The organism is Nonomuraea sp. NPDC049152 (assembly GCF_040648355.1).
Classification (GTDB): Bacteria; Actinomycetota; Actinomycetes; order Streptosporangiales; family Streptosporangiaceae; genus Nonomuraea.
In genome coordinates this window covers 226,817-284,487 of sequence record NZ_JBEZDO010000006.1, presented here as the reverse complement: position 1 = coordinate 284,487, position 57,671 = coordinate 226,817, and the positions used below count along the sequence as shown (strand labels likewise).

45 protein-coding genes and 3 pseudogenes (2 of these 48 running past the window's edge) are annotated in these 57,671 nt (G+C 69.6%); 18 read left to right on the top strand and 30 right to left on the bottom strand.

Going from position 1 to position 57,671, the window contains the following annotated elements; genetic code table 11:
• The 6 genes from AB0B45_RS14540 to AB0B45_RS14515 all read right to left on the bottom strand — a co-directional run.
• Positions 1 to 1,460: the 5' portion of an amino acid adenylation domain-containing protein gene (locus AB0B45_RS14540; RefSeq protein WP_358130066.1), read on the bottom strand. 1,195 nt of this gene lie to the left of the window's left edge; 1,460 of the gene's 2,655 nt are visible here — the first part of the coding sequence; the start codon lies at positions 1,458 to 1,460; its stop codon lies beyond the left edge, outside the window.
• Between the two features lie 74 nt (positions 1,461 to 1,534).
• On the bottom strand, positions 1,535 to 2,905 hold the full coding sequence (locus AB0B45_RS14535) for an MFS transporter (protein WP_358130063.1): 1,371 nt from the start codon (positions 2,903 to 2,905) through the stop codon (positions 1,535 to 1,537).
• Positions 2,902 to 4,014: a Xaa-Pro peptidase family protein gene (locus tag AB0B45_RS14530; RefSeq protein WP_358130060.1), complete on the bottom strand. Its 1,113-nt coding sequence runs from the start codon at positions 4,012 to 4,014 to the stop codon at positions 2,902 to 2,904. Before AB0B45_RS14530 ends, AB0B45_RS14535 begins: the two co-directional genes overlap by 4 nt.
• Positions 4,015 to 4,160: 146 nt before the next feature.
• Positions 4,161 to 4,931, bottom strand: coding sequence for an ornithine cyclodeaminase family protein (locus AB0B45_RS14525; RefSeq protein ID WP_358130286.1), 771 nt, complete (start codon positions 4,929 to 4,931; stop codon positions 4,161 to 4,163).
• Positions 4,932 to 5,219: 288 nt separating this feature from the next.
• Positions 5,220 to 5,993: an alpha/beta fold hydrolase gene (locus AB0B45_RS14520; protein WP_358130057.1), complete on the bottom strand. Its 774-nt coding sequence runs from the start codon at positions 5,991 to 5,993 to the stop codon at positions 5,220 to 5,222.
• Positions 5,993 to 7,234, bottom strand: coding sequence for a condensation domain-containing protein (locus AB0B45_RS14515; protein WP_358130054.1), 1,242 nt, complete (start codon positions 7,232 to 7,234; stop codon positions 5,993 to 5,995). Before AB0B45_RS14515 ends, AB0B45_RS14520 begins: the two co-directional genes overlap by 1 nt.
• A 273-nt stretch (positions 7,235 to 7,507) precedes the next feature.
• Here AB0B45_RS14515 and AB0B45_RS14510 point away from each other — a divergent pair, with 273 nt between their 5' ends.
• Complete coding sequence (locus AB0B45_RS14510; protein WP_358130051.1) at positions 7,508 to 8,317, top strand: GNAT family N-acetyltransferase; 810 nt, start codon at positions 7,508 to 7,510, stop codon at positions 8,315 to 8,317.
• A gap of 12 nt (positions 8,318 to 8,329) precedes the next feature.
• Here AB0B45_RS14510 and AB0B45_RS14505 read toward each other — a convergent pair whose 3' ends face one another.
• The 9 genes from AB0B45_RS14505 to AB0B45_RS14465 form a co-directional block, all read right to left on the bottom strand.
• On the bottom strand, positions 8,330 to 9,046 hold the full coding sequence (locus AB0B45_RS14505) for a 2OG-Fe(II) oxygenase (protein WP_358130048.1): 717 nt from the start codon (positions 9,044 to 9,046) through the stop codon (positions 8,330 to 8,332).
• 50 nt (positions 9,047 to 9,096) lie between these two features.
• Entirely contained in the window at positions 9,097 to 14,922 is a 5,826-nt protein-coding gene (locus AB0B45_RS14500; protein WP_358130045.1) for an amino acid adenylation domain-containing protein, read from the bottom strand.
• Positions 14,919 to 19,439 carry an amino acid adenylation domain-containing protein gene (locus tag AB0B45_RS14495; protein WP_358130042.1) on the bottom strand — a complete coding sequence of 1,507 codons (4,521 nt, stop codon included), beginning with the start codon at positions 19,437 to 19,439 and terminating at the stop codon, positions 14,919 to 14,921. Before AB0B45_RS14495 ends, AB0B45_RS14500 begins: the two co-directional genes overlap by 4 nt.
• A complete protein-coding gene (locus AB0B45_RS14490) occupies positions 19,436 to 20,365 on the bottom strand; it encodes a TauD/TfdA family dioxygenase (protein WP_358130039.1) in 930 nt (309 codons plus the stop codon). The genes AB0B45_RS14495 and AB0B45_RS14490 overlap by 4 nt, the downstream gene beginning before the upstream one ends.
• Complete coding sequence (locus AB0B45_RS14485) at positions 20,362 to 21,270, bottom strand: GNAT family N-acetyltransferase (protein ID WP_358130036.1); 909 nt, start codon at positions 21,268 to 21,270, stop codon at positions 20,362 to 20,364. Before AB0B45_RS14485 ends, AB0B45_RS14490 begins: the two co-directional genes overlap by 4 nt.
• Positions 21,267 to 22,100 carry a hypothetical protein gene (locus tag AB0B45_RS14480; RefSeq protein WP_358130033.1) on the bottom strand — a complete coding sequence of 278 codons (834 nt, stop codon included), beginning with the start codon at positions 22,098 to 22,100 and terminating at the stop codon, positions 21,267 to 21,269. The genes AB0B45_RS14485 and AB0B45_RS14480 overlap by 4 nt, the downstream gene beginning before the upstream one ends.
• Positions 22,097 to 22,360: an MbtH family NRPS accessory protein gene (locus AB0B45_RS14475; RefSeq protein ID WP_358130030.1), complete on the bottom strand. Its 264-nt coding sequence runs from the start codon at positions 22,358 to 22,360 to the stop codon at positions 22,097 to 22,099. The genes AB0B45_RS14480 and AB0B45_RS14475 overlap by 4 nt, the downstream gene beginning before the upstream one ends.
• On the bottom strand, positions 22,353 to 24,083 hold the full coding sequence (locus AB0B45_RS14470) for a non-ribosomal peptide synthetase (RefSeq protein ID WP_358130283.1): 1,731 nt from the start codon (positions 24,081 to 24,083) through the stop codon (positions 22,353 to 22,355). The genes AB0B45_RS14475 and AB0B45_RS14470 overlap by 8 nt, the downstream gene beginning before the upstream one ends.
• A gap of 698 nt (positions 24,084 to 24,781) precedes the next feature.
• On the bottom strand, positions 24,782 to 25,165 hold the full coding sequence (locus AB0B45_RS14465) for a nuclear transport factor 2 family protein (RefSeq protein ID WP_358130027.1): 384 nt from the start codon (positions 25,163 to 25,165) through the stop codon (positions 24,782 to 24,784).
• 102 nt (positions 25,166 to 25,267) lie between these two features.
• Between AB0B45_RS14465 and AB0B45_RS14460 the strand changes: the two genes are divergently transcribed.
• Positions 25,268 to 26,215, top strand: coding sequence for a LysR family transcriptional regulator (locus AB0B45_RS14460; protein ID WP_358130024.1), 948 nt, complete (start codon positions 25,268 to 25,270; stop codon positions 26,213 to 26,215).
• Between the two features lie 51 nt (positions 26,216 to 26,266).
• On the opposite strand, the pseudogene AB0B45_RS14455 reads toward AB0B45_RS14460, so the two are convergent.
• Positions 26,267 to 26,350 (bottom strand): annotated as a pseudogene (locus tag AB0B45_RS14455) (IS630 family transposase); the annotation flags it as partial.
• Between the two features lie 76 nt (positions 26,351 to 26,426).
• Between AB0B45_RS14455 and AB0B45_RS14450 the strand changes: the two are divergent.
• Complete coding sequence (locus AB0B45_RS14450) at positions 26,427 to 26,579, top strand: hypothetical protein (RefSeq protein ID WP_358130021.1); 153 nt, start codon at positions 26,427 to 26,429, stop codon at positions 26,577 to 26,579.
• Positions 26,580 to 26,978: 399 nt separating this feature from the next.
• On the opposite strand, the gene AB0B45_RS14445 is transcribed toward AB0B45_RS14450, so the two are convergent.
• From AB0B45_RS14445 to AB0B45_RS14435, 3 genes are all read right to left on the bottom strand, one after another.
• Positions 26,979 to 27,134, bottom strand: coding sequence for a hypothetical protein (locus tag AB0B45_RS14445; RefSeq protein ID WP_358130018.1), 156 nt, complete (start codon positions 27,132 to 27,134; stop codon positions 26,979 to 26,981).
• Positions 27,135 to 27,608: 474 nt separating this feature from the next.
• A complete protein-coding gene (locus AB0B45_RS14440) occupies positions 27,609 to 27,887 on the bottom strand; it encodes a hypothetical protein (protein ID WP_358130015.1) in 279 nt (92 codons plus the stop codon).
• Positions 27,888 to 28,085: 198 nt separating this feature from the next.
• Complete coding sequence (locus tag AB0B45_RS14435) at positions 28,086 to 28,883, bottom strand: PIG-L family deacetylase (protein WP_358130012.1); 798 nt, start codon at positions 28,881 to 28,883, stop codon at positions 28,086 to 28,088.
• Positions 28,884 to 29,603: 720 nt separating this feature from the next.
• On the opposite strand from AB0B45_RS14435, the gene AB0B45_RS14430 reads away from it, so the two are divergent.
• Genes AB0B45_RS14430 through AB0B45_RS14420 form a run of 3 tightly spaced genes read left to right on the top strand, consistent with a single transcriptional unit; the run spans position 29,604 to position 32,367 of the window.
• Positions 29,604 to 29,981 carry a DUF485 domain-containing protein gene (locus AB0B45_RS14430; protein ID WP_358130009.1) on the top strand — a complete coding sequence of 126 codons (378 nt, stop codon included), beginning with the start codon at positions 29,604 to 29,606 and terminating at the stop codon, positions 29,979 to 29,981.
• Positions 29,978 to 31,645 carry a cation acetate symporter gene (locus AB0B45_RS14425; protein ID WP_358130006.1) on the top strand — a complete coding sequence of 556 codons (1,668 nt, stop codon included), beginning with the start codon at positions 29,978 to 29,980 and terminating at the stop codon, positions 31,643 to 31,645. The genes AB0B45_RS14430 and AB0B45_RS14425 overlap by 4 nt, the downstream gene beginning before the upstream one ends.
• 56 nt (positions 31,646 to 31,701) lie before the next feature.
• Positions 31,702 to 32,367 (top strand): class I SAM-dependent methyltransferase, encoded by a 666-nt coding sequence (locus AB0B45_RS14420; RefSeq protein WP_358130003.1) that lies wholly within the window; start codon positions 31,702 to 31,704, stop codon positions 32,365 to 32,367.
• A 49-nt stretch (positions 32,368 to 32,416) separates the two neighbouring features.
• On the opposite strand, the gene AB0B45_RS14415 is transcribed toward AB0B45_RS14420, so the two are convergent.
• Positions 32,417 to 32,827 carry a hypothetical protein gene (locus AB0B45_RS14415; protein ID WP_358130000.1) on the bottom strand — a complete coding sequence of 137 codons (411 nt, stop codon included), beginning with the start codon at positions 32,825 to 32,827 and terminating at the stop codon, positions 32,417 to 32,419.
• Entirely contained in the window at positions 32,824 to 33,375 is a 552-nt protein-coding gene (locus AB0B45_RS14410; protein ID WP_358129997.1) for a dihydrofolate reductase family protein, read from the bottom strand. Before AB0B45_RS14410 ends, AB0B45_RS14415 begins: the two co-directional genes overlap by 4 nt.
• Positions 33,376 to 33,585: 210 nt before the next feature.
• On the opposite strand from AB0B45_RS14410, the gene AB0B45_RS14405 reads away from it, so the two are divergent.
• Positions 33,586 to 33,714, top strand: coding sequence for a hypothetical protein (locus tag AB0B45_RS14405; RefSeq protein ID WP_358129994.1), 129 nt, complete (start codon positions 33,586 to 33,588; stop codon positions 33,712 to 33,714).
• 44 nt (positions 33,715 to 33,758) lie between these two features.
• Here AB0B45_RS14405 and AB0B45_RS14400 read toward each other — a convergent pair.
• Positions 33,759 to 36,080 (bottom strand): annotated as a pseudogene (locus AB0B45_RS14400) (excinuclease ABC subunit UvrA).
• 105 nt (positions 36,081 to 36,185) lie between these two features.
• Positions 36,186 to 37,295, bottom strand: a complete 1,110-nt coding sequence (locus AB0B45_RS14395; RefSeq protein ID WP_358129991.1) for a methyltransferase — start codon at positions 37,293 to 37,295, stop codon at positions 36,186 to 36,188.
• A 44-nt stretch (positions 37,296 to 37,339) separates the two neighbouring features.
• On the opposite strand from AB0B45_RS14395, the gene AB0B45_RS14390 reads away from it, so the two are divergent.
• The gene (locus tag AB0B45_RS14390; protein ID WP_358129988.1) at positions 37,340 to 37,555 is read left to right on the top strand and encodes a hypothetical protein; all 216 of its coding nucleotides are present in this window, start codon (positions 37,340 to 37,342) and stop codon (positions 37,553 to 37,555) included.
• Between the two features lie 4 nt (positions 37,556 to 37,559).
• Complete coding sequence (locus AB0B45_RS14385; RefSeq protein WP_358129985.1) at positions 37,560 to 38,858, top strand: 2'-5' RNA ligase family protein; 1,299 nt, start codon at positions 37,560 to 37,562, stop codon at positions 38,856 to 38,858.
• A gap of 542 nt (positions 38,859 to 39,400) precedes the next feature.
• Here AB0B45_RS14385 and AB0B45_RS14380 read toward each other — a convergent pair.
• Positions 39,401 to 40,312 carry a DUF3068 domain-containing protein gene (locus AB0B45_RS14380; protein ID WP_358129982.1) on the bottom strand — a complete coding sequence of 304 codons (912 nt, stop codon included), beginning with the start codon at positions 40,310 to 40,312 and terminating at the stop codon, positions 39,401 to 39,403.
• A 155-nt stretch (positions 40,313 to 40,467) separates the two neighbouring features.
• Between AB0B45_RS14380 and AB0B45_RS14375 the strand changes: the two genes are divergently transcribed.
• Together AB0B45_RS14375 and AB0B45_RS14370 are read left to right on the top strand one after the other, a co-directional pair.
• The gene (locus AB0B45_RS14375; RefSeq protein ID WP_358129979.1) at positions 40,468 to 41,178 is read left to right on the top strand and encodes a class I SAM-dependent methyltransferase; all 711 of its coding nucleotides are present in this window, start codon (positions 40,468 to 40,470) and stop codon (positions 41,176 to 41,178) included.
• Positions 41,175 to 42,323, top strand: a complete 1,149-nt coding sequence (locus AB0B45_RS14370) for an acyltransferase (RefSeq protein ID WP_358129977.1) — start codon at positions 41,175 to 41,177, stop codon at positions 42,321 to 42,323. The genes AB0B45_RS14375 and AB0B45_RS14370 overlap by 4 nt, the downstream gene beginning before the upstream one ends.
• On the opposite strand, the gene AB0B45_RS14365 is transcribed toward AB0B45_RS14370, so the two are convergent.
• The 5 genes from AB0B45_RS14365 to AB0B45_RS14345 all read right to left on the bottom strand — a co-directional run bounded on the left by AB0B45_RS14365 (position 42,247) and on the right by AB0B45_RS14345 (position 50,008).
• Positions 42,247 to 46,302 (bottom strand): alpha-(1->3)-arabinofuranosyltransferase family protein, encoded by a 4,056-nt coding sequence (locus tag AB0B45_RS14365; protein WP_358129974.1) that lies wholly within the window; start codon positions 46,300 to 46,302, stop codon positions 42,247 to 42,249. The two genes, AB0B45_RS14370 and AB0B45_RS14365, sit on opposite strands and share 77 nt — an antisense overlap.
• The gene (locus AB0B45_RS14360; RefSeq protein ID WP_358129971.1) at positions 46,299 to 47,417 is read right to left on the bottom strand and encodes a glycosyltransferase family 4 protein; all 1,119 of its coding nucleotides are present in this window, start codon (positions 47,415 to 47,417) and stop codon (positions 46,299 to 46,301) included. Before AB0B45_RS14360 ends, AB0B45_RS14365 begins: the two co-directional genes overlap by 4 nt.
• Complete coding sequence (locus AB0B45_RS14355; RefSeq protein ID WP_358129968.1) at positions 47,414 to 48,217, bottom strand: glycosyltransferase; 804 nt, start codon at positions 48,215 to 48,217, stop codon at positions 47,414 to 47,416. The genes AB0B45_RS14360 and AB0B45_RS14355 overlap by 4 nt, the downstream gene beginning before the upstream one ends.
• A 9-nt stretch (positions 48,218 to 48,226) precedes the next feature.
• Positions 48,227 to 48,361: a hypothetical protein gene (locus AB0B45_RS14350; protein ID WP_358129965.1), complete on the bottom strand. Its 135-nt coding sequence runs from the start codon at positions 48,359 to 48,361 to the stop codon at positions 48,227 to 48,229.
• A 108-nt stretch (positions 48,362 to 48,469) separates the two neighbouring features.
• Positions 48,470 to 50,008: a hypothetical protein gene (locus AB0B45_RS14345; RefSeq protein ID WP_358129963.1), complete on the bottom strand. Its 1,539-nt coding sequence runs from the start codon at positions 50,006 to 50,008 to the stop codon at positions 48,470 to 48,472.
• A 120-nt stretch (positions 50,009 to 50,128) separates the two neighbouring features.
• Here AB0B45_RS14345 and AB0B45_RS14340 point away from each other — a divergent pair, with 120 nt between their 5' ends.
• The 6 genes from AB0B45_RS14340 to AB0B45_RS14315 all read left to right on the top strand — a co-directional run bounded on the left by AB0B45_RS14340 (position 50,129) and on the right by AB0B45_RS14315 (position 55,743).
• Entirely contained in the window at positions 50,129 to 51,967 is a 1,839-nt protein-coding gene (locus tag AB0B45_RS14340; protein ID WP_358129960.1) for a hypothetical protein, read from the top strand.
• A gap of 282 nt (positions 51,968 to 52,249) precedes the next feature.
• Positions 52,250 to 52,684, top strand: coding sequence for a DUF6196 family protein (locus tag AB0B45_RS14335; protein WP_358129957.1), 435 nt, complete (start codon positions 52,250 to 52,252; stop codon positions 52,682 to 52,684).
• 48 nt (positions 52,685 to 52,732) lie between these two features.
• Complete coding sequence (locus AB0B45_RS14330; RefSeq protein WP_358129954.1) at positions 52,733 to 53,311, top strand: TetR family transcriptional regulator C-terminal domain-containing protein; 579 nt, start codon at positions 52,733 to 52,735, stop codon at positions 53,309 to 53,311.
• The gene (locus AB0B45_RS14325) at positions 53,308 to 54,474 is read left to right on the top strand and encodes an FAD-dependent monooxygenase (protein ID WP_358129951.1); all 1,167 of its coding nucleotides are present in this window, start codon (positions 53,308 to 53,310) and stop codon (positions 54,472 to 54,474) included. The genes AB0B45_RS14330 and AB0B45_RS14325 overlap by 4 nt, the downstream gene beginning before the upstream one ends.
• A 2-nt stretch (positions 54,475 to 54,476) precedes the next feature.
• The gene (locus tag AB0B45_RS14320) at positions 54,477 to 54,953 is read left to right on the top strand and encodes a nitroreductase family deazaflavin-dependent oxidoreductase (protein WP_358130281.1); all 477 of its coding nucleotides are present in this window, start codon (positions 54,477 to 54,479) and stop codon (positions 54,951 to 54,953) included.
• Positions 54,954 to 55,002: 49 nt separating this feature from the next.
• Positions 55,003 to 55,743 (top strand): FAD-dependent oxidoreductase, encoded by a 741-nt coding sequence (locus AB0B45_RS14315; protein WP_358129948.1) that lies wholly within the window; start codon positions 55,003 to 55,005, stop codon positions 55,741 to 55,743.
• A 22-nt stretch (positions 55,744 to 55,765) separates the two neighbouring features.
• Here AB0B45_RS14315 and AB0B45_RS14310 read toward each other — a convergent pair.
• Positions 55,766 to 56,887, bottom strand: a pseudogene (locus tag AB0B45_RS14310) (transposase); the annotation flags it as partial.
• A gap of 175 nt (positions 56,888 to 57,062) precedes the next feature.
• Between AB0B45_RS14310 and AB0B45_RS14305 the strand changes: the two are divergent.
• Positions 57,063 to 57,671, top strand: partial view of a thiolase family protein gene (locus AB0B45_RS14305; RefSeq protein WP_358129945.1) — the 5' portion only. Its footprint extends 537 nt past the window's final position; the window shows 609 of its 1,146 coding nt (coding positions 1-609); it begins with the start codon at positions 57,063 to 57,065; the stop codon falls past the right edge of the window.

The following is a 57,671-nucleotide window of genomic DNA, read 5'->3' as shown; positions in this document are numbered from 1 at the left end:
AACGGGCCGAAGAGCCGGTGGACGCGGTGTTCGTCGAGATAGGCGATCAACCGATCGGGATCGCGGCGGACCTCGTCGGCGATGAGGACGAGCGTGCCGCCGGTGCTCCAGGTCGCGAATATCTCCTGGAACGCGACGTCGAAGCTAAGCGCCGCGAACTGCAGGGTGTTCCAGCCGATTCCGGCCTCGGAGTGGCGTGCCTGCCAGTCGAGCAGGGAGGCGAGAGGCCGGTGGGGCATCTCGACGCCCTTCGGGTACCCCGTCGAGCCCGAGGTATAGATGACATAGCAGAGGTCTTCGCCGTCGACAGCATGGGTCGGGGCCGACTTTGCCGTCGACGCTGTCGTCTCGGGTCCGGGCTTGGTGAAGACCGTGTCGAGGCCGACGAGTCGGACGCCGTCCGGGATCTCGAAGACTTCGGCGTAGCCCGTAGGGCAGACCAGCACGTCGGCGCCGCTGTCGGCGAGCATGTAGTCGAGACGCTCCTGGGGATACGCGGGGTCGAGCGGCACGTAGCCCGCGCCGTGCTTGAGGATCGCGAGGAGGGCGACGACGAGCTGCGGCGTGCGGGGACCGGAGAGCGCGACAACGCGGGCCTCGCCGAGCCGTGTGCACCACTCCTCTGCTGCCGTCGCGAGCTCGGCATAGCTCAGCTCGCCGCCATCCCATCGCAGGGCCGGGACATCCGGATGATGTGCAGCGGTGCGGTCGAACAGGACGTGCGCGGAGGGCGTCTCCCGGTCGGCGGGCGGATCGGGCGTCGGTGGAGTCGGGGCGGAGGCGGCGAGGGGCAGCAGACCCACGGGCGTGCGCGGCGTTTGCACCGCCGCGTGAATGAGTCGAAGGTAGCAGGCGACGATGCGTTCCGCGGTCTGCCGCGAGTAGAGCTCGCCGCGATAGGTCAGTGTGCCCTGGTATTCATCTCCCGTGGTGAAGGCGAAAGCGAGGTCGGGCTCGAAGCCGACGACGCCTGCCTCGTCGGCTTCCGGGTCGAGCAGGACGAGGGCGCGGCAGATCGCGTCGGGGGCGACGCCTGCTTCCTTCGCGAGCTCGACGGTGCTCCCGTCGAGCGGGTGGAGTGCTCGCAGTTCGGCCGCGTTGCGTTTGGCCAGAGCCGAGAAGGAGAGTGCGGGATCGATCGGCTGGCGCAACGGCAGCCAGGCCTCGAGGTGGTGCGCTCCAGTCGCCGCTCCTACGACGACTTCTTCGACGTCTGCGTTCTCCCAGGGTGAGGCCACGCGGTAGAGCAGCGCTTGGAGTCCGGCGGCCAGGAGAGCGAGGACTGGCGTCTTGAGCGCCTGCGCCGCCGCTTCGAGGTTCCGTGCGGACTCGGGCGGCAGCGTAAAGGCGACGGGCGAGCGGTCTCCGGGAGCATCGGTGTGCTCCGTCCGCTCCGCTGGCCAGGTACTAGGCGGTGGAAGCTCGGCTACGAGCCGCAAGAAGGCGGGGTTCTCGGTCATCGGTTCACGATCCATCAGTTGTCGGGACGCTTAGGGTGCGGCGGGGCCGGAGCACACGGGTGGCCGGGGCCGCGTCAGTCCTGCGACGTGGATGAGGGCGCGGGCTCGTCAGCCGCCCTCTGGGCGACCACTTTCGCCTCTTCCAGCGCGCCGTCCTCGGTCGCGGATTCTGGCGCGGTGTACTTCTGAGCGTCGTAGCGCCACAGGGCGGGGGTGACGAACGCCATGACGACGGCGGTCAGGGCGCACGCCAGCCCCCCGGTGGCGATGGAGGTGCGCAGACCCGCGGTCACGGCAACGGCGCTAGCCTCTACGTTGCCCAGTGCAGGTCCCGTGGCCGTGCTGACGCCTTCGAGACCCGCGAGCCGGCCCCGGTATTTGTCGGGGATGCTTTCGTTCCAGATCGTGCTCCGGAAGATCATACTGATGCCGTCGAAGATCCCTGCGACGAAAAGCACGGCAAGGGCTATCCAGAGCGAGTGGGCCAGGCTCAGCGATGCCATGGCCAGCCCCCACAGCGCGGCGGCGATCACGACCATACGCCCCCGCCGCCGCACGCCATTCACCCAGCCGCTGGTCGAGCTGATGATGAGGATGCCCACGGAGGGGGCCGCGTAGAGCAGCCCCAGCGCCCACGGTCCGCCGAGGCTCTGCGACAGCTGGGGGAACAGTGCCGTGGGGGTGCCGAAGAGCATCGCCGAGAAGTCGACGACGTACGTTCCGAGCAGGTCCCGCCGCCGAGCGGCATAGCGGATCCCCTCGACGACCGCTCGGACTGAGAGCGCCTCCTCGTCCGAGGTCGTGGGCTGCGTTGAGATGAGGGCGAGCGCCGTGAGCGATCCGACGAAGCTCACCAGGTCGATGGCGTATCCGCCGCTCACTCCGAACCCAGTGATGACGAAGCCGGCCAGGGCCGGGCCCAGGGTGAAGCCGATGCCCATCCGGATCGAGTTCAGGGCGGCGCCAGCAGCGAGCTGGTCCTTCGGGAGCAGACGGGGTGTCAGCGAATCGAGCGAGGGTTGCTGGATGCCCTCGATGGCCGAGATGCAGGCCGCCGCGAGGTAGAGCGGCCAGAGCGCGGGGTGGTCCCGGACCAAGCAGTTTGCCAGGAGTCCGGCGGAGACGATGGCCAGGGCCAGTTCGCAGACGACGATGAGGCGCCGACGATCCACGCGGTCTGCGAGCGCCCCGCCGACCATCGCGGTCAGCAGGGCGGGGACCACTTGCACGATGCCGAGCATGGCCACGGTCAGGGAGGACCCGGTGATCTCGAAGACCTGGTAGGGCAGAAGAACGCTCGTGAACATCGTGCCGAGGAAGGAGGTCCCCTGGCCGATGAAGAGCAGCCGGAATTCGCGTACTTGGCGCAGCGGCCTCAGATCGACGGCTGCGGAGCGAACCAGTCGGCGCAGTTGGTTCGGCTCCGCCTCGCCGCGCCCGCTCACCGGCGTTCTCCCGTCGCCAGGACGCGGTGTCCGTCCTCGGTCACGAGAACCAGCGCGCTGTGCCGACTGCCGCCTTCGCCGGGCAGGTAAATGCCGGGTTCGACGACGAAGACCTGCCTGGCCTCGAGGATGGCCTCGGAGTCCGCAGTGAGCTTGGGCTCCTCGACCAGGTGCAGGCCGATGCTGCGCCCGGCAGCGTGGATGAACTGCGGACCATATCCTCTGGCTTCAATCAGGCCCCTGCAGCCGTCGTCGACCTCGTTCGCGGGGGCGCCGGGCTTGATGCGGGCGACTCCCGCCTGCAGCGCGGCTTCGACGATGCCGGGGATCTCTCGCAGTCGTTGCGACCCCTTGCCGCCGCGCGATCTGCTGAGCTCGCAGCAGTACCCGTCCACCGTGGCGGCGACGTCGAGGACCGCGGGCTCGCCCGCGGCGACGCGACGGCCGGTCGGCCAGTGGTGGGGCCGGCTGGAGTTCGGACCGCCTGCGACGATCGGCGGGGAGGCTTGCTCGGCGCCGCAGTCGCGCAGGACTGTGACGATGCGTTGGGCCACCTCCAGCTCGGTAGGCTCATCGGCCAGCAACGCATACGCCTCATCGAGGGCGGCGAGGCTCACCTCGGCGGCTCGCAGGATCGTGGCGAGCTCGGACTCGTCCTTGACCGACCGCAGGCGCTCGACGACACCGACCGTCGGCACCAGGGCCGCGCCGGGGAACCAGCTCGTGGCGAAGCGCTGCTGGTGTGCCCAGGTCACGTGGTCGGCCTCGAGCCCTAGGCGCCCGCCCGGCTGCTGAGTGCGCGTCAGCCGTTCGCGCACCAGGCTCGCCAGTGGTTCGGGGTCGGAGGGACGCTCAGCGATCCGCACCTCGAACCGGCTGGAGGAGGATCGCTTGCGTTCGTGGGCCTGCTCCTCGTTAATACCGTCGGTGACGAGGTAGGCGTGGTCGGGCAGCACCAGCAGGGCGCTCGTGTGGCCGTTGAACCCGGTGAGGTAGCGGATGTTGACTGGGTTGGTGATCAGGAGGCCGTCAGCCCCGTGGGCGTCCAAACCAGATCTGAGTGCCGCAATGGGGTCGTGACCCTCCGGGGCCTGTTGGCGCGCTGCCATGGTGGTTCCCTTCTTCGAGGTGGCTGTTCCAGGGGGCGAGCACACCTGCTCTGTGAGCGTGGATTCCCCCTGCCCGCGCCGAACGTTGATGTGAATCCCGACCCCTGAGTGGGGCGGTTCACGAGCTGTGCGGGCTGGCTTCGCTTTCAGTAGTCCACCCGGGTACCGAGGCCCCGCTCCGCCGCGACTGAGTAGACGCGGCGGGCCGCGAAGAGGTCCTCCACCGCCAACCCGACCGAGTCGAACAGTGTGATCTCCTGCTCGCTGGTGCGGCCTGGGAGCACGCCCGTGAGGATCTTGCCCAGGGTGCCGCGCAGGTGCTCCGGGCCGATTGCCTTTTCGGCGGCAGCGAAAAGGTAATCGCCCGTCTCAGTGAGGAAGGCCTCGGCGTGGTCGACGAACACGGTGGCGGCGACCATGGTGGCCGTGTCGACCTCACGGGTGGACGGAACGGCCGAGCCGATGGCGTTGACGTGCGTCCCCGGTCGGATCCAGGAGCGCTCCAGCACCGGGACCGTCGATGTGGTGGCGGTGACCACCACATCGGCATCTTCCACCGCCTTCTGCGCGTCGGCGCAGGGCTCGATGGGCAGCTCGAGCTCCTTCTCGAGGCGCGCGCAGACTGCCGCGCAGCGTTCCTGATCTCGTGCCGTCACCGTAATCCGCCGGAAAGGACGGATGTGTGCCAGTGCTCGGACATGGGCTGCTCCTTGGACACCCGCGCCCAGCACCGCCAACTGCGTCGCGTCCGGTCGGGCCAAGACATCGGTGGCGATCGCGCTGACCGCCGGGCTGCGCAGCTCCGTAATGGCGGAGGCGTTGAGTAACGCAAGGGCCTCGCCTGTGCGGCCACTGAAGAGCAGCACAGCTCCTTGGTGGGAGTCCAGGCCCTGGGCGGTGTTGCTCGGAACAGGCAGACCGCCTTGAGCCCGTAGAGCGGATCGGGCCCGGAGGCGTAGGAGGGCATCAGCCCCAACAATCCAGCGGCCCCCTCGGGGGCCAGGACGGGACGCTGGGCCGACTGCTCACACCGACCCTCGGTGAGCGCGATCAGGGCCTCGCACATTGCCGCGCGGCAAACGTCCGGAGTCAGCACTTCGCGTACGTGGGCTTCGGAGAGGACGAGGACGGACACGGGAGTACCTCCTGCAGTGCGCCGGTGACGCTTCGGTTCGAGTTGGGGTAAGGGGCGCTGTCCGCGAAGGTCAGCGGGGGATGTGAGAGGCGGTAGTCGACGTGAGCACTGTTTCGGTGATCCGGGCCAACAGGTCGCGCCGGGCTTCGGACGCGTTGATGGCGAAGTGGCCGCCCGGGTAGGAGATCACGCTGCTGCGATCGGACCCGAAGGAGAGCCACGCGCGCATCGCAGGCGCGTCCGCCGCCGCGTCCTGCGAGCCCGCGACCGCCCAGATCGGGATGCCAAGCCGAATCAGGTCGGTATGACGGGCTCCTCGAAAGAGGGCCAGGTCGCGGCGCAGCTGGGCGAGAAGGAAGTCGGTGAAGTCGGGGTCCGCGAGGATCTCCTTCGGGGTCCCACCCATATCGCGAAGGTAGGCGAGGAGCTCGGCGTCGCTCGCCTGGCCCGCGTCGAGGCCGCCGTCGGCCGGGGGCGCGGCCGCCACCCCGGATATCACCAGCAGAGCAGGGGGGTGGCCTGCCCGCTGTCTCAGGCAACGGGCCGTCTCGTAGGCGACCAGGCCGCCAAAGCTGTGGCCGAACACCGCCACGGGACGGGGGTCATCCTCGTCCGTGATCTCCTGGGCGATCGCCTCGCCGAACTCCCGGACGCCCGCCAGTTCCACACGGGGGCCGCCGCGTCCGGGCATGCGCACGGGCCGCACCTCCAGGCAGGACGGTGCGTCCCGCACCCATGAGGAGTAGAAGGCATGGGAGGCCCCTGCGCACGGCACCGCGACCAGGCGCGCCGTCGCGCCGTCCATCGCCTGTGTGCGTGGACCCAGCCAGGTGGAGCCTTTCATCAGACCGCCCCGTCCCGAGCGTCGACGCACTCAAGCAACCGGCCTAGCAGGCCGTCGGCGAGGGCGGAGGCTTCTTCGGCGTCCAGGTGTGGCCCCTGGTGGTAGACGGCGACGGTGATCGTCCCGTCAGGCTCCCGCGTCACATCCACCGTGCACGGGTACGGCGACTCGGGCAGCCTGAGCTCCTCGACGCTCCACGTGGTGTTCCCTACCGCACGCGACCCGTTCCAGGACGAGCGCACCGACAACGAGACCTCGATTGGCTTGCGCAGGCGCAGCAGGCGGAAGATACGCGCGGAGGGCGTACCACCGTAGTCCAGCAGATCGAGCAAGCCGTCGCGCACCTTCCAGAGCAGGTCATCGAACGCGGCGGGCGAGTGATCGGACACCTGGATCCTCAGCGGAAGGACGTCGACGAACATGCCGACGGTGTGCTCATAACCCGGCGGCCGGTGGTCCATGGCGATCCCGACGACCACCTCGCCACGTCCCCGGTCCTGCGCGAGCTGGCCGGCCAGCGCCGCGCCGAAGAGAACTGGCAGCCCGGCGCGGTGCGCGCGGGCGACGCGGCGCAGCGCGGACGCCGCGGTGACGTCGAGGGAGCGGACAACTACGCCGTCGCCGCCGATGGAGGTGTCCGCGAGCCGGGCGAGTATCTGCCCGTTTGGCAGGTCCTCAAGTGCCTTGGCCCAGAAGTCGTCCCCGGCATCGCGCTCACTTCGCAGTGCGTCCTGTGACCTTCGCGCCGCGTATGTACGCAGATCACCAACCGCACCCGGGGCCGGAACCGCACCACCGGTCTCGGCGGCGTACGCAGCCGCCAACTCGTCGACCAGCACTGGGCCGCTCGTGCCGTCCATGACCAGGTGATGCGCGATGACCAAGAGCTGGGAGCGGTGCCCGTCGATCGGCCACCACCACAGGCGCACCAGCGGGTCGTCGAGGTTGTCGAAAGGGCGTCGGCAGAACTCGATGACGCCTTCGTCCGGCGCATGCGCTTGGACCTGGAGAGGCGATGCGGACTCATCCAGCGTGAATGCCGCCTCACCCTCCTCATCGGAGCCGACGCGGGCACGCAACATGGGCTGACGAGCGGCTGCCTGGCGTACCGCGCGCTCGAGCGCCGCGAGCTCGAGCGGGCCGCCGATCGTAACGCACAGGGGGACGGTGTTCCTGCCCGTGCCCGGACTTACCAACTCCCCGACGTAGAGCTGTTCCTGCTGGGGGGCAAAGGGAATCATGCCAGCGTCCCCGCGGCAAGCTTCTCCGTTTTCCGTCGGATTTCCCGCCGACATTCCGGAAGAACCGGAAACCCCGTTCATAGAACACCTCTCCAGCTCGGTAGGGTATTATCAGGCACTTTCGAGACTTTTTGATTTCCGCTAGGGCCGCTTCGCAGTGGCTCCGGAATTGGCTCGCTCACTGGATGACGCGTCAGTGGATGCGATATAACGGTCGCCGTGACATTAAATTCCTCAGATTTCTCGGAACCCAATACCGGTGGTGCACAGCCGATGAGCGGCCTGATCGCCCTGGTCGACCGCTACTTCGACGCGGCGCCGCGCCCGGACGCCGATGCTGTGGAGGCCGGGGCCTTCACGCTCTTCGTCAGCCGCACTCCCTGGGGCTACTACGCGCGCCCCTCGCTCAACGGCGACCGTCCCATCGAGAGCACGGACCTGGACCTTGTGGCCGCCGCTTGCCAGAAGCACGGAGTGGACCTCTCCCTCGAGTGGGTGCATGAGACCCGGCCCGAACTGCGGAAACTGGCGGAGGCGTACGGACTGTCCTGCGAGAGCCACACGCTGATGGTCGCCACGGCCGAACAGGTGCGTGCCCAAGTGATACCCGGCGTCACCTTCCGCGTGGCGGGGCCCGACGACGACGCGCTGCTAGTCGGCCGCGCCGTCGCCGAGGTGTCGTTCGGCTTCGGTGGCACGGCCGTCGGCGAGCCCGGTGCGGCCGAGCGGGACGCGGCGCTGTCCCGGATCTCCCCCGAGATGACTGAACACCTGCGGTACCGGGCTAGCAGCGGCCTGACAAACACCGTGGTCGCCGAGACCGCGCAGGAGGGCGTGGTGGCCGCCGGTTCGTACCAGCCGATGGGATCGGTGGCCGAGGTGCTCGCGGTGGCTACCCTGCCAAGTGCCCGCCGCGGGGGCATCGCCGCCGCGTTGACCGCACGGCTCGCACAACATGCCCACGACGCGGGCGTTGAGAGGGTCGTGCTCTCGGCACAGGACGACGATGTCGTCCGGGTCTACGAGCGGGCTGGATTCACTGCGGTAGGCACCGTCCACGCCGCCGAGCGTCAGGAGAGCTGATGCCCGGCGGGCTCAATCGGCAAGGTCAGCCGGGGTTTCGGTGACGAACAGCTGATCATCGAGACCGACCGGCCGCATCGACTCCGGGCAAGCGTCCGAGTAGTAGTTCATCGTCACGACCGCCCGAACACCGTTCGGGTTGTGCAGCGGACGCACGTAGTGCGGGTTGCGCCGGGCGTCGAAGAACAGCAGCTGGCCGGCCCTCGGGTAGATCAGCGCGCAGTCCGCGTCGACCTCCTCCTTCGTGCTCGCGCCCGCGTTGCGCGCCACGGCCAGCGCACCGCCCGTCTGCTCGGTGCAGTCGGTGAGGTAGAGGAGGCCCTCGACCGGGTTGCTGTCGACGTGGCAGGGGTAGCGGACGCCGTTGCCGCGCTGGACGTTGAGGCTGAGCGCGACCTTCAGGTCCGCCGACGGCTGCACCTCGTCGCTCACCAGGCTCTGACCCAGCTTCTGGAACGCGCCGTAGTACAGCTGCCGCAGCCAGGGGACCTCCGCGGCTAAGACGTCGCCGTCGACGGCCTCGATCGGGATAATCGTGCCTTGCTCCTCGCGGGCGGTGGACATGGTGGGCTTGAAGTCACGCGCGACGGCGCGCCGCTCGCTCACCTCCAGCAGCTGCCGGATCCAGCCGACGGGCAGGCTGGTGCCGACGTCGTAGACGTGCCAGTGGAAGGCCGGGAAAACTGCGTCGAGGTCGAGCGGCGGCTGGTTGACGCTGGTGATGGTCATGGATTCCCCTGTGTGTCGTTGGGAGCGGTGAGAGTGGTCGTGGCGTCGGCTCACGCGTCGGCCGGGATCGGAGCGGCGTCCGGCGCGGGCAGAAAACCGGTGCGGACCATCTCTTCGACCAGGACGGCGAGCAGACGGCGGTCGGGAAGCGGCACACGCATCCCGGGCAGCAGCTCGATCAGGCGGGTCAGGTCAGGATCTGACTGCTTGGCGTCGGGTTCCCCGAACCAGGCGGCCAGGGTCGCCTCGGCCTCCTTCGCGCTCGGCCAGGCGTCCTGGCGCAGCCGGGAGATGATGGTGTCTACGTCGCTGTCCGCGACGTCGTACCCGCAGTCCCGCAGCTGCACGGCGAGTTCGGCGAAGGACAGAGGCACGGGGTTGACGACGTGCACCATGTCGACCCCTTCCGACATGGGTGCGGCGGCCAGGGCGGCCACCGCCTCGGCGGCCACGTCGGCCGGGAGCAGGTCCAGACCCCACTGGTGGGTACTGGGAGCGGCGCCCGCAACCAGGATCGCCTTCAGGACCCGGTAGATCCGGTTGCGACCGGGGTCCTGCGGGAACCTGCCGGTGTGGCTGTCACCGACGAGTGAGCCGACCCGTACGATCCGGCACCGTAGCTGGTCACGCTCGGCGTGCCCCTGCACCACGTGCTCGGCCTGCCACTTGGACCGCACGTAGGGGCTCGCCAGGTAGGGTTCGCGCTCGGATTCGCGAAGTTCTTCGAGGTCGGCCAGCCCGCTGGAGCTGACGTGGAGCAGGGCCAATCCATCGCGCAGTGCCCAGCCCGCCACCTTGCGGGTCCCGTCGACGTTGATCCGCTGAAAATCCCCGGGATCGCCGAAGTGCCGGATGTCGGCGGCCGTGTGGATCAGCACGCCGCCCGTCGCGCATTGACCCACGGGCGGCTGCGCGGCCGGATCGGACAGGTCGAGCCCGACCACGTGCAGGCGACCGAACGTCTCCTCGTCTGCGCCAGCCTCCCGCAGCGCCCGGTGGACCCGCTCCTCGGCATCGGCCCCAGCGAGCGGCCGGGCAAGAGCGAGCACGGTGCGGCCGTCCGCCAGCAGACGCGCCACCACGCGTGCGCCAAGAAGACCGGTAGCTCCGGTGACGGCGAACTGTGCCGACGGCCGCTCCTCGGCTGCGCCGCCCGGGGAAGGAACGTCCTGTGAAGCGGCCTTCGTCAGGTGCGCCGCGAGCTGCGCGACCGTGGGATGGGTGTAGAAGTCCTGCGCCTCGACTCGGGGGAAGCGTTCGCGCAAGTCGGCCATCGCCATGAGTACGGTCAGCGAGTTCCCGCCCAAGGCAAAGAAGTCGTCTTCCGGCTGCTCCACGGCCTGCTCGAGGACCTGCGACCAGACGCCCGCGACGGCACGCTCGTCCTCGCCGGCGAACGCCGATCCGGTGGGATCACCGCCGAGCACGTCCCCGGGAGCCCCGGCTCGGGCGTGCCCCGACACGGGCTCGGGTTGCGCCGAGAGCGCACCCCGCTTGCCGCCGAGGGCGATCGGCAGCGAGTCCACGACACTGATCGTGGCCGGAATCGCAGGCCCCGGCAGCCATGTGGCAAGGCGGGACTTCGCATCCTGTGGCAGTGTCCCGACCACCTGGGCCGTCAGCCGCGTGGACCCGTCAATGGAGCGTTCGGCCACGACGTGTGCCGCGCTCACTCCAGGGAGCCGTCGCAGCGCGGCGGTGACCTCACCGAGTTCAATACGGTGGCCGCGGACCTTGACCTGTCCGGTGGTGGCCCTGCCGAGGAACCGCAGGCGTTCGCCGTCCCAGCGCACGAGATCGCCAGTGCGGTAGAGCCGGGTGCCCGAGCCCAGCGGGTCGGGGACGAAAGCGGTGGCGGTGGCACGTGGGTTGTCGCGATAGCCCCAGGCGAGACCGGCGCCGCCGAGGTAAAGCTCACCGACTGCGCCCAATGGGACGGCATGGCCCCCTTCGTCGAGCACGCGCACGATGCAGCCGCGAATCGGCTGCCCAATAGGCACTTGATCGTCGTTCGGGTGGGCGTCGTGGTCGGCCCCGGCCGGCACGTCGTAGACGACGCAACCGACGGTCGCCTCGGTCGGGCCGTACTCGTTGATGATCCGCACTTCCGGCCTACGCGAACGCAGGTCCTCCACCAGCGAACCACGCAGCGGTTCGCCTCCGACGACCAGACGCTCCCACGGCAGCGACCCGCCGCCGGCGCGCACTAGGAACTCGAGGTGCGACGGGGTGGCCTTGAGCAGGCCACGAGCCGTGGCGTCGGCAGCGGCAGCGGCGCGCAGCACCGCGTCGTCCATCCTGCCAGCCCCCGGCAACCACAGTTCGCCACCACTGAGTAGCGGTAGGAACACTGAGGTTACCGACAGGTCCACGGACAGCGAGGACACCAGCGCGCTCTTGATCGGACCATCCGCGGCGTACGCGTCCAGGGCCCAGTCGAGGTAACTCGCCAGCGCCGCCCGCGGTATGGCAACGTCCTTGGGTGTTCCGGTCGTCCCCGAGGTAGAGATGACGTAAGCCAATGCTCCGTCAGGGGCGAGGACGGGGAGATCGGCGGCTGCCGCCGCCTCGCCCTCGTCCACCAGGCTGTCCACCGTACAGGCGGATGCCTCCTGGTCGCCCGGCAAGGCGATGATGAGGTCGGGCCGAGCGGCGCTCAAGACAGCGCGGTTGCGCTCACGAGGCGCGGAGGGGTCCAGCGGCAGGTACGCCGCCCCCGCTGCTAGCACGGCCAACATCGCGACGACGACATCCGCGTCGGCCGGCAGCAGCAACGCGACCAGCGAACCTGGGCCAACCCCTCGGGCGCCCATAGCCGTCGCGAGCCGGGTGATCCGGTCCGCCAGGTACCGGCCGCCGACCTTCCTGTCGGTGCCGACGCGCAGGACGGGCTCGGCCCCCCTCGCGGCGAGGCCGGCGAGCAGAGTGCTGAGCATTGGGGCCAGTGCGGGGGCCTGCGCCGGCTCGGCCGGGGCGGCGGTCTCCGCGTCAAGAGGTATGCCGACCGCCGTGATCGGGCAGGAGGGGTCGTGCGCGGCGGCCGTCAGACAGCGCAGCACGCAGTCCGCGATGGCCTCGGCCACGGCGGGCGGCACCCGCCCCGAGTCGTATTCGAACCCGAGCGTGATCCCATCCGCGTCGTGCAGCAGCGCCACAGTGAGCGGGAACTTGGCCTGGGTAACAGAAATCTCGCGCAGCGTCAGCCGGTGGCCGCAGAAGTCTCCAGGCGCACCCGTCTCCGGCACGCTAAACATCACGTCGAAGCCTTGCTCGGGGCGTTCCGCGCAGGTTCCCGCTGTGGTGAGCGCCCGCACTGTCTCCGCGCGGGTTACCGCCAGCAGATCGAGGAACGACTCACCCGGCCGGTTGGGCCAGCTCAGCACGACGACGTCGATAAGCGGCCCGCACGCCTCGGGCTCCTGCAGGGCGTACCGGATGTCCACCGGCATGCCGACCACCACGTCGCGGTCCGGGTCGTAGACGCGCAAGGTGGCAGCGAGCGCGGTGAGCGCGACCATCGGCAAAGTCGACTGCTCAGTCGCGCACAAGGCGCGCAAACGCTGCGTGGTGGCGGAGTCGAGTCGGCGGGTCACCTCGCGCGGTGGGCCGGAAGCCTCCGGCCCACGGTCGAACCCAACGCGGCGCACGGACTCAGGTCGTGACGCGTGGCCGACGGTGGCGGGCAGCTCCAGCATGCCGACCTCGACGAGCGCACGGTGGCGGCAATCGGGCGCGGCTTCCGGCGCATCGGCTTCGGAACTGTACACGGCGGCCCAGCGCTGCAGCAGCAGCCCCATGCTCCGGGCATCCGCGACCGCATGGTGGCAGGCAATCAGCAGTCGCGTCCGATTGTCGCCGATCACGGCGCAGGCGGTCAGCGGAGCCTCGGGCGGCAGGGGCTCGCTCAAGGCGGCCAGTTCGTGCAATGCCGTAGCGTCCAGGTTGGCCCCGGCCCGAACCAGCCGCAGGTGCGTCTGCGGCCGGTCGGCCACGGTGGCCCGCCAGCCGTTCTGGCCGATGGTGAAGCGGGTGCGCAGCACCTCCACCTGTTCCTGGACTGCGTCGAAGGCCTCACAGAGGCGGGAGGCATCCAACACGGAGCCCACCTCAGCGTCGATGACCACGTTCTCCTGCGGTTCACCAAGGGCGCGGGCGGTCAGCAGCGCGGACTGCATCCGACTCACGGGGAACTCGTCCGCGCCGCGTGCGGCGTCGAGCGGCAGCTCGCCTGCCGGAGTGTCACCGGCACGCGGCCCGGCCAGCATCTGTTCGAGTTCGTCGATGGTGGGATCACCGAAGAGGTCTTCGACGGTCGGGACGGAAGCCCAATGGGCGGCCATCCTTTGCCGCATCCGGAGGAGCGTGAGCGAGTCGGCGCCGCTGCTGATGATCCCCTTGTCGGGGACGGGGCGGTCGCCGACGGTAGAGGTCCAGATCTGTTCGAGTAGTTCGCGGGACCCGCCTGCGGCCGATGGCGGAACCGGCGGCACAGCAGGGGAGCCCACCGGCGCGGCGGGCGCGGATCCGGTCGCCGCCGCCCCGACCGTGGACGCCGACTCTCCGAACGCCGCGACCTGTCGGCCGCCGTCCGGGCCGGAGAGCGGGGTTGCCGGCAGATGCAGGCGCGGTGCCTGGCCGGTCGGGGTGAAGACGTCCACGGCACCGGCGGACCACAGCTGCCCGAGGGCTGCGAGGAGCGCGGTATTGGCCGCGCCCGCCCGGTCCAGCGTCCACCGCCCATCCAGGCCAGCCGCCTGGTGGTAGCGGGTCACCATCGGCTGCGGACCCACCTCCACGATGAGGACGCCGCCGTCGCCGACCGCCGCGAGACGCCCGACCAGCCTGTCGTACCGGACAGTGCCCGTCATCTGGCGCACCCAGTAGTCCGGGGCGACCGGCGCAAGCTCGTCGAGTTGGGTCCCGTCGGGCTCGCAGCGTAGGAAGGGAAGGGCGGGCGGGCGCAACCCGAGTGGGGCCGTCACCTTCGCGAAGCCCGCGGCGGCCTGGGTCATCATCCTGCTGTGGAAGGCCTGCCCGACGTTCAGCCGACTGGCCCGGTGCTGGCCCCGGATCTCGCCGAGGAGCCTTTCGACCTCCTCGGGGGGACCGCTGAATACGACGTCGTGCGGGGAGTTGACCGCGGCGAGGTCGAGGGCGGGGAATTCCGCGAGCAGCAGCGCCGCGTCCTGCATACCGAGCCGGACCGCCGCCATGGCGCCCGGCTGCGCCAGCTCGTCCATGAGCCGGGAGCGCTCCGCGACGAGCCGGAGCGATTCGACGGGTTCGAGGACGCCGGCGGCGACGGCCGCCGCGTACTCCCCCAGGCTGTGCCCGAGCACGCTGTGCGGCTTCACGCCCCAGCTCTCCAACACGGCGAGGATGCCCACGGAGACCGTGTGGATGGCGGGCGCGGCCGTGCGGGTGGACGACATGGCGGCCGGTGGTTGCGCGCCGCGCACGATGGCCTCGAGGTCGACGTCGAACTCGGACAGGATCTCCTGGGCCTGCTCGAACCAGGCCGCGAACACCGGCTCGTCCAACAGCGCGGCGCCCATGCCAGCGTACTGGCTGCCCTGCCCGGTGAAGGCGAACACTAGCCGCGGCCGGTCCCCGACTACGGGGGCCTGGGCCGCTTCGCCGGTCGCGACGGCGCGCAGTCGGTCGACCAGTTCAGCGCCGTCGTGCACGACGGCGCTGAAGCGGACGGCGTGCGCCGAACGCCGTTGTAGTGTCGAGGCGACCTCGGCGAACGGCAGGCGGTGCGACGCTAGGTACTGGGCCAGTCGTTCGGCGTGCCGGGCCAGCAGCTCCGTGGACGGCGCCGACACGGTGATGAGGCGAGGGCGCTCGCCGGCTTCCCCACGTGCCGAGCTCACGCCGACTCCAGCACGGCGTGCGCGTTCGTGCCGCCGATACCGAAGGAGCTGACCCCAGCCAGCACCGGGCCGGAGGCGGGCTCCAACGCTGTCGTGGTGACGCTCAAAGACAACGGACGTTCCCCCTGTGAGAGTTCTTCGATGGGTTCCGCGACGTGGGGTGTGGCGGGCAGGATCCGGTGGTGCAGTGTCAGCGCGGTCTTGATGAGGCCGATTACGCCGGAGGCCGTGTTGAGGTGCCCGATATTGGCCTTCACCGCGCCGAGGGTGCAGGCGCCGCGGCGGGCGGATCCCAGCGCGGCCGCCAAGGCTGCCGCCTCGACGCCGTCGCCCAGTCGGGTTCCGGTGCCGTGGGTCTCCACGTATCTGATGTCTGCGCCGTCGACCCGCGCCGTGGCCAGCGCCTTCGTGATCACGTCGACCTGACCTTCGTACCCTGGCGCGGTGTAGCCCACCTTGCCGTCGCCATCGTTATTGACGGCGGATCCGCGGATCACCGCGTAGACGGGGTCGCCGGCCGCTAGGGCGTCTTCCAAGGGCCGTAGCAGGACCACGCCGACCCCATCTCCGCCGATCGTGCCATCGGCCCGCCGGTCGTGCGGTCGGCAGACGCCGGTCGGCGAGTAGATCAGACCCGGTTCGTAGACGTAGCCGTTGTTCGCGGGCGCCTCGACGGACACCCCTCCCGCGAGCGCGAAGCGCGCCTCGCCTCGCCGCAGCGATTCGCAGGCCAGGTTGACGGCGACGAGGGAGGTGGAGCACGCTGTGTCCACCATCATTGCCCCGCCGCGCAGACCGAACTGGTAGGCGGCCCTGGTGGCCAGGTAGGCGCCGGAGTCGGACAGCTCGGCGAGGAACGACTCCCCGCCGCCCGCGCCCGCAGCAGCGGCCAGAGGCCGGGCGCGCCGTGCACTTCCGGCCACCAGGCTTGTGCTGCCAGCGATGTCAGACAACCGGTATCCGGCGTCCTCCACGGCCGATCGCACGCACTCGAGGAACAGGCCATGCTGCGGGTCGAGCACGGCGGCGTCGTCCGGACGCATGCCGAACCCGGCGGGATCGTAGTGGTAGGCCCCGCCCTCGACAGCGCCCCACCGTTGCACGAACAGTCGACCGTCTCCCAGGGGGCGGATGAAGTCGTGCCGTGGGCCGACCATGGCGCTGCGGCCCGAGAGGAGCAGGTCCCAGAACTCCGTGACGTCGGCGGCCCCCGGCGTGCGGCACGCCATGCCCACGATGGCGATGGCCATCGGCGCCGCCGTCCCGGCGGAGAAGGCGGGCGCCGCGACGGCCGCGGCCGTCCCTTCCCCACCGCATAGCCTCGGGACCTCGGAGTGGGGGGCCCTACCGGCCAGGCGGAGTGTCTGGGCAGCGACGGTGGTGTGACGCAGCAGTTCGACGACGGGCAGGGTTCGACCCAACCGCTGCCGGATGACCTCGCTCAGCCGGAACAGCAGCAGCGAATCGCCCCCTGCGTCGAAGAAGTTGCGTTCGGTGACGTCCTCGTGGCCGAGGACATTCACCCACGCGGCGGCAATCTCAGCGCGCACGCGCTCGGCGTCCGTGGCGGCCGTGGCGGCCGTCTCCTCCCGCCGGTCGGCGGCGACGGTCTCGGGGGCCGCCGTGTGGGCGGCGCCGCCGGTCGCCTCGACTCGCTGCCTGCGGGCCAGGTCGATCAACGCCTGCTGGTCGATCTTGTTGTTCTGCTTGCGGGGCAGGCGGTCTAGCTCGATCCACCGGCGCGGCTGGGCGAACGCTGGAAGCTGGGCTTCGAGGTACCGGCGGGCCTCGTCGATCCGGCCAGGTTGCTTCGGCACGACGAAGGCGAGCAGCTCCTTCCCGCTGCCCGCGTCGGTGGTGTAGAGCACGCAGGCCTGCGTGATGCCCGGCGCCGCGCGCAGGGTCGATTCGATCCCGGACAGCTCGACGCGGTTCCCGCGGATCTTGACCTGGTTGTCCAGTCTGCCGATGAACTCGATCTCCCCGGAGGCGTCCCAACGGACACGATCCCCGGACCGGTAAAGCCGGGCGGAGGGCATATCACCGAACGGGTCGGGCACGAACTTCAGGGCTGTGCGTACCGGGTCGCCGAGGTAGCCCCAGGCGATGCCCGGCCCACCGACCAGCAGCTCTCCGGGAACACCCTGCGGGGTCGGGATCAGAGTGTTCTCGTAGACGACGTACGCGTGGGTGTGCGGCACCTCCAGGCCCAGGGGGATCGTGCGTGTCCTGGCCGGGATCTGCAGAATCGGGCGGCAGTGCGTGGTGAAGGAGTTCTCCGCCGGCCCGTAGCTGTGCGTGATCACACCCGGGGCGGTCCAGGCCAGCGCCTTGCGGACGTGTTCCGGGGAGACCGCCTCCCCGCCTATGTAGATCCAGCGCATGGCGGAGAGCGCGGACGGGGAGTGCTCGACGAGGTGGTTGAACAGAGGGTTCGTCATGATCGCGACGGTGATCCCGGTGAGGCGGATCGTGGCGGCCATAACCTCAGGGTCGAGCAGGTCCTCCTTGTCGAGGATCACGAGCTTCGCGCCCTGGGTCAGGCCTGCCCAGATCTCGAATGTGCTGGCGTCGAAGTTCAGCGGCGAAAGGTGGGCCATGGCGTCGTGCCGCCCCACCGGGAGGAAGCCGTCGTGGTGCAGGAGCCGCATGAAGCCGCGGCGGTCCAGCATCACGCCCTTGGGCCGGCCGGTGGAGCCCGAGGTGTATATGCAGTGGAACAGCGCCAGTTCACCGCTTGGGTGGGGATAGTGCGCGGGTCCACGATCGGCGTACGAGCCGCTCTCGAGTTCCTCGACGCGCAGTACCCGGACCTCGGATGTTGCCTCGGGTATGTCGGACGCGGCGTCGACCACGACACGCGTCACCCCGGAGTCGGCGAGGATCGCGCGTATCTGCGCCACCGGGTACTGCGGGTCGAGCGGCAGATAGGCGCAGCCGGCCGCCACGACTCCGACGAGCGTGGTGAGGGCGTGGATTCCCCGCGGCAGCATGACGGCGACGAGTTCGCCGTCCTTCACCCCGTCGGCCCGCAGGGCATGGGCGAGGAAGGAGGCGCGGGCATACAGCTCCCCGTAGGTCACGGACTCGTGCCCGTGGACGGCCGCCGTCGCGTCGGGGTGTTCGAGCGCGTGCCGCCGGATGAAGTCCACGGGGGACTCGACGCCCGAGGTCCACCGCTCGTCCTCGGCTGCGGACACGGTCGCCGGGACGTGATCGTAGGGCGGCAGCAGCTCGGCCACGGTCAGCCCGGTCGCATCCCTGCGCTCCGCGAGCTGGCGGACCGCGGCGCAGAACTGGTCGATCAGGAGGTCGGCGGTGCGCGAGGTGTAGAGGTCGGTGTCGTAGTCGATCTGGATCCTGACGTCCTCGGTGCTGTCCGTGACGAAAAGGCCCACGGCGTTCTTGCCTGTTGCGAGGGGGACGTCGAGGAGTTCCAGTGCGATTCCCTGCTCCGTCAGCACCCTCCCCGGGCCGGCGAGAGTGTAGTTGAAGGCGGCCCCCAACTGCCCCGAAGAGCTCTGCAAGCGCAGCAGCCTGCGTACCGTCGCGGCGGGGACCTGCGAGTGGATCATCGACTGGACCACTTGCCTCCGCAGGGCGGCCACGACCTCGGTGAACGGGGTGTGGGGGCCCGCGGTGGTCTTTACTGGCAGCAGTCGCGCCATCAGCCCGACGTGCTCATGCGACTCCTCGCCGAGTCGGCCACTGAACGTCAGTCCCGAGAGCCCTTCGGCGGTGCCCGACCACAGGTGCAGCAGAGAGGTCCACACCGCCAGCAGGATCACAGCAGTCGAGGCGGGCCGCAGCGCCGGGTCCTTGCACAGGGTATGCAGCAGGTCCACGTCGAGCGAGCGTCGGACGAAACCCGGTTCCCCTGCGACGGACTGGGCGGTGAGGTCGTTCATCGGCACGATGCTCGGCGACTGATCGGCCAACAGGTCGGTCCAGTACGCGATGTCGTCCTCGGCCTGTCCCTGGACGTCCTGCCCCGCGGCGTCGTCCACGGCCTCCGCCGCCTCTGCGGCGTCCTCTCGCCCGCCGTCGAGCAGCTCGCGCGGTAGGAGGTCCACCGACCATCCGTCTGCGATGATGTGATGCATCGTCACCACAAACACGGTGCTGTCCCGGTAGCACCGGACGTTCACCCGGATCAGAGGAGCCTGCGTCAGGTCCATCAGGCGCGCGGCCGCAGTGGTCGCCCACGCTGTGGCGTCGTCGACGTCATAGTCGGCGTGGACGTGTTCGACGACGAACGCGGCCGGGGCTCGATCGAGTACCTCCCGGGTCAAGTGCCCGTCGCGTACGACGAACCGGCTGCGCAGCCGCCGGTGCCTGGCCTGGAGGCGGGCGACGCTCTCGCGTACCCACTCGGGCGAGGCAGCCGACGTCGTGCGGAAGGCGAGCGGGATGTGGTAGCGCGTCGAGGCCGGCTCCTGCTCCGACGCGAGCCAGACCTCGACCTCGTCGTCCCTGGCAGGCCGCGACTGGCTGACCCGCGCTTCGTGCGGTGTCATTGTTTCCCCCGTGATCCCATCCCCACGACCACGCGCCGTGTGCCGGTGAACGCGTCGCGGGCGTGTGCTGCCAATATGTTGTCGACGACCATCAGGTCACCGCGGCGCCAGGGGTGCCGGTAGGCGACCGATTCATAAGCGGCGCGGATCGTCTCGATCACCTCGGCCGCGATCTCGGTGCCGTCCGCGTGGAACGAGTCCGTCGGTCGCCTCGCCGAAGCGGTGGTCAGGAGCGCTTTGCGTACGGCCGGCGGCTCGACGCCGCGGACGTTGAAATTCAGGATGTGGTTGCACCAGCTGCGTTCCCCGCTGACCGGGTGCACGGCTATGGCGGAGCGTCGCTGCAGCGTGTGGAGGCCGTGTTCGCTCCACTCGGCCTGGACACCGTGGGTGTCGCAGTACCGCTCGACGTCCTCGCGCGACTGAGTCCCGAAAGCCTTTTCCCACGGGACGCCGAGGCCGACGAAGTTGCGGCTGTAGCGCACGCCGTCTTCGAAGCGTTCGACGATCTCCGGGGGCAGAGCCTCGAGCATCGCGCGCCCGTCGGCGACCGGCGTGCTGCCTCCGCTCTCCGGGACCTCCAGGCACGCGAACACCAGGATCTCCGGGCGAGCCTGTCGGTAGGAGAACTCGTTGTGGAACTGGATGGGATAGGCCGCCGGGTACTCGGTCGAAGTGAAGGCCCGCTCACTCAGCGCCGTACGCGGCGAGGTCTCCTCGTCGAACTCGTCGCTCGGCACGACGAGCCGGGAGACGGCCCTGTCGAACCTGTCGACGTCCTCCACTCCGGCGTTCCGGAAAATGATGACGCCATGCCGGATCAGGCCCTCGTCCCAGTGCGGGTGGGCCTCGAGCCACTCGTCGAGGCCCTTGCCGCCTTCCACAGCGACAACCAGGGGAGCGGTGCTGCGTAACGGAGTACTCATACGCGCGGCTCCCGGTCGGTCATGCCGCCCCGCCAGGTCCGGCGAACAGCGAGCACCCGTGGGTCTCGGGCACGGATCACGGCGGTCACCAGGGGGTGGGTCTGCGGGGACGCGACGATCTCCATGATCTCGGCGCCGCTCGAGCGGGCGACCTCGGTCAGCGTCTGGGCCTGGTCGTACTCGTCGCTCATCAGGACGCAGGTCTCCCGGACGAGGACCTTCTGGCCGTCGCGCTGCCACGCCGCCCAGGCGACAGGCTCGCCCCCCCGCCAGCCGACAGTCACCCGGCACTGTTCGGGCTCGAAGAATGCCTCCTCGACCTCCTCCATGGTCTCCTGCCAGGCACCGCCGCCGGGGAAGACGTGTCGGTTGTGCGTGAGCAAAGCCATGTTCAGGATCCGCCGTCGGGTGGCCTCGTCGGCGTCCGCAGCATCGGTAAAGGTCAGGTCGTGGCCGAGCAGCTCGGGCCAGTCGGTGGAGAGCTCGTAGCGGATGGACTCGCCGTGCACCTCGAAGCCGCGGTTGACCATCCACACGTTGGCGGGCGCGTCCTCCTGGTCGATACTGGTCACCAGCACCGACCGATCGTGCTTGCGAGCGAATTCGCGGCAGGCCTTCAGCAGCGCGGTGCCGATGCCCCGCTCGGAGGTGTCCGGGTCGGCCACGATCCACACGTGGAAAGCGTCACGGTCGTCGACGCCGGGGAACTCGCCGCAGTCCGCGTACCCGAGCAGCTCGCCGTCGCGCCGCACTGCCCAGAAGGCGAACGCGCCAACCTGCTTGGGGCTGCGGTGCATCACCGGCCAGCCGGGGAGCCTGCGCTCGCTGAGTCGCCCATATGCGACGCGGTCCTCGGCAGTATCGGTGTACTCCTCCACCTGCACGGGGTTTCGGTCGTGGGTCATGGTGTCTCCTCGTGGACTGGGCACGCGGCGCTTGGCAGCTGCGGGGACTGCGCGCAGATCTGGTCGGTGGCGTGCCAGAGTTTCGGGAAGAGCACGCGGCGTACGAAGCCGTCGAGCAGATCCACGGGACGGCCGGTGAGGCTCTTGGGCATGTCCCGGCGCGCGTCCGCGGTGCTCAGGCCCCGTCGGGTCACCGGGTGACCGCCGAGACGCCCCCATACCAGCCTCTGGTGGGCCTGCTGCCAGGCGATGACGCTGTCGTCGAGCTTGAATAGTGCTTGACCGACCTCGCCCAGATCCCGCAACGGGCCTTCGGCCTTCGACGTGCTCTCGGTCTCCGGCCTGCCCGTCATGGCCTCCAGCAGCGTGCACCCGTGCTCGTCCAGGGCCCGTTCGAACGCCGACCACAGGCGCTGCGCGGCTGGCCACATGTTCTTCATGCCGGCCGAGTCCAGGCCGCTGCCGCCGTTCGGCAGCAGTTCCCGCAGCCGCAGGAACCGCACCTGGTCGAACTCGTCATGCAGGGTCGCCAGCAGGCCCGTCGAGACCTCTTGCATTCGTGCCGCGCGGCGCACCAGGCGGGCTGCGTCGGTGTACGCGCCGTCGGCCAGGTGTGTGGTGGCCCAGCCGAACTCATAGTGCATGGTGTACCACGAGAATTCGGTCATCAGGTGGATCGATTGGAAGAGGACGAAGTCCTCGTTGGGGTTTTCCTCGGGCGGCAGGAGAGCCGATAGGGCCCGAGAAAACCTGATGACCTCGTCATAAGGCGTGTTAGAAAAGGCGTCGAATTTGGGAGCGGGACCCGTCGACTGCTGACCCGAGGTCATGTTTCGGTCTTCGCCTCCGTTATGCTGAATCCCTCCGAAGCCGCCGCGAGTGCCTCGCGCACGCTTTTCGGGCGCATATCCGTCCAGACGCGCTCGATGTAGTCCAGCGCCTCATTCTCGGTTCCCAAGAATCCCGCCGGACGCCATCCGGACGGCGGCGTGGAATCCTCCGGCCAGATCGAGTACTGCTCCTCGTCGTTCACCACAACCTGACGGCGTGGCGCGTTCTCGGTTTCCCGGTTCACTTTCGTCTCATTCATGCGTTTCTCCAATCAGTTGGGCCATACCTCGGACAGTACCGCCCTCGAAGAGATACTCCACTGGAACGCTACGCCCGGTCGCCTTCTTGATACGTGAGATGACCCGGATGCCGAGCAACGAGTCGCCGCCGCATTCGAAGAAAGTCGTGTCGAGCCCGAACTCCCGGTGCCCCAGCACCGCGGTCCAGCAATCCGCCACGACGCTTTCCACGGGACTCCCGGCCGCCAATTCCCCGGACTGCCCGGCTTCGTGTCCGAAGAAGAGCTGGGACCTGTCCAGTTTGCCGTTCGTGGTGATCGGCAGGGATAGGCGGCGGAGGATACGTGACGGCATCAGATACGGCGGCACCGCGTCACGCAGATAGTCGAAAAGCTTTGCCTCGTCGAAGGGCTCCGGCGCCACGATCACGGCGGTGAGGGAACCTCCCGACCCGCCGTCAAGCAGCCCGACGGCCGCGTCCCGGACACCGGGGTAGCGGCGCAGCAGGCTCTCCAACTGCTGGGGTGCCACCCGGTGGCCGCGCACCTTGATCTCGTTGTCGATACGCCCCTCGTAGTAGAGGATGCCGTCCCCGCCCAGCCGCGCAAGGTCTCCGCTGCGATAGGCACGCGCACCGCGGCCCTCCGGATCCGGGACGAACACGCGGGCGGTGCGGCGGGGATCGCCCAGGTACCCGTCGGCGACACCGTCGCCGCCGACCCAGATCTCGCCGAGCTCTCCGACGGGCACCTGCCTGCCGGAGGAGTCGCGCAGGGAGACCCGCGCGCCGGGCAGCGCCCAGCCGATCGGACTGGCCGTGCCGGGGGCGAGGATGCCTCCCGGCGGCCCCTTGACGCTTTCGGGTCCGATCAGACCGCAGGTCACATGGACGGTCGTCTCGGTGATCCCGTAGAGGTTCGCCACCCGGAGCGAGGGCGGGTCGCTCAGCAGCTCCCACGGTATCCGCGCCGGATCGAGCCGGTCGCCGCCCAGCACGACGGTGTGCAGTGTCGGGGGCACGCCGTTCTCGCGCCAGTGTTCCAATAGTGCGTAGAACAGCTGGGGCGTGGCCGACAGGACCGTGACACCGTGCTGGCGCAGTACCTCGCTGAGCCGGTGCGGGGATCGGACCGACTCGCGGTCGACGAGCACGACGCGCCCCCCGAGGAAGAGCGGCGCATATATCTCCCAGACGGAGAAGTCGAATGCCAGGGAATGCACGCAGGTGAAGACGTCTTCACCGGTCAGCCCCAGCTCTTCGGTCGCCGAGTGCAGAAGCCAATCGACATTGTCCCGGCGGACGACGACGCCTTTCTGCTGTCCTGCGGAACCAGACGTCATAATCGTGTACGCATGCCGTGGATCAGGGGCGCGCTGGGCCGTACTGAGAATCCTGATTTCCGCATTCCACTTGGCGGTCCCGTCATGGCCTTGAGTGGCGGAAACGGCGACGTAATGCGAGGCACCGGACCTCTCCGCCACGCGCGCACGCCACTCATCTGGATGCTCCGGATCCAGCATGATGTAAGCCGCGTCCGAGCGCCAGACGGCGAGTGCGGCCACGACCGCCCCGAGATCCCTCGGAGAATCCACGGCCACCAGGGAACCTGGTTCCACGCCAGCCGCGATCAGATCCGCAGAGAACCTTTCCGCCTGACCAAACAATCGACGGTAGTCGACCGCCCCGGAGGGGCCGATCACCGCCGGAGACAAAGGCGAACGTGCTGCGTGCGTACTTGTCACAGCATTAAATTGAAAGCTCAACTTCCCTCCAGCTCAATTTCCGCCCCATGAGCATCGAACGTCGCACCATATCCCAGAACGTCGCACCATATTCCAGGAGATCATTTATTGGTTAGACGAGTAGTTCCGAAGTGATCAGTGGTCGTAGGCTGTTAATGGCCGAGTGATCGGTGCACCGGTCTTGTGGTTGTGCCAGATCGCCTGGCCGTGAACGGGAGTACTGGCCCCAGTTGAACAAGATCTCTGGCCCCATCCAAGGGACTGGGGGTTGGTATTCGGCAGAAGTGGCCCCAGGGGACAGTCGTGCGACGGGAGCATCGATGTGCTATCGCGCTCCCTCCAGGCACAGTCTCCCTGCTGCGGCGATCCCCAAGATCGCGCGGTTGCTGGAGGAGGGCTCAACGCGGGGCCATCGACCTCCTCAGAGCTTCCAGAGATGCGGCAGGCGCCCCGCCGGGATGGCCTAGCGGCCTGCCGCACCTTGAGGAGGGGTGGGTCAGTTTCCCCGGGCGGCACGAGCGGGGCGTCGGTGCTGTCGACCAGCTCGCAGTCGGCTACGGGCGTCAGTTCTCCGGCTTGGGGGCGTCAAGGAGTGCCGAGCCGCGTCAACGTGTGAACACCCCGTCCGGCCCTTTCGAGGTCCGGGCGGCGTTGCGAGTGCTCGCCGGGCCATGACGCGCGCCGCACCGCTGGGATCTTCAGAACATCGTGTTGTCATTCGCCGCAGTCTCGGGCACCGGCTGCAGGACGTCCCAGTGCTCGACGATCTTGCCGTCCTGGACCCTAACGATGTCCACGACGGCGGTTCCCCGGTCATCGGGTGAGGTCTGCATCAGACTGTGCATGACGACCAGGTCACCCTCGGCGACAACGCGCTTGATGTCGAGGCTGAGCTGTGGGAACTGGGAGGCGAACCCGGAGACGAACTGGACGAATGCCTCAGAGCCGTCCGGTGCCTGCGGGTTGTGCTGGGTGTAGCTGGACCCGAGGTACCTCGCGACCGCCTCGGCCGGCTGTTTGTCGTTGAAGGCCAGGTTGAAGAAGGTCTGTACGGTCTGCTTGTTCTGTTCGAGATCAGCCATGGTCTCGTTCCTCTCGGGGGAGCCGGACGTTCGCAGCTATCTCAGCAGCCAAGCCCCTCGATAGGGAAAGACCGGTCCGATCTCGTGCTATACCCTCCAGGTATGATCGATTTCGAGGTACGGGAGCTGCGTTACTTCCGCGCTGTGGCCGAGGAGCTCAACTTCTCTCGGGCCGCCGAGCGGCTGGGGATGGCGCAGCCGCCGCTGTCCCGAGCGATCCGCGAGCTAGAGCGACGGCTCGGCGTCCAGCTTTTCGAGCGCACCACCCACCACGTCACGCTAACCGTCGCCGGTCTGACCCTGTTCGACGAGGCAGGACGCGCACTTGACGCGATGTCCGCGGCCGCTCGCCGCACTCGCCGGGCGGCGCTGACCACACCCACCCTGGTCGTGACGGCGAAAGCGGGTGTGGCGACGGATCTGCTGCGGCGGATCGTGGAGGCATACGGCGCGCTGCCCGACGCCCCGCGAGTAGAGCTCGCCGTCAGTGGCTACGGCGAGCAGGCGGACATGTTGCGCGACGGGCGTGCGGACCTGGCTCTGCTGGGTTCACCATTCGACCGCCGAGGGCTCGACATCGAGCCGCTGATCTCCGAACCGAGGGTGGCCGCCCTTCCGTCCGGCCACGAACTCGCTCGCCGTACGGCCCTGAGCTGCCGCGACCTCGCCGGCCTGCCGATGCCACAGTGCCCGAGGTCGACTGCCTCCGAGCGCGACTACTGGGCGGGGCGAGACTGCGACGCCTCCCAGGCGAACGAGTCCGCCGAGCGGCGGCCCGACGTGCCCGTGTCGGGTCCAGTCGTGCACGACAGCTCACAGCTTCTAGAGGCTGTGGCTCTGGGCCAATCCGTCGCTCTGATCCCGACGTCCCTCGCCGAGCGCAACCTCCGCGACGACGTCGCCTACCGGCCGGTGCACGACGCGAGCCCATACTCCATCGCGATCGCCTGGCGCGACCGTACCCGTGCCTACTGGACCGCCCGCTTGGTCCGGACCGCGGTCGAACTTACGGCAGGCCAGGACGACGGCAAGCTCGCCGAAATCGCCTGAGACGCCGTGACCGTATTGGAGGAGAGGGGGCCGCCGTTGGGTGAGGGCGTACTCGATGCGGTCCAGCTTGGCCTCGAAGTCCGGGTCTGGTGAGTCTTTCCAGGTCTTGGTGCGCTGGAAGGTGATGCCGTGGCGGGCAGCAGGGTGCGTAAAGGCTTCCCGGCCGATGGTGAGGGTGTGGCCGGGCAGGCGGTGCCACCAAAATCGCGTCGTGATCGACGATCAGATGGCGGTGGTGATCGCTCCATGGTGGGCGATCTTGTTGATTCGGATCCGCCCCGTCGGGGACGTCGCCGACTGCGACCACCTGATCTTCGTCGCCCACCAGGCCTCCGCGCCTGCCGAAAACCTCATCCATTTCTGAGTTGACAATGCCCATCTAAACGATCTACCGATGTACACGATCCGTACACGCGAGCAATCAGCGAGCAACCAAACATGATCAACAGCTCGCGTGGAGGGTCGGGAGAATCGTGAAACCCCAGGTCAAACACGGTGTGGAAGAGTAGGGCGGGTGGGACTTGAACCCACGACCCACGGATTATGAGTTGGCTTGATCAATGCCGTTTGCCGCCGCGCGGTGCCACGTTCTGTCACTCTGCCCGCGATTGTCCATGCCGTCGTGCCGGACTGTGACCGTGCGTGCTGGGTCGTGTCGCAGACATGCGAGCAACCGCCGAGCAACCACACGCCCTTGACCCACAGTTCTGGGACCGAGTGAATCACCGGGCAGGTCAAGCTCCACGTGATGAGTCTCGGAGCGCTACAGGCTTCCCTCCTGTTCCTGCGTGGCAACCTCGATGTCCACCTTGGGAGTGCGTCGTCCTCGGACGATGGCCACCGATGCCAGCGACAGCAGCAGCCCTCCCCCGCCGATCGAGCCCGCGAAGCCGGTCAGCCCTGCCCTGTCGTGCCGCACGGCGACGATCTTCTGGACGGGAACGCCACCGCCGATGGCCGGACGTTCGCGGTCTACGCCGCCTGCACCGCATAAAAACTCATCGCACGGAGCTGACCTGGTAGTCCAACACGTTGGCCATGTGGTGCGTAATCCCAGGGTCATGGCTGCATGGTTCGCATCGGCGGGTCAGCCGTGCTCGGCCCGTGCTCGTCCGCACCGGAACGAACTGACAGCTCCCGTCACGACCTGACACCAAAACCAACCCAGCGTGGAACAGACCGACACCAGATGACACCAGCGAACAGTAAACGATCTATCTTCTAATCCGACGGTCGCACGTTCGAATTCTACAGGGGGCGCTTTGATCATGGCACTGACCCGCGAGAATGCGCGAGAGGAGCCTCTTCGGGAATGCAGTTCCGTCCCCACCGCGCTCGCGCCGTGCTCGCCCGTACCGACCCAGCGCACACCATGATCAACATGTCCTTCAGCTCAGCAGGAACCGCGCCTGCGGCACGAAACAGCCCCGGTCCCCCGCTTCGACGCGACGGACACAAGGCCGACCTCCCGACTCCGATCGAGCGCGAAAGGAATCAAGCTCGCCCAGGTGCGCATCGCCCCGCGGAAACTGCCCACCTCCGCCCATTTCTCCTCGAACCACGGGATGTCGATGTCGTCCCGCTGCTGCAGGACGGAGGACAGCAGGTTTTCCTTGGAGGGAAAGTAGTGCAGGACGCCCACCAGGATGAGCCCGACCTGGGCGGCGAGCACGGACTCGTGGGTAACGCACGCCTCGGGCGAGCGAATCTCAAGACGCGCGGATTTCACGGTGCGCGAAATCGAAGAATGCTGGGCCAGGTGGGCTCTCCACAAGGATGACGAGCAGGGCCGTCCGAGGACGGGCTTCATCGGGTACGGCACGAGCCCGGGTCGCCTCAGCGGCGCGACCCGGGTGGCTGGAACGGGCGGCTAGTCGCGGAGTCCGGCGAAGAGGTCGTCCTCGTGGTCGGGCGCGGCTACCTTGCACACCTTCCTGACGAAGGCCTCGGTGTCGAAGGCCCGGTGTTGCGCCTCCTCCGGCATCTGCAGCAGAAAGATGCTGTCGCCCTGGCTGGCGTGCGCCCGGAGCGCCTTCACCTTGTTCTCCACGTACGGCGAGACGTCCACCACGGTGGTGATCAGCTCGTCGGGAGTGCCGAAGTCCTCGGGGAGCTCGAACTCCTCCATCTCCACCCCCGACGCCCGCATCCAGTCGAACATCTCGAGGACCCGGGCCCGCGAAACCGCCGTGTAGTAGAGCTTGTCGGGGATGCCCGTCGACTCCGTGGCCGCGACCGCGATCCTGTGCGCCTGGATGTGGTCGGGGTGACCGTAGCCGCCGCTCTCGTCATAGGTGACCACGACCTGGGGCCGGTAGTGCTCCATCAACTCGGCCAGTTTGGCCGCCGCCTGGTCCACCGGCACATTCCAGAAGGAGTCGGGGTGGGCGTTGCCCTCCCAGCCGTCCATGCCCGAGTCGCGGTAACCCAGCAGTTCAACGTGCTCGATGCCGAGGTGGGCAACCGACTCCTTGAGCTCGGCCAGTCGCCGCTCGGCCACCTCGGCGTCGTTGTGGGCCGGGTCGCCCGGCTTCACTCCGCCGGGGCCGTCGCCCTGCTCGCCGTTGGTGCACGTGACCAGGACCGTCCTGATGCCCTCGATGGCGTAACGGGCGAGAATGCCGCCGGTGCCGATCACTTCGTCGTCGGGGTGCGCGTGAACGGCCATCACTGTCAATTGTCGATCCATCTTTGCATTCAACCCCACGCCGGTGACAGTTCCGCGCCGAGGGGGCGACGCGACTCCGCTCCAAGCGGGCGACACGACGAGGGAGAGGCGGGCGAGGCGTCCCGGTGCGGAGGCTGCGTGAATGGACCCAAGGGCGAGAAAGCCCTGGTAGGGGGAAGGCGCGATCGCCCCGGGAGCGAGAGCGCGCCGGTACGAGGGACTCGCGGTCGGGTCGCGGAGGCGAGTGTGCTCCGGCCAACAGATGCCTATCGGGTTCGCAGGCAGGAGGAGTGCCCGGTGCGTCATATGCGCGAGACGGCGAGGCGGGTGTGATCCGGGAGGCATGGGGTGGTGCGAGGGCTGCCGAGAAGCGGAAGCCGGCCGCGAGGACGGCGCGGATGAGAGACCGGCAAGAGGCCGGGAGCGAGGAGGTCGAGGGCCGAGGCCGGAGGGGGCGGCGATGAGCGAGGGACTGGGGGGCGCAGGCAGGACGGGAGTGGCTGGGAGGTGGAGGGGCCTGGGGCAGGCGCGGGTTGGGCAGGGGAAGGGGGGCCGGAGGTCGGAGTGGGAGTTCCCGCATTTCCCGGAAAAAGTGTGGAGCCGCCCGTATCGTTTCATCTCACTGTGGAGTCGCGCCGACACAGAGTGTGATCGCGAGCCAGGGAGGGCCGCATGGTGGGGGGCTCAGGACGTAACGGCCCACCAGGGCCATATGCGGAATTGGCGCAAGACAGGAGGTTCCGACTCTTAAAGAAACGTTTTCGCCGCCTGGCCATCGCCATCGTCGCCTCGTTCCTGGGCTGGTACTTCCTCTACATCTCGCTCTCCGCGTTCGCCCGCGACTTCATGGCCTATCCGGCCGTCGGCAACATCAACGTCGCCCTGCTCCTGGGCATCCTCCAGTTCGTCTCCACCTTCGTGCTCGCCTGGCGTTACACCCGCTACGCCCGCAGGATGCTCGACCCCCTGTCGGCGCAGCTGCGCAACGAGGCCGAGCTGAGGCAGGCCGAGCAGGACAGGACGGAACAGATCCTCGCCGAACGTCGGCGGATCGAGAACTGGGCTCCCTCGCCCCGGCACGGAAGGCGGCGCCGATGAGCCGGACGGTGCTGACGTTCGGGCTGTTCGTGCTGTTCATCGCCATCACCCTGGTGATCACCTTCTGGGCCAGGAGCAACACCAGGTCCGCCGAGGACTTCTACGCGGGCGGCAGGGCGTTCTCCGGCGCGCAGAACGGGCTGGCCCTGGCGGGCGACTACATGTCGGCCGCCTCATTCCTCGGCATCGCGGGCATCATCGCGCTGTCCGGCTACGACGGCTTCCTCTACTCCATCGGCTTCCTGGTCGCGTGGCTGCTGACGTTGCTGCTGGTGGAGCTGATGCGCAACGCCGGCAGGTTCACGATGGCCGACGTGCTGTCCTATCGGGTACGGCAGCAGCCCAAGGTGCGCACCGCCGCGGTGATCTCCACGGTCACCGTGTCGGTGTTCTACCTGCTGGCCCAGATGGTGGGCGCGGGCGCGCTGGTGTCGCTGCTGCTGGGGGTGTCGACCGACGCCGCCAAGGTGGTGACGATCGTGTCGGTCGGCGTGATGATGATCTTCTACGTGATGTTCGGCGGCATGAAGGGCACCACATGGGTGCAGATCATCAAGGCCGTGCTGCTGATGTCGGGCACCATCGTGCTGACGGTGCTGGTGCTGGGCAGGTTCGGGTTCAATCCGAGCGAGATGCTGGGCGCCGCCGTGAAGGCCAGCGGCCGGCCGGACTTCCTGCTTCCAGGCGGCCACTACGCCAGGGAGGTGGTGGGCGACCCGGTCAGGACGCTGCTGAACAAGCTCGACTTCATCAGCCTGGCGCTGGCCCTGGTCCTGGGTACGGCGGGCCTGCCGCACATCGTCACGAGGTTCTTCACCGTGCCGGACGCCCGCGCCGCCCGTACGTCGGTCAACTGGGCGATCGGCCTGGTCGGCGTCTTCTACCTGATGACGCTCGCGCTGGGTTTCGGGGCGACCGCGTTGGTGGGGCACCAGGCGATCACCGCGCAGGACCCGTCGGGCAACACCGCGGCGCTCCAGCTCGCGCAGGTTCTCGGAGAGTTCGTCGGCGGCCCGATCGGCGGTGATCTCATGCTGGCCTTCATCGGAGCCGTCGCCTTCGCCACCATCCTGGCGGTGGTGTCGGGGCTGGTGATGGCCTCGTCCACCTCCCTGGCCCACGACTACTTCGGCCACGTGCTGATGTTCGGCAGGCCGCGCGAGTCGCAGGAGGTCGGGGTCGCCCGATTCTCCGCCCTGGTGATCGGGTTGCTGGGGATCGTGCTCGCGGTGATCGCCCGCCAGCAGAACGTCGCGTTCCTGGTGGCGCTCGCGTTCGCGATGGCCGCCTCGGCGAACCTGCCAGCGATCGTGCTCTCTCTGTTCTGGAAGAGGTTCAACTCGACCGGCGTCGTCGCCGGGGTGTACGGCGGGCTGTCCGGATCGTTGCTGCTGGTGCTCTTCTCCCCCGTGGTGTCGGGGAAGACCGATCCGATTACAGGGGCCAGCCTGTCGCTACTCCCCGAGGGCTTCGACTTCGCCGTCTTCCCGATGGAGAATCCCGGCCTGGTGTCGATCCCGTTCGGGTTCCTGTGCGCGTTCGTCGGCGCCCTGTTCAGTAAGGAGGAGGCCGACCCTGACCGGTTCGACGAGCTGTCGGTCCGGTCGTTGACGGGAACGGGCGCCCATCGGGCCGCCACGCGCGGGACACGCCGCCAGTACTAGCCGCCTCGGCCCCCAGATCTTAGGTTCCCCTTGAGCGCTTTCGATCGGGGGGTCGTATGGCGGAGCTGCCGGAGCATTTGCATCGCGCGTTCTTCCGGATGATGTCCTTGCTCTCCCTCCGAGGGCAGGGCGTCTTCCTGCGCCGATACTTCGACTGGTGGCACCGCACGCCCGATCCGTGGCGGCTGGGCACCGACGCCTACGAGCGGCGCAAGGACGAGACGACCCTGGGCGAGGTTCCGGGCCTGCCGTACCGGAGGATCCTGGAGGTGGGGTGCGCCGAGGGGGTGTTCACCGACGTGCTGGTGGGGCGCTTTCCTGAGGCGGAGGTGACGGGGATCGACATCTCCGCGCGGGCGCTGGACCGGGCGAGGGAGCGCGCGCGTCGGGCCGAATTCGTGCATGCCGACCTCCTCAGCCATGGTCTGGAGGAGGGGTTCGACCTGGTGTTCTGCGCGGAGACGCTCTACTACGTGGGCAGGGCGGACCGGCTGCGCAGGGCGTCGGAGCGGTTGACTGGGCTGTTGGCGGACGGCGAGGTGCTGGTCCTGGTCCATCCGTGGCCCGAGGCCACGAGCCTGCACAGGTTCGCGGACGCGGACCCTGTCGTCTCGCTGGTCGCCAGGCGGGTCGACACCGCGACCCATCGGCCTTTCGCGGTGGCCGTCTACCGGAAGCGAGACTCTCTGCCGGGAGGAGTGGTCCGTCTACCGGAGGAGTGACTGTCCGCAGGAGACGACCCGTCCGCTGGAAGCAGGCCTCGCGCCGGAGTCACGCGCCGGCGGACCTGCCGCCGGCGAACTCGGGCTCGCCCGGCTTGAGGGCGCGGAAGCGCAGGGCCGACCAGGTCTCGTCGATGGCGACCTGCCCGTTGGGGCGCAGGCCGTACTCGCCGGCGATCGGCCAGAGGGTGTCGCGGTTGATGTCGGACTTGTTCGCCTTGCGGTAGGCGATCCAGACGACTGGGGCCTTGATGATGTCGTCGGCGTGCTTGTCCAGCACCTGGCGCACGCCCGCGGCGTCCTCGCCGAAGACGAGGGCCACGCCTGCCTCAGCAGGGCCAGGGGCGTCGGTCACGCCGTCGGGCAGCGGGCCGACCAGCTCGCGCCGGTCGGGGTCCGAGAGCCAGAAGGACGTGCCCGACTTGATGAGCAGCTTGTCGGCGGTGGTCTTGGTGGTCACTTCGTCTCCGTCGAGTAGGTGAGGGAAAGGACGCCGGTCTCGAAGGTCGTGGAGGAGGTCAGCTTGAACGGGATCTGGTCGGTGTCCTCGAACAGCCGCTGCCCGGCGCCGACCACGATCGGGTGCACCATCAGGTTGAGCTCGTCGAGCAGTCCGTGCTTCAGCAGCGAGCGGACGAGGGTGGTGCTGCCGCTCATCGCGATGGTGCCGCCAGGCTGCTGCTTCAGCTCGGTCAGCCGCTCGACGAAGGAGTCGCCGGGGATGAGCGTCGTGTTGTTCCAGTCGACCGAGTCGAGGGTGCTGGAGACGACGTACTTCTGCACGCCGTTGATGTAGTTGGCGAAGGGGTCGTCCTCGTCGGCCTTGGTCGGCCAGTAGTCGGCCCACTGCTGATAGTTGACGCGACCCAGGAGCATCGCGTCGGACGCGCTCATCTGCGCGCCGATGGCGGCGCCCATCTCGTCGCTGAAGTAGGGGAAGTGCCACTTGTCGGGGGACTCCACGACGCCGTCGAGTGAGATGAAGAACGAAGCGACGATCTTGCGCATTTCTTGCTCCTTGTTTCTCGGTGTGCCTTCAGCCTCCCACCGACAACTTTTTTTGTCAAGGCTTGAGCTGCGGCTAAGCGCGATCGTTCACCGCTCGGGAGTCGTAGGTGTCCACGTGCCCGCGGCCTCGCGCAGCCAGAAGCCGAGCCCGTCGGGCCCGCGGGTGGATGACGGCAGGCGGGGGTCGACAGGGCCGAGCGGCGGGAGCCGGTGAGGCGCGTCCGTGACGGCCAGGACCGGCGGGACCGCAGGATCGTGCTGACCGACCAGGGCGAGCGGCTCGCCCTGGAGGCGCACGAGGAGGTGAAGACGCGACTGCCCTCCTCACCCGACGGTTGACGGAGGCGGAGCGGTCGCTGCTGTCCGCGGCGCTCGGCGGGGTCTTAGAGGCGGGGGCCGAGATAGGCGGCGGTACGGCTGGCAGCGGAGGCGGCGATCTCGGCGGGGCTGCCCTGCGCCACCACCTTCCCGCCCTCCTCGCCGCCGCCGGGACCGAGGTCGATGACGTGGTCGGCCCGCGCGATGACGTCCAGGTCGTGCTCGACCACCACGACGGTGCCGCCGCCGTCCACGAGCGCGCCGAGCTGGCGCATCAGCACCTCGGTGTCGGCGGGGTGCAGCCCAGCGGTGGGCTCGTCCAGCAGGTAGAGGGTGTGGCCGCGCCCGGTGCGCTGCAGCTCGGCGGCCAGCTTGACGCGCTGGGCCTCGCCGCCCGACAGTTCGGTGGCGGGCTGGCCGAGGCGCAGGTAGCCGAGCCCGACGTCGCGCAGCGTCCGCAGCGACCTGGCCACCTCGGGCAGTAACGCGAACGCGTCGTCCACGGTCAGGTCGAGCACCTGGGCGATGGTCAGCCCCTGGTGGGTGATCTCCAGGGTCTCGGGGTTGTAGCGGGCGCCGTGGCAGTCGGGGCACGGCGCGTAGGTGCTGGGCAGGAACAGCAGCTCGACCGAGACGTAGCCTTCGCCCTTGCACGTCTCGCACCGGCCGCCCTGGACGTTGAAGGAGAAGCGCCCCGCGTCGTAGCCGCGCCGTACGGCCTCGTCGGTGGTCGCGAACAGCTTGCGGACGACGTCGAACAGACCGGTGTAGGTGGCCAGGTTGGAGCGCGGGGTGCGGCCGATGGGCTGCTGGTTGACCCGCACCACGCGGCCCGCCTCGTTCGTCTCGGCCAGGGCGTCCAGCAGCGTGGACTTGCCCGCGCCCGACACGCCGGTGATCGCGGTGAACACGCCGAGCGGCACGTCGACGTCGAGGTCTCTCAGGTTGTTGCGGGTGACGCCGCGCAGCTTGAGCCAGCCGCTCGGCACGCGGGGCTCCCGCGTGCGCGGGGCGTGCTCGCGGAACAGGTACCCGCGGGTGACGGACTCCTCCACCCGCTCCAGCTCGGCGACGGGGCCGCTGAACAGGACCCTGCCGCCGTGCACGCCCGCGCCGGGGCCGACGTCGACCACCCAGTGGACCGTCTTGACCACGTCGAGATCGTGCTCGACGAGGAAGACGGAGTTTCCCGACCGCTTCAGCCGTTCCAGCACCGAGGTGAGGGCCTCGGTGTCGGCGGGGTGCAGCCCCGCCGACGGCTCGTCGAGCACGTAGACCACGCCGAACAGCCCTGAGCGCAGCTGTGTGCCCAGGCGCAGGCGCTGCAGCTCGCCGCCCGACAGGGTCGGGCTGGGGCGGCTGGTGCTGAGGTAGCCGAGGCCCAGCTCGACCAGGACGTCGATCCTGGCGATCAGGTCGTGCGCGAGCACGGCGGCAGGTCCCTGGCCCTCTCCGGCGTACGGCCTGAGCAGGTCGGCCAGCGCCCGCAACGGCATGGCCGCGAGCTAGGCGATGTCGTGTCCCGCGAACGTCACGGCCAGCGCCTCGGGGCGCAGCCGCCGCCCGCCGCAGAGCGGGCAGGCGCCGCTGACCAGGAAGCGCTCGGCCCGCTTCCTGCTGGTCTCGCTCTTGGAGTCGGCATAGGCGTGCAGGACCAGGCGCTTGGCGCTGGAGTACTTGCCCTGGTAGGGGCGCTGGATCCGGTCGGGATCGCGTTCGGGGTGAACGGTCACCACAGGCTGCTCGTCGGTGAACAGGATCCACGCACGCTCGTCGGCCGGCAGGTCGCGCCACGGCACGTCGATGTCGTGACCGAGGACGACCAGCAGGTCGCGCAGGTTCTTGCCCTGCCACGCGCCTGGCCAGGAGGCGATGGCGCCCTGCCTGATGGTCAGCGACGGGTCCGGGACCAGGGAGTCCTCGGAAACCTCGTACACCACGCCCTGACCGTGGCACTCCGGGCACGCGCCCGCGGCCGTGTTGGGCGAGAAGGCGTCGGAGTCGAGCCGCCCGGCGCCGTCGGGGTAGTCGCCCGCCCTGGACATCAGCATGCGCAGCGAGTTGGAGACCATCGTGACCGTGCCGACCGACGAGCGGCTCGAGGGCACCGAGCGCCGCTGCTCCAGCGCGACCGCGGGCGGCAGGCCCGTGACGTCGTCGACGTCGGGCGTGCCCGCCTGGTGCAGCAGCCTTCTGGCGTACGGCGCGACGGACTCCAGGTAGCGGCGCTGCGACTCGGCGTAGAGGGTGCCGAAGGCGAGGGACGACTTGCCCGAGCCCGAGACGCCGGTGAAGGCGACCAGTGCGTCGCGCGGCATGGCGACGTCGACGCTTCGCAGATTGTGCACCCGCGCACCGCGCACCCTGACGAACTGGTCGGACTCCATGCGACGACGGTACCGAACCGGGTGCGTCGAATCTTTTGGAGGACGTGCCGCGGCGATGTCGAGAACCGGGGTGACGGGAGCGGCTCGCCGCTCCCGTCACCCCGGTCAGCGCTTGACCGACCGCAGCACGACGAACTTCGGGTCGCTGGCCACGACCTCGCAGTTGCCGAACAGCCTGCGCAGCTTGACGTGGTAGCCGAGGTGCCGGTTGCCGATCACCCACAGCTCGCCGCCGCGGCGCAGTGCCGTACGGGATCCGGTGAACATCCGCCACGCCGTGCCGTCGGTGGTCGCGCGCTGGCTGTGGAACGGCGGGTTGGTCAGCACCAGGTCGGCCGAGCCCGGTTCGACACCCGCGAGGGCGTCGCCGATCACGAACCGGGCGGCGGAGGAGGCGTTGTCGGCGAAGGTCGCCTCCGCGGAGGCGACCGCCTGGTACGACTCGTCGACGAACAGCACCTCGGCCGAGGGGTTGCGCAGCGCCATGGCGAGCCCGACCACGCCGTTGCCGCAGCCCAGGTCCACGACCCGCTCGGGCCCCCTGCTCTGCGGCAGGTTGCGCAGGAGGAACCTGGTGCCGATGTCGAGGCGGTCGGCGCAGAAGATGCCCGCGTGGTTGATGACGGTGCGCCGGGACAGGTCGCCGACGTCGTCGGGCAGAGCGTAGCTCAGCGGCCAGGGGCTCGCGGTCCTGGGGAGTGCGGGGTCGGGGGTGCAGAAGATGAGCCTGGCCTTGCGCTCGGCCAGCGAGGTCCTGGTCGGTCCGAGGACGCGCTCGAAGGTCCGCAGCGTCGAGGTGTGGATCTCGGTGACCATGCCCGCGCCGACCACGACCGTGTCCTCGCGTACGGCGGGGGCCAGGCGGTGCAACTGGTCCTCCAGGAGGGCGAGGCTCTTGGGCACGCGGACCAGCAGCACGTCGATCCGGTCGGGTGGGGTGTCCCTGGTGGACAGCAGGCGCACCTGGTCGGGGCCGATCCCGTTGCGCTTCAGGTTGGCCCTGGTGGCTTCCTGGGTGAGGTAGGAGTCGGTGATCTGGGCGGGCCGGTGGGCGGCGAGCGCGGTGACCAGCGCGCCCCACCTGTCGCCGACCACGACGACGCTGCCGTGGAGGTCGCCGGCGAGGTGACGGAGCAGGTACTCGTCGGCGGCGTCCCACGCGCGCAGCTGGTCGCGGGGATTCTCGGGGAAGCGGGTCAGGTGGAGCTCGTTCATCGGCCCCCAGGGTAGCCGAGCGCCGAAGGGGTCATGATTGGGTCTTGCCAGTGCCGAACACACCATCCGTCGCCCTCGTCACCGGAGCCTCCCGCGGCCTCGGCGCCGCCGACCTCGCCGGCACCCCCGTCCGCAGGGTGGGCACCCCTGACGACGTGGCCGCCGTGGTCGCCTTCCTCGCCTCTGAGTCGGCGGGGTTGTCACCGGCGAGCGAATCACCGTCAACGGCGGTCGCACGATCGCCTGACGTGGAAGGGTGATCACGTGGATCACTACGAGGCGGGGCTCACGGCACTGGTGGTCAACGTCCCAGCGGCCGAGCCCGTCGTCGGGCGCTGGCGCGAACGCTACGACTCCTCCGCCACCTACGGCGTGTCGGCCCACGTGACCGTGCTCTACCCGTTCCTTCGCCGCGATCGCGTGGACGCCGAGGTGGAGTCCGAGCTCAGGCGACTGTTCGCCGCCTTCGGCCCGTTCGACGTCACCTTCCGCACCACCGGCCGCTTTCCGGGGGTGCTCTACCTCGCGCCCGAGCCGGCGGGGCCGCTGCGCGCGCTCACCGAGGCCGTGTGGCGGCGCTGGCCCGAGGCCCCGCCGTACGGCGGGCGGTATCCCGACGCCGTCCCCCACCTGACGGTCGCCGACAGCGCGCCCGCCGACGCCTTTCCCGAGATCGAAGCGGACCTGGCCGCCGGGCTGCCCTTCACCGCCCGCGCCGGCGAGGTCATGCTCGTGGCCTACGACGGTACGGCGTGGCGGTCCGAGCTGTCCTTCCCGCTGGGCGGTGAAGGACGAGCCGACGGCGACTACGGCCGGCCGGGCTCGCTGGCCGAGGTGCTGGCCGACGTGGCCGCCGAGCGGGTGGCCCAGGACGTCATGTTCGGCATCCAGGATCCCGCCGACGGCACGGGCGGCCCCGAGCGCACGGCCGCCGCCGACCACGCGAAGGCCGAGCTGGAGCGGGCCGCGCGGGCGGGGGAGATCACCTGGCGGCACATCCTGCACGAGGAGGTGCTGGAGGCCTTCGCCGAGAGCGATCCCGACCGGCTGCGCGCCGAGCTGATCCAGGTCGCCGCCGTGGCCGTCAAGTGGGCGCAAGCCCTCGGCGGGCGCGGCGCGACCGCCCCGCACCAGGTGAAGAAGGCCAGGTTCAAGGCGATCGTGGACGTGCACGTGCTGCTCGTCCGCGACGGGAAGCTACTGCTCGGGCGCAGGGCGAACACCGGGTACGCCGACGGCCTGTGGCACCTGCCCTCCGGCCACCTGGAGGCCGGTGAGTCGGCGGTCGAGGGGGCGGTCAGGGAGGCCAGGGAGGAGGTCGGCGTGGCGATCGACCCCGCCGACCTGACCTTCGTCCACGCCATGCATCGGGCTCCCGACCGGGTCGGGCTGTTCTTCCGCGCCGAGCGGTGGGACGGCGAGCCGTACAACGCCGAGCCGGGTAAGTGCGACGCGCTGGAGTGGCATCCGCTCGACCGGCTGCCCGACGGCACGGTCGACTATCCCGGGGCGGCCATCAGGGCGATCGGGGAGGGGCACCCCTTCGCGCAGTTCGGCTTCTGAAGCGGAATCTCGCGCCTGGAGCCTGCGCGTCATCGACCGCGGGGACATGAGCCGGAGGACATGGTTCCTCCTCAGCTCGCCGCCCCGCATGGTGCGCAGGACGTCCCATGCGCTGCCCGGAATTCCACGAGAACGCCGCGTTCTGACGTGACGTCGCCTGGAGCCGCCGGCCGACCGGTTCCTCAGGGGCGAACTCGGCGCCCCGGTAAGAGGTGGGCAGGACGACGTCCACGCCGTACGGCTTGCCGTCCACGTGGTCGTCTGAGGTCTGTTTCCAGCTCAGGGGTGAAGGAGAGGACCCACGACTCCGGCCCGGCTGGAGGCGAAGATTGGAAGATCGGTTCCGAACATGTCCGTGGCGCGGGTCCTCATGGTGCCGACATCCGAACGCCGAAAAACTGTAACACGTTCTACTCCATAACCTTTCACCGGTACTGATGGGTAACATGTGCCGAGAACACGTTCTAACTAAGCGCCGAGACACCCGCCGGTGGGCATGGAAAAAGGGGCCCGCGCATACGCGGGCCCCTCGCAGTTGAATGTCAGGCGGTCGGGCGGCGGGCCCATAGGACGCCGGCCAGGACGAAGGCCACCCCGACGATGAGCAGCACCAACGGGATGCTGTTGCGCAGCAGGTTGATCTGGCTCTTGCTCTTCTCCGCGCTGGAGACCAGGTCCTTGACCGTCTGGTCCGTCATCTTGGCGGTGGCCACGAAGGCGACCGAGCGCTCCACCCCGTCCTGCGTCTTGAGCACTTCGTGCCGCTCCTGCTCCTGGCGCACGGGCGCCCCGCTGACCGGCTCGATCCAGTACGTCGTCGTCCCGTCGTACCACCGGTCCACCTGGACGTCGCCGGTCTGCGTCATGCCCAGCACAGAGGCGGGCGCGGTCATTGTCGAGACCTTGGTCGGCGGCACCTCCTGCTCGAAGACGTAGACGGGCAGCCCGTTCACCTTGTCCTCGCTGACGAACCTGGCGTCGAAGGCCTTCTGGGCACTGGAGTTGAACACCTTGTAGGTCTTCCGCTCCACGTCGAACGGGAACTTGTAGATCTGCCCCTCGAGCTGCACCGGAGTCTTCTGGATGTTGACGCCGCAGCAGTTCACGCCGACACCGGTGTACTTGTCGAAGGCGCTGCGCCGCTGGGACATGTCGATCTGCGGCCGCCTGTTGGTGATGTCGTTGACCACCGTGCCCTCGTTCCACACGACCCGGTTCTCGGCGGCCGCCTTCACATCACCTTGAGTGGTGACGATGATGTCGAGGTCGGCCGTGAGCACCTTCAGGTCCTGCTTGGAGAAGTACCGCGCATCCGTGGCGTGCAGCCGCGAGATGCCGTACTGGTCCGCCGGGGCGGCGATGATCTGTCCTGCCGCCCAGAATTTGATCAGCGGCGCGAGCGCGATGAAGAACGCTCCGACCCCGATGAGAACGAGCGTGGAGATGCGACCCATTCAAGGCCTCCGCGGTCTAGAACCTGTTATGTAATGTCCAAGCATCCGGCATCAAAGTATGACAATGAGTGACATGCGTCACTGGCCGGTATGGAGCCGCAATCAAATCGATAGAAACAGGTTCTATCGTGGGTTCGCCTATGGAAGCGGAGAAAATGCCTATGCGTGCGGACCTGGCGCGGTCGATCAGGTTGTTCCGCGCGTTCCGGTCGGAGCAGGCCGACCAGCGGGCCTACTACACGACACTGGCCACCGACACGGCCGCGCAGCTCGGGGAGCACGTTGACCTCGACGGCAAGGTCGTGCTCGACGTGGGCGGCGGCCCAGGCTACTTCGCCACAGAGTTCCGCCGTCACGGCGCCCGGTGCGTCTGCGTCGATGTCAACGCGGGTGAACTGGCGGGCGGCGGGCTGCTGGGCAGCGCGCTCGAGCTGCCGTTCCTGGACGACGGCGTGGATGTGTGCTTCTCCTCCAACGTGCTCGAGCACGTGCCTGAGCCGTGGCGGATGGCCTCCGAGATGGTCAGGGTGACCAAGCCCGGCGGCCTGATCTTCCTGGCCTACACCAACTGGCTGTCGCCCTGGGGCGGGCATGAGACCTCGCCCTGGCACTACCTGGGCGGCGAACGAGCTGCACGGAAATATCACGACAAGAACGGCAAGCCGCCCAAGAACCGCTACGGCCAGAGCCTCTATCCGGTCTCGGTCGCCGCGGGCCTGCGCTGGGCGCGGACCAACCCCGAGGTCGAGCTGGTCGACGCGCTGCCGCGTTACCTGCCGTGGTGGTACCGCCCGATGCTGAAGATCCCGATCGTCAGGGAGTTCGCCACGTGGAACCTGGTGCTCGTGCTCAGGAAACGCAAGTGAAGAACAGGGACTCCGCCCTCGACGGCATCCGCGGGCTGGCCGCGCTCGGCGTGTGGCTGCTGCACGTGGGCGGCAACACCGGCGTGATCTACCGCGACGGCATGTTCGCCTGGATGGCGAGCCGGCTGGGCATCGCCGTACCGATCTTCTTTCTGCTGTCCGGGCTGCTGCTCTACCGGCCGTGGGCCAAGGCGGTCATCGAGGGCACCGAGGCGCCGAAGGCCGGGAGGTACCTGTGGCGGCGCGTGCTGCGGGTCATGCCCGCCTACTGGGTGGTCACGGCGTTCGCGCTGTGGGCGTGGAGCTCGCTCGACGTCTACGGCTGGGCGAAATCGCTGCTGCTGCTGCAGAACTACACCGAGCAGACCCGCGCACCCGACGGCCTGTACCAGATGTGGACGATGCCCATCGAGATGGCGTTCTACGTGGCGCTGCCCGTGCTCGCCTGGCTGCTCGGCCGCTGTGCGCGCGGCGGCAACCGGCCGGTCAGGCTGCTGGCGGGCATCGCCGTGCTGCCGGCGGTCTCGATCGCCACGGTCGTGCTGAGCCACGTCTACGACCAGCCACAACTGGCCCTGTGGCTGCCATACCACCTGATCTTCTTCGGCGCCGGCATGGCGATGGCGGTGGTGTCCGTCTGGATGAGGCAGTCGCAGGTGGTCGACGCGCTGGCCCCCCAGCTGCTGGTCCTGGCGGTGCTGCTCTACGCGGTGCTGAGCACCGAGCTGGCCGGGCCGCGCACGCTGGTGCTGCCGACCATGTCTCAGTCGCTGTGGCGGATGGTGCTGGAGGCGACGGTGGCCGTGCTGCTCGTCGCGCCGTTCGCGCTCGCGCCCCGGCACGACACGCCAAGGTACCGGGTGCTCGGCAACCCGGTCTCCGCCTACCTCGGCCGCATCTCCTACAGCGTGTTCCTCTGGCACGCCCCGGTAATCACGCTCTTCTACAAGGTCACCGGCAGTGCCCCGTTCGCGGGCAACTTCGCGCAGGTCGCCCTCTTCACCTTCGTCGGCACGATCCTGGTGAGCGCGGCCGGCTACCACCTCATCGAGGAAAGCGCGCAGCGGCTCAGCTGGCGCCGGTCAGCACCTGCTGCTCCGCTGCCTGAGGCTCCTGTGGCGCAGCCGGTCCCTCCGGGTCCGTGACCAGCTGCCCGAACAGCGCGCCCATCGCCGCGCAGGCGACCAACTGCGGCACCTGATCGGTCAGCCACCCGGCATCGAGCGCCCGCCCCACGGCCATGGACACCGCCGACGCGCCGAACAGCCAGGCGGCGGTCCACGGCGAGGCAAGCGCCCGTGCCCGCCGTATGCGTGCCCAGAGGACGATCACGATGGCGGCGAGCGTCGCGAGCATGCCAGGCCAACTCGCCGTCCAGCCGCCGAAGCCGAGCCCGAGCACGATCACGTACGGCACGCGCCACCGGGACAGGCGTGCGCCGTCGGCCGGCACGGCCTGCCGCACGTCATCGGGACGTGGGCCGCGCAGCATCAGGCTGAGCAGCCCGAGCAGGCCGATGCCGGCCAGTCCGAGGGCGAGCGCCAGCCAGTAGGGCCGGTCGGGCACGTACTCCAAGCGCACGGTGCCGGCCGTGCCCGCGGGCAGGTCCCAGCCCTGCTTCCAGCCGTCGAGGCGGACGGGGGTCAGCGTCCGCCCGTTCACGGTGGCCCGCCAGCCCTCGTTGAAGTTCTCGTTGACGACGAGGAAGGAGTCGTTGGGCGCGCTGACCTGCACCTCACGCGTGGACGCCGTCCAGGCGCCCGCCACGGCCGAGCCCGCCTCCTGCGGCAGTGTGGGTGGGAGCGCGCCGACCACGAGGTTCGAGACCGCGAACGGCTCCCACCCTGCGGCCCTGACCCGGTTGTTCCCCGCGGCGACGGGCGCCTTGGCGCAGCCGGTGAACCGGACGGGCCGCTGCTCGAGCAGATCGGCGTAGGTGCCGGTGACGCGGGTCTCGACGGTGGTGCCGTTCATGTGCAACCGTGGCCCCTGCCCGCAGGGCAGCCGAAACGGGATGCCCTCCGGGCGGCTCGCGGGGGCGATGCCGGGAATGATCAGCTCGGTGACCTGCAGCCGCCGCGACGCTGGAAAAAAGCGGATCTTGAGCGTGCGCGTGGTCATCGGCGCGAAGGTGAAGCGGCCGTCCGTCTCGACCCTGCTGCCTCGGGTCGCTCCCTTGTCGCCGGTCACGATCACGTCGAGCGGCTGCTTGTCGCCACCCGGCCGGGCGATCTGAATCTGGGACACGCGGTGCGGACGCTTCCAGTCGAGCGTGAGCGTGGGCTCGGGATCGCTCGGGGAGGCGATCCAGGTGGTGGAGGCGTCGGCGTCGAAGGCCGACCTGGGCGCGGCGACCGGGTCCTTCGCCACCTGGGATGAGCCGGTGACGGCCGGCAGGTCGCCGGTGAGCCGCGTGTAGCGGTCGACGAGCGCGGAGTCGCGCAGCACGGCCGATCCGCGCACCTCCGCCTTCTTGGCCGCCCCGGCGGTGAAGGTGCGGTCGAAGCTCGCGCCCTCCTCACCCGGCCTGGCCAGCAGCGGGTTGCAGATCCAGCGCGCCTGGTTGCGCATGCACTGCGGGCGCCCGTCCAGGCCACGGTCCATGACGTACGCGTCGCCGCGCTCGTCGGGGAGCTTGATCGTACGGCCAGGCAGAACCCCCGGGATGGTGATCTCGGTGATGCCGACCCGCTGGACGAAACTCCAGGTAGGGCTCACCGTCGCCACGATCTTGATGCGCACCCAGGTGGTGGCCCCGGCGGGCACGCGCAGCGACTGCGGCTCGTCCGTCTGCTGCACGTCCTGCACCAGCCGCCCGGCCTCGGTCTCCACGGCCACCCGCCGGGGCGACTGGCCGAGCAGCACGTTGTCGGTGAACGTCACCTTGAGCCCGGGGATCACGCGCGGGCTGGGCAGGTCGACGCGGAGCCACTCGCCTACCGGGCTGGTCCAGCCGCCGCTTTCCCAGTTCGTCTCGTAGTCGCCGTCGATGGCCGCCCAGGGGCTGCGGCCGGTGGCGCTGAGGCCGGGCACGGCGTCGGCGTCCGCGACGGAGGAGGAGGCGGTGACCGCGGAGACGCCGTCGTACTCGGCGGTGGCCGTATTGTCCAGCCAGCCGTCCTCGAGCAGGTCCAGGGCTCTGACGCCGGTGAAGTCCTCGCGCCTGTCCGCGGTCAAGGTCTGCGTCCAGTTGGATCTGAGCTCGCCGAAGTTCCTCTCGCGCAGCCGGAGCGCGTCGGTCACTACGGCCGGGGCCTCGCGCCGGCCTGCGTCGCCGTTCACCAGCACCGGCCCCTCGCCGAGCAGGCCGAGGTCGCCCATGGTGAGCAGGGAGTCGGGGCCGCCGGTGACCCGCAGCGCGTCGCCCGCCGACTGCACCCCGACCATCGGCGCGTTGCCCGTCACCTCGTAGAGCTCCAGGGCGGGGAAGGGCCAGTCCACCGAGTCGATCACGTCGTCGGTGAAGCCGTCGCCCACCTCGCCGCCAAACGACCGCAGCTTGGTGATGCCCGGCGACTCGCGCAGCGCCTCGTAGATCCGGGCCGGCCATGCGCCCTCCAGGTTCGCCCTGATGAGGTCGTTGCGGACGACCAGGTAGCGCACGCCCATCCTGCGCAGCACCTCGGTCAGCCCTTGCGAGCCGTGTCCCGCGGCGAGCCGCTGGTCGATCGCGTCGAGCAGCCGGCTCAGGCCGACCGAGCCTGCGGCGGTCACCTGCCGGGTGGTCCAGCGCGCGGTGAACATCGGCTGCATGGGGTCGTCCATCGGCCTGCCCCAGAGGTACTCGCCGAACTTGGCGCCCGGCACGACCAGCACGCCGTCGTCGCCGGCGTTCTCGTTCAGCCAGGTGGCCGCCTCGTGCCAGTAGGCCGGCACCTCCTTGAACTCGCCGGGCGCGGCCAGTCCCTGGTCGAAGGCGGGCAGCACGAGCGCGGCGAACGCCACCAGGGTCACCGAGCGCAGCGCCAGCCTGGGCCGGGGCAGGCGCACCGTGGTCAGCAGGTGGGCCAGCCCGAGCGCGAGCGGCAGCCGTACCAGGGGGTCGAACTTGCGCAGGTTGCGCAGCGGCGCGAGCGGGCCGTCGAGCAGCCATCGCACGGGCTCGGCCACGACCGGCTCAAGGGCGCTCATGTGCCCGGCCGTCATCGCGGCCGTGCCCACCAGGAACAGCACGATCAGGAAGCCCTTCGCGGGCAGGTCGCGGCGGGCCAGCCCGGCCAGGCAGAGCGCGGCGAGCGCGCCGGTGACCACGATCATCGCGGTGGCGGTGGCGATCGTGTAGCCCACCGGCTGGGTGGTCACGCCGTTCACCATCAGGTAGCGGACCCAGTCGGCGGCGCCGCGCAGCACGTTCGTCAGCGAGGTGACCTGCGTGGTGACCGAGGAGGTCTCGGTGTACGGCAGGAACGAGAACGCGTAGCGGCCGACCAGCAGCAGCGGCAGCCACCAGAACAGGGTGGCCACCGAGACCGCGGCCGCCCACCAGCCGAGCATCCGCCAACGGGGCACCGGCCGGGGCCGGGTGAGGATGTAGATCACCGGGGCGACCAGGACGGCGAGCACGGCGACCGCGTTCACCCCGCCGCACAGCGCCACGGCCAGCCCGGACCTGATGGCGGCCCTGGCCCGCTGGCCGGTCTCCAACGCGGTCAGCAGCGGGATCAGGATCCACGGCAGCATCGCCGCGGGCAGCCACTCGACGGAGATCTCACCGATGATCGACAGCGCGCGCGGCGCCAGGGCGTAGGCCAGTGCGCCGACGATCCTGGTGGCCGGCGTGCCGATGCCGAGCTGCCTGGCCAGCCGTTCCACACCGAGGAACGCCACGCAGAAGAGCAGCGTGAGCCAGAGCCGCTGGGTCACCCAGGGCGCCATGCCCACCACGTCGCCGAGCGCGAAGAACGGTCCCATCGGGAAGAGGTAGCCGGCCACCTGGTTCTGCAGCTGGCCGAAGTGCTGCAGGTCCCACAGCTGGGCGGCGCGCTCGAGGAAGCCGATCGGGTTCAGCGCGAGGTCGATCTTGGTGTCCGCGATGATGCTGCCCGGCCTGGTCGTGAACGACATCACGGCGAAGCCGAGAAAGCAGATCACCAGCCACAGCCGATGCCGTGCCCGCTCGCTCACCTTTCCTCCCAACCAGAGCTCACGGGCCGGCCGAGCAGCAGGCGGGCAAGCCGCTCGGCGCTGTGGTCCCAGTCGAACCCAGCAGCCCATTCCCGGCATCTTTCGCTATAGGTTTCGGTCAGCTCGTCCAGCGCGGCGGCGATGCCCTTGGCCAGCTCCGTGCCCTCGTGCAGCAGCCAGCCCGTCTCGCCGTGCCGTACCGCGTCGCGCAGCCCGTCCACGTCGAAGGCCACCGTGGGGACGCCCAGCGCGGCGGCCTCGAGCACGCACAGCCCCCAGCCCTCCCCCTGCGAGGCGTTCACCTGGAGCCAGGCCGAGGCGATCAGCCGCTCCTTCTCCTCCACCCGCAGGTAGCCGTGCATGGTGACGCCCGCGGGCTGCCTGGCCCGCAGCCGCTCCTCCTCCGGCCCCCTGCCGATGATGTCCACGGTCAGGTCGGGCCACCGCTCGCGCAGGTCGCCGACCGCGTCGAGCAGCAAGTCGACCCGCTTGTGCGTGACCAGCCTGCCCACGCAGACCAGCCGGGGCGACGGGCTGCGCGGCTCCCGTGGCCGCGTGGCGAGCGAGACGCCGTTGGGCACGATGTGGATCGCACCGGTCCAGCCGAGCCGCTCCCGCATCGCCAGCACGGTCGACGGCGAGACGGCCACGCTGGCGCACCGGCGGTAGGTCCACCGGGAGACCGGCCCTTCGAGGAAGCGCCCGAGCACGGCCAGCCAGTGCGGCAGGTGCACGTCGAACTGCCGGTCGTGCACATGGTGCACGACACAGAAGACCCCGGTACGGCGGGGCAGCACCCACGGCGTGAAGAACGGGATGCCGTTCTGGCAGTCGAGCACCACGTCGAAGCGGCCGCGCCTGCGCAGCAGCCACCACAGCACCCGGGCGTAGACGGAGAACGTCCCGCCCATGCGCGCGAGCCGTACCCCGTCGATGGTCTCTGCCCGTCTCTGCCCCGGCGCCCGCGCGGTGACGAAGCGTACGCGAGCGCCGGCAGAGGCGAACCTGGTGGCCATCTCCCAGGCGTACGTCTCCGCGCCGCCGGCGGCGGGATGCCATGGATCACGCCAGTTGACGACGGCGATACGCAGGCCTGACAGTTCCGCAGGGATCACGGGTATCCGATGGGGTTGAGCAGCGGGTCCCAGGCCGGCTCCGCGCCCGCGCGCGACTCCGCCCGCAGCCGTATCCAGATCCTGCCGAGCTCCAGCAGGATGCCGGCGCCGTGCCTGGCCAGCGAGAAGCGCGAGCCGGGCACGTCCCGCCACTGGACGGGGATCTCCAGCACCGCCGCGCCCAGCCCCACGCAGCGGGCGAGCAGCTCGACGTCGAAGGCGAACCCCGGCGTGCGCAGCCCGGCCACTGCCTGCCTGGCGAGCGCGCCGTCGAAGAACTTGAAGCCGCACTGCGTGTCGCTCACCCCGCGCACGATCATCCTGGCCAGCGCGCGGAACCCGACGGCGCCCAGCTCGCGCGCGGTGCTGTGCCGGTTCTCCACGTCGGAGCAGGCGTGCGCACGTGAGCCGATGACCACCTGCTCACCGGCGATCAGCAGGCCGACGGCCACGTTCAGGGCGTCGAGGCCGGTCGCCATGTCCGCGTCGCAGAACCCGACCAGCGACGCCTTGGTCGCGAGCAATCCCGCTCGCACCGCGGCCCCCTTGCCTGGGGTGGCGCAGTGGATGAGCCGGACCGGGACCGCGCCCTGCGGCCAGGCGCAGACGATTTCGGATGTGAAGTCCGTGCTGTTGTTGTCAACGACGATGACGGCGGTCGGGAACGGCATGCGGGCAAGCTTCGCGCACAGCTGCAGGAGGCCCCCGGGGAGTCGCCCTTCCTCGTTGAACGCAGGAATGACGATCTCAAGCAGTGGTGTTCGGCTCGTCCTCTCGTCCCCTTGGGGGGAGGGCGGCATGGCAGCCGGCTACCGGTCGCCGTAGTTGTAGAGCGGCTTGTTGACGGGCGTGGCAGTGGCGCCGGTGAGGGAGACGGTGGTGACCGTCGCAACCAGCGCGGCCACGGCGACGCCTATGATCGCGGCCAAGAGGATCTTGATCACGGGGGGCTCCTCCTCGGGCGGATGTGGGGGGCGTCACAAAGCTAGAACCAATTCTTGCTACTCGGAAGTAGCTACACGAAATCTTAATAAATCCACTGATCGGGTGACTTACTGTGACGCAACCGGCCCCACCGGACCCTCGAATCGGTACAGCCGCAGCTCGGGCCGGTCAAGAAGGAGGCGGGCAGCACCCAGTCGGACGGCGAAACGGGCCCACTCCTCCGGGGTTCCGGCGTCGACGACGACGAACCGAAACCCCGCTGTAGCAAGGCTTTCGGAAGACCTTTCTAGTACGCGTTCTACTTGTTCCGCGCGGGGATCTTCCGCGGCGACCACCATCGAGCCGACCCGCACGGAGTCGTCGGCGACCACCTCCCGGCCCGGCGTGGCGAAGAACCGCTGCGCGGGATCGAGCACCGCGCGCCCCCCGTTCCAGGAGAACCTGCGATACGACTCGAACGGCAGCACCAGCACGTCCCCCGGCTCCCGGTCCTGCTGGATGATCGCCCGCGCCTCCGTCCAGCCCCTCGGGTACGGCACGGCGTCCAGCGCGCCCCACGTCAGCGTCGGCAGCGCGGCCAGCGGCGCCACCACCATGAGTCCCGCCCATCTCGCCGTGACCCTGGCGGTCAGCTGACCGAGGCCGACGGCGACGAGCAGCGCGAGCGGCGCGACGAACTGCTGCGCGTCACGCAGGACGGCGAACCCGCCCCAGACCCCGACCAACCACCTGAGCAGGTCGCGCCCCGGCTGGAACGCCCCGAGGCAGGCGATCACGAACCCGGCGACGGCCGCGACCCCCAGCCCCCTCCTCAACGCCACCCCCTCTCTCGCCGCGTCGGAGGGCGGCGTGGCGAGACAGAATCCGGCGATGCCCGCCAAGGCCAAGGAGAGCCTGGCCACCGCGCCCAGCCAGGTGTCGTAGCCCGCCGGGACCGCGTTGGCGTTCCATACCCCGCCAAGAGACAGCAGGCTCCCCACGACCCCGAACGGCCCGTCCGCTCTGGCGGCGAACGCGTCCACTCCCACCGGATCACCGGCGAGCACCCTCGGCCGCACCACCGCGAGTATCAGCCACGGCAGGCTGAACAGCAGGACAAGCGCCCCCGCGCGCACCCACCTGCGGCACCGCGCGGCGACGGGCAGGACCGTCAGCGCGGAGATCGACATCGCGGCGAAGCCCCCCACGGCGGCGGGCACCAGAGCGAGCGCGAGGCGCCGGCCGCAGGCGGCACGCACCACCCACGGCAGGCCCGCGTATCCGAGCAGCAGCGCCCACTGCCCCATCAGCAGGCGCTCGGCGACGTACGGGTTCCAGACGTAGCAGGCGCCCGCCACCAGGCGCGGCACCACCGACTCCGACGGCACGAGGCGGGCCGCGCCGGAGCAGCCCAGCACGAAGATCGCCAGCAGGATCGCTTTCTGCACCAGCTCGGCGGGAAGCACCTGCGCCAGCGCGGTGACGACCGCGTCGCTCGGCACCACCCGCGGCGCCCCACCCGACAACCCGAACATGAACCTGGAGAACGCCGGGTCCGGCACGAACACCATGTCCTGCACCAGCACGAAACCCCAGCCCAGGGCCGGCCCGAGCGCGAGCGCACCGAGCGCGAGCCCGAGCAGTGCGGGAAGCAGCGAGCGGTGCATCCCGATATGACACCACAACCAGACCACCGGTCCCGACCGGGCACTTCGCGGTGCGGGGTTGGCCGCCGCGCGGCGCGTGGTTAATGTTCGCTTGGATCAAGGGGGCGCGCAGTGGCGGCGGTGACCGAGAAGAGCGTGGTGGCCGAGTGGAGACATTGGCTCCGCGGCGACGTCGTGGTGGGCGCCGCGCTGGCGATGATCGCCGCTCAGCTCGTCTGGAAGTTCGACCTGGTCCGGCGGACATACTTCAGGCAGGACGACTTCACGTTCATCGCCAGGGGCCTGGACAACGACCTGACCTGGGACTACCTGATGCGGGTCGACTACGGCCACCTGATGCCGGGCCCGTTCGCGATCCAGTGGGCGATGGGACGGCTGGGCGTCTACAACGACGTGCTGGCCCACGTGATCGTCATCGGGCTCCAGGGCGCGGCGGGCCTGGCTCTGCTGCGGTTCCTCCGACTGCTGTTCGGCTCGCGGCCCGCGATCCTGGTGCCGCTCGGGTTCTACCTGATCACGCCGATGACGATCTCGGCGTTGTCGTGGTGGGCGGTGGCCATCGAGATGCTGCCGTTCCAGATAGCGCTGCCGATGGCGTTGAGTTCGCACGTCCTGTTCGTCAGGACCGGCCGCTACCGGCACGCCGTGGCCGCCGCGGCCTGGGCGGTGTTCGCGATGACCTTCTACGTGAAGGCGCCGTTCATCCTGGTGCTCGCTTTCGTGCTCACCGCGTGGCTGGGGTTCCGCAGACAGCAGTGGCGGGCCTGGCTACTCTACGCGGGCGTCCTCGCCGCCTACTCGGCGATCTTCTTCCGTCAGCTGTTCACCTCCGTGCAGCTGACCAACGACACCGTGCGGCCGACGCTGCCCGACGCCGCGCTCGCGGCGCGCTTCGCCTGGAACCTGCTGTCCGGCTCGCTGGTGCCGACCTCACTCGGCGGCCCGTGGCGATGGCAGCCCATCGGCGACGACTACGCGATCGCCGCCCCGCTGGGGGCGCTGGTCTGGGTCGGCGTGGCAGTGGCGGCCGTGGTGGTGCTGGTCTCCGCGTTCTACCGGCGGCGAGCCTGGCTGGCGTGGCTGACCCTCCTGGCCTACGTCGCGCTGGCCGACGTCGTGCCCGTGATGATCGGCCGGATCCAGCAGATGGGACCCGACCTCGGCGGCTTCGAGTTGCGCTACGTCGCCCCCAGCGCGTGCGTGCTCGCCATCGTCATCGGGCTGGCGTTCATCCCCCTGGCCGGCGAGGAGCGGCCATGGCGGCGGCGCCCGCCGACGCTCGCCAAGGTCGCGGCCGCGGCGCTGGCGTGCGCGTTCGTGGCCGGCTCCGTCTGGTCGGTCGCCGCCTACGCGCGAAGGCCACTCGGCGAGCCCGCGAAAAGCTACATCGAGACCGCCAGGCTGGCGCTGAAGCGGGCGCCGGGCGACGCGGTCATCCTCGACCGGCACGTGCCCGCCAAGGTGGTCTACCCGATCTTCTTCTACGACTACGCGCTCGCCTCGCGCGTGCTCGGCCCGATCGCGCCGCAGGGAACGGCCTGGGCGAGACGGCTGAACGGACCGGTACGAAACGTGCTGGCCTTCGACGACAATGGCCGGCTGCGCCCGGTGAACATCGAGGGCCTGACGATCCCGCGGCCGACCGCGTGCCGGAAGGTCGGAGCCGGGGAAGTGCGCTTACGCCTTCCGCTGTCGCTGCCGAAGGGCGAGTGGACCGTGCAGGTGGGATACCTGAACCCCGCCCCTGCGCGCCTCGCCGTACGCCTTGGGAGCGCCGAGGTCCACGTCGAGGCGGGCAAGGACTTCGGCTGGACGTTCGCCACCGTCGTCGGCGAGGCCACTGAGCTCGGCATCCGCGCGCTCGGCGGGAGCAGCGCGTGTGTGGGCGAGATCAAGGTGGGCGTGCCGATGCCCGCGAAGAACGGCACGCCCGTTCCGCTTCAGCCGGTCGATCCCTAGCCGGCGAGCGGGCCTTCCACGGCAAGGTGCTGCGCTTCGACGAGCTGCCCGGGTCGACGCCGTCCTTCCGGCCCGGCGGGCCGCCCATCTGGCTGGACGGCGCGAGCCCTTCGGCGCTGGAGCGCAGGGGGCGGCTCTACGACGGCTCCGACGCTCGGCACCCAGCTCGAGCAACTGGAGCTGCTGGCGGGGATCACCCCCTTCTCGTAAGGCAGGAACAACCACCGGGGTCCGGGGCTTGACGCAGGGGAGAGCGCACGAACCGATGAGGAGGGACCGCCGATGGTCAGTGTCAGCATGGAGACGCCCGAGCAGACCGAGGAGCGCCTGCGCGGGGTGATCGCCCAGGCCGAGCTCGTCGTGCACGACGGCGTCTGGTTCTTCGAGGAGTCCCCCGCCGACCAGCCGCCTCCGCTCACCGGCGACACGCTGGCCGTGGTCCGCGACGAGGACAGCTGGAGCCGCCTGGTCCCGCTCACCGGCGAGGGCGAAGGCGTCGAGCGGTTCGGGATCTTCTCCTTCCATTTCCCCGCCGAGGTGGACAACAGCGGGTTCGTGGGCTGGCTGGCCAGCCATCTCAAGGCGAGCCTGGGGACGGGGGTGTTCGTCATCTGCGGGAGCAACAAGGCCCGTGGCGGCATCTACGACTACTGGGGCTGCCCCGCCGAACTGCTGGATCAGGCGGTCGCTGTCGTCAAGGGGCTGCGCACGGGCTGAGGCGGGTGCTAACTTGGTCGAGTGACTAATTTAGTCGATCGACCAAGTATGGACAGAGGAGAGCAGCGGCGGGAGCGGCTGATAGAGGCCGGGCTTGCTCTGCTGAGCGAGAGCGGCTGGCCCGCCGTCACCACCCGAGCGGTGGCCGAGCGCGCCGACACGAACCTGGGGCTGATCCATTACCACTTCGGCGGCCTGAAGGAACTCCATGTCGCGATCGCGCGGCGGGCCGGCGAGATGGTGATCGAGCCGCTGCTGGCCCAGCTCCTCGCCACGACCGACGAGCGCGCGGGCGTCGAGAGCCTGCGCAGCCTGCTGCCGGTGGCGGCAGGGGACGACCACATCACCCGCCTGTCGGTGGAGCTGGTGGCGGGGGCGTTGCGCACCCCGGAGATCGGCGAGGTCCTGCGCGATCAGCTCCGCGTCGCGCGCGGCCGCATCGCCGAGTGGCTGCGCGCTCTGCACCCTCAGTGGCCCCCGAGCCGGTGCCTGGGCGCGGCCACACTGATCACCGCCCTGCTGGACGGGCTGGTGCTGCACCGGCTGCTCGATCCCGAGCTGCCCGCACGGGAGGCGGTGGCGGCCCTGACCGATCTCGTCGACCAGCTCGAAGGAGGGGCGGAATGAGGATCCTGATCTCCGGTGGCGGCGTGGCGGGACTGACCCTGGCGTACTGGCTGCACCACCGCGGATTCACACCCGTGGTCGTCGAGCGGTCACCCGAAGGGCAGGTCGGCGGTTACGGCATCGACTTCTTCGGCACCGGCTACGACATCGCCGAGCGCATGGGCCTGGTCCAGCGGCTGGAGCAGGGCAGGATCCCCGCCGACTCCGTCGCCTTCGTCAACGAGGCGGGACGGGTGCGGGCCCGGCTGGAGCGCCGGCTCGTGGAGGAGGTCGTCGAGGGTCCCTCGCTGCCCGTCATGCACGGCACCCTCGAGCAGGCGCTGGCCGGCACGGTCAACGGCAACGTGGAGATCCGCCACCAGCAGACGATCACCGAGGTACGGCAGAGCGACGACGGCGTCGCCGTCACGTTCGCCGACGGCCGCGAGGAGGACTTCGACCTGCTGATCGGCGCCGACGGCGTGCACTCCGCCACCAGGCGGCTGGTCTTCGGGCCCGAGCGCGACTACGCGCGCCACCTCGGCTACCACCTGGCCTGCTTCCCGCTGCCCGACGACCACGAGCTGGGCCCGACCAGATTCCACTACACCAGCCAGGGCCGCCAGGTGGTGGTCTACCGCACCGACCGGCCCGGCGAGATGATCGCGCTGTTCCTCTACAAGGCGCGCGACGAGGGCGTCATCCCGCGTGCGGCCAGGCTCGCCAGGCTGAGGAAGGAGTTCGCGGGGATGGGGTGGATCACCCCCCGGCTCCTTGACGGCGCTCCCGCCGACGCGTCCATCTTCATGGACAGCATGACGCAGATCGTCATGCCCGGCTGGCACCACGGCAGAGTCGCCCTCGTCGGCGACGCCTGCGGCTGCATGACGCTGGTGTCGGCCCAGGGCGTCTCGATGGCGATGGGCGGCGCCTACCTGCTCGCAAAGGCGCTGCACCGGCACCTCGGCGACCACCGCGCGGCCTTCGCCGAGTACGAGCGGCGGATGCTGCCCGAGGTGGCCCACCGCCAGCGCAACGCCCGCGCGGTCGCCCGCACGCTGATCCCTTCGACCAGGCTCGGGACGAGCACGCAAAACCTGGTCATGCGACTGCTGGCGCGCAAGGTCTTCGCCCCCGTCCTGCGCCGCCGGTTCGGCGCGGGCAGCATCCTTGCCGCGGGGTGAGCATGGAGGTCATCGCCACACCGCCGCCGCCGTCCGGCATCCGCCGGCTGCTGTTCAGGGTGCCCGTCCACCTCTACCGCCTCCGCCTGGGGTGGCTGCTGGCCGGGCGGTTCATGCTCCTGACCCACACCGGCCGGATCTCCGGCAGACCGCGCCAGGTCGTCATCGAGGCGATCGCCCACGATCCCCGCGACGGCGGCTACGTCGGTCCTTCGGGGTACGGCAGGCGCTCCGACTGGTTCCGCAACATCCTGGCCACGCCGGAGGTCACCGTCCAGGTGGGCAGCCGCGCCATGCCCATGACCGCGCGCCCGCTCGGCCCTGAGGAGGGCGCCGAGCTGATGGCGGCCTACGCCAGGCGTTCCCCGAGGGTGGCCAGGCGGCTCACCCGGTTCATGGGCTTCCTGGTCGACGGCTCCGAGGCGGATTTCAGGGAGGTCGGCCGCCGCATCGTCTTCGTCCGCTTCACTCCGCGCTGATGCGCGCCACGCCGCCCCTGCCCCGTTCGCGTCTGGCACCGTGGGCGGTATGAGGAGCGCGGAGGTCGTGATCATCGGGGGCGGCTGTGTCGGGACGAGTACGGCGCACCACCTGATCGCAAGGGGGTGCAAGGACGTCGTCCTGCTGGAAGCCGAGACCCTGGGCGCGGGGTCGACGAGCAAGGCGGCTGGTGGGATCCGGCTGCAGCACGCCGACGAGCTCAACGCCCGCATGGTCCAGCGCTCGCTGGCCGAGTTCCTGCGCTTCGAGGAGCTCACCGGCGTGCCGATCGGCTTCAAGCAGGTCGGCTACCTGTTCCTGCTGTCGTCCGAAGAGGATGTGGACGCCTTCCGGCGTGCCGTGACGGCTCAGCGGGCCCTCGGCATTCCCAGCGAGGTCGTCGACCTCGACACCGTCCGGCGCCTGGTTCCCCAGGTGGAGACCGGCGATCTGGCCGGGGCGACGTTCTGCCCCAGCGAGGGGTACGCCACCCCCGAGGCCGTGGTGCAGGGCTACGCGAAGTCCGCCCGTCGGGGCGGCGCCACCGTCCAGGTGGGGTGCCGCGTCACGTCGAATCGCTCCTGCCTTCGTCGGCGACCGTCCTCGTCGATGTGGCGTGCGGCACCGACAGCGTCACCGCTGGCCGTGCTGCCCGGCCAGGAGCGGCCGCGCCCTGACCCTGTCCACCCGGTGATCAAGCTCGCGACACTTCCGCTCACCGGAAGCGGGCGCGTGCGGCCTGGAGGCGCGGCCCCTAGCGTCGAGGCTTTGACATCCTCCCCCTCGTGAACGAGGGGGATTCCAACAGCAACTACCCCACCAGGAGGAGGTCGCGTTGAGGTTCACGGTTCACCGGCTCGCCCAACGGCGGGCCTCCCCGTGCAGCCACCGCATGCCCCGCGGCGGTATCGCGTATGTTCTTGGCCGCGTTCACGTCGGCGTGCGCCTGGTGTCCGCACGCGGCGCAGGCGAATCGAGATTGGCTCTCCCTCGACTCGGCCGCGCGATGCCCGCAGGCGTTGCAGGTCTGCGACGTGTGACGCGGGTTGACCTTGACCACCCTGCCGGGTGCCTTGTGCTCCAGCCGCTGGACGAGCCGGCCCCACCCGCCTGCGAGGATGCCGCGGTTCAGGCCCGCCTTCTGGCGGACGTTCCGGCCGGGCGCTTCGTTGGTGCCCTTCGCCGAGCGGGTCAGGTTCCGGATGCTGAGGTCTTCGACGGCGATCACGTCGAAGCGCCGGGCCAGATCCGTCGTGGTCTTCTCGACCCAGTCCTTACGACGATCACACCCTCGCGCCTTCAGCTTCGCGATCGCGGCCTTGACCTTCCCGCGCCGGTTGGAGCCGCGCTGAGCCCGCGCGAGTTTACGCAGCAGCCGCCCCTTCTCCCGCTCGCGCAGGGTAGGCGCGTTCAGCAGTTCGCCGGTCGACAACGCCGCCGACACCGCCACGCCACGGTCAACACCCGCCACCTCGCCCGTGCCCGGTCCGGTGAGCGGCTGTGGAACGGCGGCGAAGGCGACATGCCACCGGCCCGCCCGATCGCGGCTGATCCGATAGGACTTGGTTCCGTCGGGCACGGCACACGTCCAGCGGAACCGCACCCACCCCACCTTGGGAACCTTCACCTCGCCCACGTGGCGCGACAGGCGGCGCACGTCACCCGCTTTGACCGCGGTGATCCGGAACCCTTCATGCCGTCCGGCCTTGCGCCACGTCGGCCGCCGGTGCGTCTTGGCGAAGAAGTTCGCCATGGCCTGGGCGAAGTCGCGCAACGCCTGCTGCTGGACGGTCACCGACCCTGCGGCGAGCCATGGATTGTCCGCTCGCGCCTCGGTCAGCTGGCGGCACTGCTCGGCAAACGCCGGCGCCCCCTTACGGCCCGGCTTCCAATGCGCGTGCTGCTCAACAGCCAGATTCCACACGAACCGGGCATGCCCGCAATGCCCAGCAACGCCGCCTCCTGGGCAGGCGTCGGCTGGAGACGGTAGCGGGACATGCCGATCAACCTACCGACCATCACCGACAAAACCAGGAGACCAGAGTGCCCCACCGTTCCGTGTTTCGTTCCTGCCCTGAAGGATGGGGCCTCGACGCTGGAGGTAGCCGGTGAACGAGGTCTACGTCGTGGACGCGGTCCGCACGCCCATCGGCAAGTACGGCGGCGCGCTGTCGGGCGTCCGCCCCGACGATCTGGCGGCGCACGTCGTCAAGGAGCTGCTGGCCCGCTCCCCCGCCCTCGACCCGGCCGCGATCGCCGACGTCGTGTTCGGCAACGCCAACGGCGCGGGAGAGGACAACCGCAACGTCGCCCGCATGGCCGTCCTGCTGGCGGGGCTGCCGGTCACCGTGCCGGGCGCGACGGTGAACCGGCTGTGCGGTTCGGGCATGGAGGCGGTGATCCAGGGGTACCGCGCCATCGCGCTCGGCGAGGCCTCCGTGGTGGTCGCGGGCGGGGTCGAGTCGATGAGCCGCGCCCCCTGGGTGCTGCCCAAGCCGTCGCGGGCCTTCCCCGCGGGCAACCAGGAGCTGGTCTCCACCACCCTCGGCTGGCGGCTGGTCAACCCGCGCATGGCGCCCGAGTGGACGGTCCCGCTCGGCGAGGGCGCCGAGCTGATCGCCGACAAGCACGGCGTCAGCAGGGAAGCGCAGGACGCCTACGCCCTGGCCAGCCACGTGAAGGCGGCCAAGGCCGACTTCACCGCTGAGATCGTCGCC

What these genes read in the sequence shown, in the direction of transcription:
- AB0B45_RS14375 (WP_358129979.1), top strand. Translation starts at nt 40,468, where the DNA reads ATGCCTATGCGTGCGGACCTGGCGCGGTCGATCAGGTTGTTCCGCGCG.
- AB0B45_RS14410 (WP_358129997.1), bottom strand. Translation starts at nt 33,375, where the DNA reads ATGCGCAAGATCGTCGCTTCGTTCTTCATCTCACTCGACGGCGTCGTG.
- AB0B45_RS14335 (WP_358129957.1), top strand. Translation starts at nt 52,250, where the DNA reads ATGGTCAGTGTCAGCATGGAGACGCCCGAGCAGACCGAGGAGCGCCTG.
- AB0B45_RS14490 (WP_358130039.1), bottom strand. Translation starts at nt 20,365, where the DNA reads ATGAGTACTCCGTTACGCAGCACCGCTCCCCTGGTTGTCGCTGTGGAA.
- AB0B45_RS14515 (WP_358130054.1), bottom strand. Translation starts at nt 7,234, where the DNA reads ATGATTCCCTTTGCCCCCCAGCAGGAACAGCTCTACGTCGGGGAGTTG.
- AB0B45_RS14345 (WP_358129963.1), bottom strand. Translation starts at nt 50,008, where the DNA reads ATGCACCGCTCGCTGCTTCCCGCACTGCTCGGGCTCGCGCTCGGTGCG.
- AB0B45_RS14435 (WP_358130012.1), bottom strand. Translation starts at nt 28,883, where the DNA reads ATGGCCGTTCACGCGCACCCCGACGACGAAGTGATCGGCACCGGCGGC.
- AB0B45_RS14495 (WP_358130042.1), bottom strand. Translation starts at nt 19,439, where the DNA reads ATGACACCGCACGAAGCGCGGGTCAGCCAGTCGCGGCCTGCCAGGGAC.
- AB0B45_RS14325 (WP_358129951.1), top strand. Translation starts at nt 53,308, where the DNA reads ATGAGGATCCTGATCTCCGGTGGCGGCGTGGCGGGACTGACCCTGGCG.
- AB0B45_RS14315 (WP_358129948.1), top strand. Translation starts at nt 55,003, where the DNA reads ATGAGGAGCGCGGAGGTCGTGATCATCGGGGGCGGCTGTGTCGGGACG.
- AB0B45_RS14480 (WP_358130033.1), bottom strand. Translation starts at nt 22,100, where the DNA reads ATGACCTCGGGTCAGCAGTCGACGGGTCCCGCTCCCAAATTCGACGCC.
- AB0B45_RS14485 (WP_358130036.1), bottom strand. Translation starts at nt 21,270, where the DNA reads ATGACCCACGACCGAAACCCCGTGCAGGTGGAGGAGTACACCGATACT.
- AB0B45_RS14530 (WP_358130060.1), bottom strand. Translation starts at nt 4,014, where the DNA reads ATGGCAGCGCGCCAACAGGCCCCGGAGGGTCACGACCCCATTGCGGCA.
- AB0B45_RS14395 (WP_358129991.1), bottom strand. Translation starts at nt 37,295, where the DNA reads ATGAACGAGCTCCACCTGACCCGCTTCCCCGAGAATCCCCGCGACCAG.
- AB0B45_RS14465 (WP_358130027.1), bottom strand. Translation starts at nt 25,165, where the DNA reads ATGGCTGATCTCGAACAGAACAAGCAGACCGTACAGACCTTCTTCAAC.
- AB0B45_RS14425 (WP_358130006.1), top strand. Translation starts at nt 29,978, where the DNA reads ATGAGCCGGACGGTGCTGACGTTCGGGCTGTTCGTGCTGTTCATCGCC.
- AB0B45_RS14355 (WP_358129968.1), bottom strand. Translation starts at nt 48,217, where the DNA reads ATGCCGCCCTCCCCCCAAGGGGACGAGAGGACGAGCCGAACACCACTG.
- AB0B45_RS14510 (WP_358130051.1), top strand. Translation starts at nt 7,508, where the DNA reads ATGAGCGGCCTGATCGCCCTGGTCGACCGCTACTTCGACGCGGCGCCG.
- AB0B45_RS14475 (WP_358130030.1), bottom strand. Translation starts at nt 22,360, where the DNA reads ATGAATGAGACGAAAGTGAACCGGGAAACCGAGAACGCGCCACGCCGT.
- AB0B45_RS14420 (WP_358130003.1), top strand. Translation starts at nt 31,702, where the DNA reads ATGGCGGAGCTGCCGGAGCATTTGCATCGCGCGTTCTTCCGGATGATG.
- AB0B45_RS14520 (WP_358130057.1), bottom strand. Translation starts at nt 5,993, where the DNA reads ATGAAAGGCTCCACCTGGCTGGGTCCACGCACACAGGCGATGGACGGC.
- AB0B45_RS14505 (WP_358130048.1), bottom strand. Translation starts at nt 9,046, where the DNA reads ATGACCATCACCAGCGTCAACCAGCCGCCGCTCGACCTCGACGCAGTT.
- AB0B45_RS14380 (WP_358129982.1), bottom strand. Translation starts at nt 40,312, where the DNA reads ATGGGTCGCATCTCCACGCTCGTTCTCATCGGGGTCGGAGCGTTCTTC.
- AB0B45_RS14320 (WP_358130281.1), top strand. Translation starts at nt 54,477, where the DNA reads ATGGAGGTCATCGCCACACCGCCGCCGCCGTCCGGCATCCGCCGGCTG.
- AB0B45_RS14460 (WP_358130024.1), top strand. Translation starts at nt 25,268, where the DNA reads ATGATCGATTTCGAGGTACGGGAGCTGCGTTACTTCCGCGCTGTGGCC.
- AB0B45_RS14330 (WP_358129954.1), top strand. Translation starts at nt 52,733, where the DNA reads ATGGACAGAGGAGAGCAGCGGCGGGAGCGGCTGATAGAGGCCGGGCTT.